Here is a 55577-nt window from a genome sequence, read left to right as displayed (position 1 = left end):
CGGCCGCATGGAGATGCTGGTGGCCCCGGCGGGGCAGTGGGTGACGCCGCTGTGCCAGTCGACGTGGAAGTCCTTGGGGGTGAACGTGCCGCCCCGGGCGCCCCGGCCGGTCTGGACCGTGACGGGGGCGACAAGGGAGATGCCGCGTTCCAGGGACGCGCCGATGCCGGGCCCGCTGGGGTAGCCGGAGTCGAGCAGGTGCTCGCCGGGTTTCAGGTCCCGGGCGATGAGTTTGTCCTGGACGGGGGTGGTGGCGCTGACGTCGGGTTCGGTGGCGGGGGTGGTGTGGACGTCGGTGACCACGTGCGGCAGGCCCTCGTCGCAGGACTCGGTCAGGTGGCCCTTGGAACCGGTCCATTCCATGCGTGCGGCGCCGGGCGCGCCTTTGGTGCTGTAGCGGGCGTCAGGGTCGTGGGGTGAGCGCACGCGCTGTGCGGAGGGCGGCAGTTCCTCGGTGCCCCGGTAGCGCAGTCGGCCGGTGGCGGTGGCCTCGAAGTGCTGGTCCCACAGCTCGCGCAGGATTCTGACCTGCGGGAGGCCGTTCATCCGCACGGCGTCGGGGTCCGTGTCGATGGCGGCGATCAGGCTCTGCCCGTCGGCGCCGATCTGCTCGGCGAGCTTGAGGGCGGAGGCGCCTCTGCGGCGCAGGAGCCTGCCGGTCTCGACCTTGCGGCCGTAGCGTTCGTCCCAGCCGGGCCCGAGCAGCGGCACGACCAGGCCCGGGTCGGTGCGGGCTATCTCCTCCAGGGCCGCGCGCAGGGCCTCGCCCAGGCACTCGACGCGGTTCAGTGCGCGCACGCAGGCCAGGACGTGGGTGGAGTCGGTGCGCTGACGGCCGCCGGCCCGCACCAGGCCGGCGGCCTTCAGACGTTCCAGCATCAGCGAGAGCAGGGCATCCGCCCGGTTCCCGGCCGCCAGGCGGGCCCGGAACTCGCACAGCACGCTGGCATCGAAACCGGTGTACTCCAGCTCCAGTCCCAGCGCGTACTTCCAGGAGATCCGGTCGGCCACCGCCACCGCGGCGTCCCGGTCGGAGAGGTTGTGCAGGAACTGCAGGACCGTGACCATCGCCAGCAGGGCCGGCGAGATCCCGGGCCGTCCCAGGTCCGCGTACATCTCCTCGAACTCACCCGTGGTGAAGTCCTCATCGCTGAACAACGGACCCAGCGCGTCCCGAACCCGCATCTCGTCCGTCCCCCGCGGATGGACCCGGCGAGCCAGCGCCACCGTCTCCGCCGGAATCCCCGACACACCACCAGGACGCAACACGACCCACCCCCACAGACAGCCAACCCACCCCGACCGGCACACACTTACCGTCCCACGCCCAACCCAACCGACTTCGCCAGCAGAGTCGCCCGCCCGACTTCCTGCGCAGCCGCACACGACACCCCTTCTGCGGAGAAATCTGTAGACCGGTCGCCATATTCGCCACACGGGAACCGGGGGTAGCCCGCGCGAGAAGTCGGCCCGGCCGACTTCCTGTGCGCTATCGAGCCGGCCAGGTCGAGGTCCACCAGGCGCGGCATAGGAAGTCGGCGGAGTCGACTTCTCGTGCGCAGAGGGGCGAGGCCGGCGGCGATCTATGTAGTCCGACCGTCATATCCCTCGCGCGTGCATTGGACGGGCTCGCATGAGAAGTCGGCTGGGCCGACTTCTTGCGCGCTTACGAGCCGGTTGGGCCTGGCTGTGCCCAGAACTATGTAGACCGGCCGTCATATTTTCCCAGATCCTGCACAGGAAGTCGGCGGGGCCGACTTTTCGTGCGCAGGGTGGGGTGCGGGTCGGCAGGATCTGTAGACCGGTCTGCATATTCCTCCCGGAGGGTGCATGGAAGGTCGGGCTGATCGACTTCTCGTGTGCGGAGGGGTGGGGGCGGCGGCAGGCTATGTGGCCTGGTCTTCACCCGCGTTGGAGGAACTCGCGCGAGAAGTCGGCTGGGCCGACTTCCTGTGCGCTTTCGGGCTGGCCGGGCCTGGGTGTGCCTGGGGCCAGGTAGGCCGGCCGTCGTATTTGTCCGGGTTCTGCATAGGAAGTCGGCGGGGTCGACTTTTCGTGCGCGGGGGAGGTGTGGGGCGTCCCCCAGGGGTGCATGGAAGGTCGGGCTGATCGACTTCTCGTGCGCAGAGGGGTGGGGTCGGCGGCAGAGGGAGCTACGCCAGAAGTCGGCGGGGTCGATTTCTCGTGCAGGGGGTGTGGGGCAGCAAGGGTGTGCAGGCCGGTCGTCGCATTCGTCGCAGGGGATGCGTGAGAAGTCGGCCGGGCCGACTTCCTGTGCGGGGCGGGGAGTCGGTGGGGCGTAGGGTCGCGGGTCGGGCAGGGTCGGGGTCGGGGAGGGCCGGATGATTTCGCGGGCGCAGGCGGTGGAGGCGGGGCAGCGGTGGATCAACGGGGATCTGCCGCAGGGGGCCGGGGTGGTGCGGCGGGTGTGCACCCATGAGTTCGAGCTCGGCTGGGTGGTGTGGGCGGAGCCCGCCCGGGTGGTGGTCGACCCGCGGACGGGGGAGCGGCGGGCGCCCGAGGAGGTGGGGGCGGCCTGCGCCGTGGTGGACCGGGAGAGCGGGCGGTTCACGGTGTGGCCCTCGGTGCCGGTGGACGAAGTGGTGGGGCTGTACCGGGACTTCGTCGGCGCGGGCGGCTACGACCCGACCCTCCAGCCGGCGACCGGCCGGGGTGCCCGGGCCGAGCTGACCTACCGGGACGGCACCGGCGAGGAGCGGTCGCTGGCCCTGCGGTCCGCGGCGGGCCTGCCGCACCCGGCGCTGCGCGGCTGGTGGTGGCTGCGCGAGCAGGGCGTCGCCGCCGAGGACGTGCTGGCCGTCCGGACCGACCTGCGGCCGAGCGCCCTGCCCGGCGGCTACTGGTCGTACGCGCTGGCCGCCGAACTGCCGGACGTCCGGCTCGACTTCGAGCTTCCGTACGGCCCGCGCTTCGACCACCGAGCGGCCGCCGTACGGGCGCTGCCCGCGCCGCCGGACGGTCCGGCCCGCAACCGGGTGCCCTTCCCCCGCGCGGTGCGCGACGCGTCCGGCGCTCCCGGTGCATCCGGTGAGCCCGACGCCGCGCTCGCCGCCCGGCTCGCGGAGCGGTTCGGCCCGGCGGGTGTCCAGCGCTTCGAGCCGGCCGACGTCGCCCGCGCCGAACTGCCCGGGGACGCGGCCGCGCTGCTGCTGGCGGTGGGCGTCCCGGTGGCCGTGCCGGGGTTCTTCGCGCTGCACCACCCGGGCGCGGAGGCGATCGCCGACGGCACCCGCCAGGGCACCGTCCTGCCCCCGCTCGCCGCGCACCTGGCCGGACTCGGCCGCGGCACCCGGGTGGCCGAGCGGGAGCGCCTGGCGCTCGCCGGGCAGCTGGTGCTGGGGACGGACGGCTGGGCGCTGCTGGCCCTCGACCCGGTGGACGGTGCCGTCCGGGCGGTGGACCCGGACTACGCGACCGCCCGCCACTGCAACGCGGACCTGCGCGCCTTCGTCCGCTGCCTGGAGGTGTTCGCCGGCTGGTGGCCGGCCCTGCGCGGGCTCGACCCGGTGGCCGCGGGCGGGGCGGTGGATGCCCTGCAGCGCGCGCTGGCGGCCGTGGACGGCACGGTCTTCGCCGACCCGGAGAACTGGTGGGCCGTCATCGTCGAGCAGCTGTGGGACGGCCTCCTCTGACGGACGGCGGGCCGCCGGAAGACCGGCCCGCCCACCGGCCCGCCCACCGGCCCGCGGACCGGCCCGCCCACCGGCCCGCGGACCGGCCCGCGGACCGGTTCCGGACCGGCGCGAATACCGTCGCACCCCCTCTCACCAGGGCCCGGATCGCGTAGCGTGGAGAGTTATGCGACTCGGTGTGCTCGACGTAGGTTCCAACACGGTCCACTTCCTCGTGGTGGACGCCCATCCGGGCGCTGCTCCGCTGCCCGCGTACTCGCACAAGGCCGAGCTGCGTCTGGCGGAGCTGCTGGACGAGGGCGGCGCGATAAGCGAGGCCGGGGTCGAGCGGCTGGTCGGCCACGTCGCGTCCTCGCTGCGGGTCGCCGAGGACAAGGGCGTCGTCGACATCCTCCCGTTCGCGACCTCCGCCGTGCGCGAGGCCGCCAACGGCGAGGAGGTGCTGCGCCGGGTGGCCGCCGAGACCGGCGTCGAGCTGCGCGTGCTCTCCGGGCAGGACGAGGCCCGGCTCACCTTCCTGGCCGTCCGCCGCTGGTTCGGCTGGTCCTCGGGCCGGCTGCTCAACCTGGACATCGGTGGCGGTTCGCTGGAGATCGCCTGCGGTCTGGACGAGCAGCCGGACGTCGCCTGCTCGCTGCCGCTGGGCGCCGGCCGGCTGACCGCCCGCTGGCTGCCGGGGGACGTCGCCGACCCGGAGGGGCTGCGCGAGCTGAGACGCCACATCCGGGCCGAGCTCGCCACCGTGGTCGGCGAGATCACCCGGCTCGGCCCGGCCCGGCACGCGGTCGCCACCTCCAAGACCTTCAAGCAGCTGGCCCGGATGACCGGCGCCGCCCCCGCCGACGCCGGTCCGTACACCGACCGCCGGCTCACCCGCAGCGGGCTGGCCGCCTGGCTGCCCCGGCTGTCGGCGATGACCGTCGCCGAGCGCGCCCGGATCCCCGGCGTCTCCGAGGGCCGGGCCAAGCAGCTGCTGGCCGGCGCGCTGGTCGCCGACGCCGCGATGGACCTGTTCGGGCTGGAGGAGCTGGACGTCTGCCCGTGGGCGCTGCGCGAGGGCATCATCCTGCGCCGCCTGGACACCATGGACAGCCCGGCCGACCGCCGCCGCCCGGCGCTCACCCCGTAAGCCGGGCGCGCACCCCGGGGCGCGCAACCGGGCGGTCGCCCGGACAGTCGTCCGGACCCGTCCCGACCGACCGCCGACCGACCGCCCCGGGGCAACGTGCCGATGGTCACTGCGCCGGTCGTCCCGCCCCGTTCGCCGCGTGCTCCGCTTACGCTGTCTCCCGTGGTGCAACCAGCGGGCGAGGACGGAACGCAGGAGGACCGCACTCCCGGGAGCGGGCAGTCGCGGCCGGACGGCCCGCGCCGCAGGCTCGGCAAGGCGGTCACGGGCGCCACCGCCGCCCAGGCCGCCAAACAGGCCTCGAAGGCGGTCAAGGCCGCCCAGCGCACCGCGAAGACCGCCGCGGCGAAGACCAGCGCGGCGAAGACGGCGCGAACGGCGAAGACGGCGAAGACGCCCACCGCGAAGCAGCCCGCCCCGAAGACGAAGCAGCCCGCCGCCAAGGCCGCCCCGAAGGAGACCCGCACCGCCCGGGCCGCCGGCGCCGCCAAGGCCGCTGTCCAGTCCGTCCGCTCGGTCAAGGCCGCCAAGCGGGACGCCGCCCGCCCGCCGCTGCTGCGCACCACCGACCGGCTGGTGCTGCCCCGGCACCCGGCCCTGCACATCCCGGACACCAAGGTGGCGCTGTCCACCGCCTCGGTGTACCCGGCGAGCACCGCCGTCGCCTTCGAGCTGGCCGCCAAGCTCGGCTACGACGGGGTCGAGGTGATGGTCTGGAACGACCCGGTCAGCCAGGACATCGACGCCCTGCGCCGGCTCTCCGACGCCCACCGGCTGCCCATCCTGGCCGTGCACGCGCCCTGCCTGCTGATCACCCAGCGGGTGTGGAGCACCGACCCGTGGACCAAGCTGGTCCGGGCCCGGGCGGCGGCCGAGAAGCTCGGCGCGAGCGCCGTGGTCGTCCACCCGCCGTTCCGCTGGCAGCGCCAGTACGCCCGGGAGTTCGTCGAGGGGATCCACCGGATGGCGGGCGAGACCGACGTCCGCTTCGCCGTCGAGAACATGTACCCGTGGCGCTACCGCGACCGCGAGATGCTCGCGTACGCCCCCGGCTGGGACGTCACCGACGAGGAGTACCGGCACTTCACCATCGACCTCTCGCACGCGGCCACCTCCCGGATCGACACCTTCGCCATGGTCGAGCGGATGGGCGACCGGCTCGCCCACGTCCACCTGGCCGACGGCAGCGGCTCCGGCAAGGACGAGCACCTGATCCCCGGCCGCGGCAAGCAGCCCTGCGCCGAGCTGCTGGAGCACCTCGCCCGGACCGGCTTCGACGGCCACGTGGTGCTGGAGGTCAACACCCGCCGCTCGGCCTCCCCCGCCGAACGCGAGGCCGACCTGGCCGAGGCCCTCGCTTTTACCCGCTTGCACCTGGCCACCCCCTCGCGCGTACGCTGAGCCGTCCGGTCCGTCCGGGCGTCAACTGCCGTACGAAGGGGGACGCATGACGGAGAGTCGGAACTACCGCGAGGCCGCCGCGAGCTTCGGCGGGGTCGCCGCCGAGTACGAGCAGGGCCGCCCCGGCTATCCCGACGAGCTGTTCGACGCGCTGGAGCGGCTCTGGGGCCGCGGCCTCGCCGGTGCCCGGGTCCTGGACGTCGGCGCCGGGACGGGCATCGCCACCCGGCTGCTGGCCGCGCGCGGTGCGGAGGTCGTCGCCGTCGAGCCCAGCCCCGGCATGGCCGCCCGGTTCCTGGCCTCCTCGCCGGGCCTGCCGCTGGTCCGGGGCACCGGCGACGACCTGCCCTTCCACGACGGGTCCGTCGACCTGGTCGCCTACGCCCAGGCCTTCCACTGGACGTACCCCGAGAAGTCCGTCCCCGAGGCGGTCCGGGTGCTGCGGCCCGGGGGCGCCGTCGCCGCCTGGTGGAACGTGTACGACGAGACCGTGCCGTGGATCCGGGCCAGGAGCGAGCGGATGGCCGCCGCCCTCCCCGGCCGCTTCCACGGCTACGGCGGGATCAGCGGCCACGTCGGGCACTTCGCCCCGGCCGGCCTCGCGGTCGAACGGACGGCACTGCGCTGGGAGCGGCGGGTCACCGTCGAGCACGTGCTCACCGACCTCACCTCCCGCTCCTACCTGGCCTCGCTCAGCCCCGAGGAGCGCGCGCCGGTGCTGGCCGCCGAACGGGAGGCCATGGTCGCCGCGTTCCCGGACGGCGTCGTGGTCGAGCCGTTCAGTCTGGACCTCACCGTGGCCGTCAAGCCCGGCTGACGCCCGGAGCCCGCCCGCACCGCCGCCTGCCCGCACCGCCGTCCGCCCGCATCGCTGCCTGCCCGCACCGCGTCCCCGCCTGCCCGCATCGCGGACGGACCGTCCGCCGGCCGGACGGCGGGCGTAGGCTCGGTACCCACAGCGGCCCCCGAACCCTCCCAGCAGCGGGGTGCCCGCGAGAGCCCCGAAGGAGTGGAGCACAGTGCCCGAGCTGAGGTCCCGTACGGTCACCCACGGTCGCAACATGGCAGGCGCCCGGGCGCTTCTCCGGGCGGCCGGCGTAGCCCGCGAGGACTTCGGCAAGCCGATCATCGCGGTGGCCAACTCCTTCACCGAGTTCGTCCCCGGGCACACCCACCTCCAGCCGGTCGGCCGGATCGTCTCCGAGGCGATCAAGCAGGCGGGCGGCATCCCGCGCGAGTTCAACACCATCGCCGTGGACGACGGCATCGCGATGGGCCACGGCGGCATGCTCTACTCGCTGCCCTCGCGCGACCTGATCGCCGACTCGGTCGAGTACATGGTCAACGCGCACTGCGCCGACGCCCTGATCTGCATCTCCAACTGCGACAAGATCACCCCGGGCATGCTGATGGCGGCGCTGCGCCTGAACATCCCGACCGTCTTCGTCTCCGGCGGCCCGATGGAGGCCGGCAAGGCCACCCTGGTCGACGGCACCGTGCGCAAGCTCGACCTGGTCGACGCGATCTCCCAGGCGGTCAACGAGAACGTCTCCGACGAGGACATCGCGATCATCGAGGAGAACGCCTGCCCCACCTGCGGCTCGTGCTCCGGCATGTTCACCGCCAACTCGATGAACTGCCTGACCGAGGCGATCGGCCTCTCGCTGCCGGGCAACGGCTCGGTGCTCGCCACCCACACCGCCCGCCGGGCCCTGTACGAGCGGGCCGGGCAGAACGTCGTCGAGATCGCGAACCGCTACTACGGCGGTGACGACGCCTCGGTGCTGCCCCGGGCGATCGCCACCCGCGCCGCCTTCGAGAACGCCATGGCCCTCGACATCGCCATGGGCGGCTCGACCAACACCATCCTGCACCTGCTCGCCGCCGCCCAGGAGGCCGAGCTGGACTTCGACATGCGGGCCATCGACGCGATCTCCCGCAAGGTGCCCTGCCTGTCCAAGGTCGCGCCGAACGGCTCGTACTACATGGAGGACGTGCACCGGGCCGGCGGCATCCCGGCCATCCTCGGCGAGCTGTACCGGGCCGGGCTGCTCAACGAGGACGTCCACACCGTGCACGCCGACTCGCTCGCCGAGTGGCTCAAGACCTGGGACGTGCGCGGCGGTTCGCCGTCCGCCGAGGCCGTCGAGCTGTGGCACGCCGCCCCCGGCTGCGTCCGCTCCGCCGAGGCCTTCTCGCAGTCCGAGCGCTGGGAGTCGCTGGACACCGACTCGGCCAAGGGCTGCATCCGCAGCGCCGAGCACGCCTACTCGGTCGAGGGCGGCCTGGCCGTGCTGTACGGCAACCTCGCCGAGGACGGCTGCATCGTGAAGACCGCCGGCGTGGACGAGTCGATCTGGACCTTCAGCGGCCCGGCCGTCGTGGTCGAGTCCCAGGAGGACGCGGTCGAGGCGATCCTCGCCAAGCGGGTCAAGGAGGGCGACGTCGTCGTCATCCGCTACGAGGGCCCCAGGGGCGGCCCGGGCATGCAGGAGATGCTCTACCCGACCTCCTTCCTGAAGGGCCGGGGCCTGGGCAAGGCCTGCGCGCTGGTCACCGACGGCCGCTTCTCCGGCGGCACCTCGGGCCTGTCCATCGGCCACGCCTCCCCGGAGGCGGCCTCCGGCGGCACCATCGCGCTGGTCGAGGACGGCGACACCATCGCCATCGACATCCCCGGCCGCCGGATCTCCCTGGAGGTCCCGGACGAGGTGCTGGCCGAGCGCCGCCGCGTCCTGGAGGCCACGGGCGGCTACCGGCCGAAGAACCGCGAGCGCCAGGTCAGCCAGGCCCTGCGGGCCTACGCCGCGATGGCCACCTCCGCCGACAAGGGCGCCGTCCGCGACGTGTCCAAGCTCGGCTGAGCCCGAGGCGAACACCGGGCCGCACGGAACCGGAACACCGGGCCCGCACGGAAGCGGAACACCGGGCCCGCAGGGAACCGGAACACCGGGCCCGCACCGAACGAGGAGGAGCCGTCCCACCGGCCGGGACGGCTCCTCCGCCGTGTGCGGCGGTCGGGTGATAATCGACGGCGTGAGCGAGCAGCCCCCCACCCCCGCCCCCACTCCCGCCGGCGCCCCCGAGCCGGAGCCGATCCGCTTCTTCGGCACGTCCTGGCTCAACCGGGACAACGGCTACTGGCCGCGCCGGGTCGGCGTCTCGGTCGGTGCCCTGGCCGCGACCGCCGCCGCCGTGCTGGTGCTGCGCTTCGGCATCGAGGGCATCGCGCTCTCCGAGGACGGCACCTTCCTCAACGGGCTGCTGACCGCCGCCATCGCGGTCTGCTCGATGATGGCCGTACGGCGCACCTGGAAGGTGCTCACCGAGGGCCGGGACCAGCTGACCGGCTGGATGGCCGAGGACAAGTCGCTCGGCGCGGTCTGGCTGATCGGCGGGGCCGGCAGCCTGGCCGCCTACTTCGTCCGCAGCCTGGTCGAGGCCCCCGGCGAGGCGGTCCGGCGGGCCGCCCACGAGCGGGCCGTCGCCCAGTACGAGAAGCGCCAGGCGGGCCGCGGCCGCCGGCCCGACACCAAGGCGCCGGGCCGGGCCAAGCGCAAGCGCTGACGTCGGTCAGGTCCGGCTGGCGGAGCCGCAGTTCCCGGTGCCCGGCGGCACCCGGTCCCGGTCGTACGGGTCCGCGGTCGGCCCGGTCGGTACCGGGCCGGGCCGGGTGGACCGGTCGAACTCCGGGTGCAGGAAGCCGTCGTAGCGGCCGCAGGTGCTGTTGCCGAAGCTCTCCACGGTCTCGTCGATCGCGAGCTTCCCCGGATCGACCTGGTACTTGGCCGGGTCGTAGAAGTGGAAGGTGTCCACCTGCCGGACGATGGTCCGGACCGTCTCCGCGAGGTCCGCGGAGCCGTTCGCCGAGGCCGCCTGGTCGGCCGTCTTCGGGCCGGGGCGCAGCGCGTACACGTAGCTGACGTCGGCCCGCATCAGGACGCCGTTCTCCCCGTCGGCCGTGACGTCGATCCGGCCCCGCACCTTGACCACGTCGGTGGCCGGGACGGCCTCCCGCGGGTCGAAGCGGGTGAACCAGGCGGTGGGGTCACTGGTCGCCGAGGGGTGGTCCAGCGACGCGGCCGCGGCCTCCCGGGTGCGGCCGTCGAGCATCGCCAGCGCGGCGTCCGGGCGGCCGCCGGACACCACCTTCGGGTCCAGGTGGGCCGCCGCCAGGTAGGCCCGCACCGACTGCAGCCGGGCGGCCACCTCGTCGGCACCGAACGCGCCGGTGGCCCGGGGGGTCTTCGGCAGTTCGATCCCGTCCGTGCCGGCGGCCCAGTCCTCGGCGGGGGAGCCGGCCCACGGGTGGTCGGGGGTCGGCTGCCGTCCGTCGCGCTCCGCCGCCGGGCTCGCGGAGACCGGGTGGTCGGAGGCGTAGCCGAAGTGGGTGGAGTACCAGAGCTTCAGCCCGTCGATGTTCAGTGCCACGAGCAGCACGGCGACGGTCAGCAGGACGTAGAGCGGCGTGCGCCACTCCAGGCGGCGGCGCGGACGCGGGTCGCCCCACGCGTCGACCGCCCGCGCCGGGCGAACGGGCTTGCGGACGGGCTTGCGGCGGAAGCGGCGCCCGCGCGCCGGGGGGCCGTCGTTGACCGAGCGGCGGCCGCCCGGATCGACCGGCGGGGTGTGCTTCCACCGGGCGGACAGCATGCGGGTGCGCCCGCTCTGCTCCTTGACGGTGGCGCTGCGGACGAACTCCTCGTCCAGGACGAGGTCGGCGAACGGGTCCTTCCGGCCCGCCCCGGACGGGTCGGACCCGTTCGGCTCGTCGCCCCCGGCGGGGCGCGGTTCCGGTTCTTCGGCGATCGGCATCGCGCCAGTATGCCGACGGGGTCTGACGATCCGTCGATCGGGGGCACACCGTGTGGTGAACACCTGTGCGTCGTCCGCGGGACGGGTGCCGTTCGTCCGGAAGCGCGCCGGTGCGGGCGCCCGCTCAGTCCTTGCCGCGGGCCTGCTTGACCGAGCCGACCACCCCGGCGATCGCCAGCAGCAGGCCGGCCGGCAGCAGCGAGATGAAGAAGGCGCCGAACAGGCCTTCGTCGCCGAGGAACAGCTGGGCCAGCGTGTTCAGGACCAGCAGCCCGCCGGCGGCCGGCAGCGCCGACTGCCACGGGTGGTCGTTCGCCCAGCGGCGCAGCCTCCGGTCGGTGGTGTCGCGCCGCAGCCGGCCGCCGACGGTGCCGACCAGGAAGAAGAAGAACAGGCCCCAGCCGGCCGGTGAGGCCAGCATGCTCAGCGACCAGTCCCCGGTGATCGCATCGATCCCCAGGGCCGTCGCCCCCACCACCGCACCGACCCCCGCGGCGGTCCGCCACGGGCCCACGGTCGCCGAGGCGACGGCGAGTTGCCGGTTCTCACGTCGGGACATTTCGTCGTGTGCCATGGCTCCACGGTGCGCCCGCGGGAGCCGGGAGGCCATAGGGGAAACCCCCGAGATTTCTCCCTAGGGGCCTGTCCTCCGCCAGGCGGCCGGGTGGGCGGCGACCACGGAGCGGACGGTCCCCGCGCGGGCGGCGACCACGGAGCCGATGGTCCCCGCGCGGGCCGCGACCACGGAGCGGACGGTCCCCGCGCGGGCCGCCGGGCGGTGCGAGGATGGCGGCAGTACCGAGGCAAGGAGCGGGAGCGGACCATGGGCAGCAGCGGAGCACACGGACAGAAGATCGCCTTCCTGGGCACCGGCAAGATCGGCGAGGCCCTGCTCTCCGGTCTGCTGCGGGCCGGCAAGGACCCGGCCGACGTCCTGGTGACCGCCCGCCGTCCCGAGCGGGCGGCCGAACTCGCCGACCGCTACGGCGTGGTGGCCGTCTCCAACGCCGAGGCCGCCAAGCTCGCCGACACCCTGATCCTCGCGGTCAAGCCGCAGGACATGGGCGCCCTGCTGGAGGAGCTGGCCCCGCACGTCGGCGCGGACCGGCTGGTGATCTCGGCCGCGGCCGGCGTTCCCACCGCCTGGTTCGAGGAGCGGCTCGCGGCGGGCACCCCGGTGGTCCGGGTGATGCCCAACACCCCGGTCCTGGTGGACGAGGGGATGAGCGTCATCTCGGCGGGCTCGCACGCGGGCGAGGAGCACCTGGCGCGGGCCGAGGAGATCTTCAGCTCGGTCGGCAAGGCGCTGCGGCTGCCCGAGTCGCAGCAGGACGCGGCCACCGCGCTGTCCGGCTCCGGGCCGGCCTACTTCTACTTCCTGGTGGAGGCGATGACCGACGCCGGCATCCTGCTCGGGCTGCCCCGGCAGGTGGCGCACGACCTGATCGTGCAGTCCGCGATCGGCGCCTCGGTGATGCTGCGGGACTCCGGCGAGCACCCGGTGAAGCTGCGCGAGGCGGTCACCTCCCCGGCCGGCACGACCATCGCGGCGATCCGCGAGCTGGAGAACCACGGGGTGCGGGCCGCCCTGCTCGGCGCCCTGGAGGCGGCCCGGGACCGCTCCCGGGAACTGGCCTCGGGCGGGAAATGACCGCTGCGCGACCCCTCCCGTAATCGCGGCGCACCCCCTACGCTCTCGCCAACATCGTCCTACCGGCCGGTAGCGCGGTTCGTGTGGAGTCCGCCTGGAGGTCCGCTTGAGTGCCGCCCCGCCCGTGGTCCCGCCCGTTCCGCCCGCCGCGTCGCCGCCCCCGGTGGCGCCCGGTCTGCGCACCGGGCGGGCCGCGCTCGCCGCCGCCTTCCTGCTCCAGGGCGTCACCTTCGCCCTGCTGGTCACCTGCATCCCGGAGATCCAGCACCGGTACGGGCTGAGCGACGGGCTGCTGCCGGTCTTCCTGGCCGCGGTGCCGGTGCTGGCCGGGGTCGGGTCGATCGCCTCCGAGCGGCTGGTGAAGCGCACCGGCGCGCGGGCCGTGCTGCGGGTGGTCCAGCCCGCCGTCTGCCTGAGCCTGGCGGCCGCCGGACTGGGCGGGGCACTGTGGCAACTCGCCCTGGCGCTGGGCGCGTTCGGGCTGCTGGTGGGTGCGCTGGACGCCAGTATGAACATGCTCGGGGTGGGGCTCCAGCACCGCTACGGCCGCTCGATCATGATCGGCTTCCACGCCGCGTTCAGCCTCGGCGGCATCCTCGGCGCGGCCCTCGCGGGCCTCGGCTCGCACTACGACCTCGGGCTGCCGCTGCTGTTCGGCACGGCCGCGGCGGTGATCGCCCCGCTCGCCCTGCTGGCCGGCGCCTTCTTCGCCGGTCCGGCCGAACTCGGCGACGCCGTCCGGGAGGCCGCCGAGGCCGCCGCCCGGTCCGTCCCCTGGCGTCCGCTGCTGCCGCTCTGCCTGGCGATGGCCTTCGCGTACATCGCGGACTCCTCGGTCTCCAACTACAGCGTCAAGTACCTCACCGACGGGCTGGGCAGCCGGGAGGACCTCGCCAAGCTCTCCTACCTGGGCTACATGGTCGCGATGCTGCTCGGCCGGGCCATGGGCGACCGCGCGGTGCAGCGCTTCGGCGCCGTCCCGGTGGTCCGCGTCGGTGCCGCGCTGGCCGCGCTCGGCTTCGGCCTCGCCGCGGTCGCGCCCGCCGCCTGGGCGGGCATCGCCGGCTTCACCGTGCTGGGCTTCGGCATCTGCGCGATCATCCCGCAGGTGTTCGCGGCCGGCGGCCGGCTCTTCCCGGCCGACTCGGACGCCGCGGTGGCCCGGCTCAACCTCTTCAACTACGTGGGCTTCCTGGTCGGTTCGCCGCTGGTCGGGGCGATCGCGGACGCGAGCTCGTACCGCTGGGCGCTGCTCGCCCCGATGCTGCTGGTGCTCGCCGTCCTGCCGCTGGCCGACCGCTTCGCCCCGGCGCCGGCGCAGGCGCAGGCGGTGGCCCCCGCCGCCGGGTGACGGCGGGGGCGGTCGGCGGGGCGGGGGTCAGCTGATCACGGTCTGCAGGCCGGGCATGCCGTCGAGGAAGGGGCCGCTCCTGGTCTTGACGACCGGGTAGCCGTACTCGGCGTAGACGTACGGGGCCCAGTTCAGTGTGTACGACCCGGTCCAGGGCGGTGTGGAGGTGATCTTGACGGTGGCCGTGACGGTGCGGGTGGCGCCCGGCGCGATCGGCACCGTGGGATGGAAGTTGACGGAGTTGCCGCCGAACACGCAGTCCACCTGGTCCCCGCCGCAGCCGGTGAAGGTGAACGCGCCGGTCAGCTGGTTGGAGGGGAAGCTCGGCCCGATCCACTCGTACGCGAAGGTGATGGGGGCGGATTCGGTGTTGGTGAGGGAGAGGGTCAGGGTCAGTTCATCGCCCGGTGCCGCCGTCTTCTTGTCGACGGAGGCCGAGACGCCGGTGATCACGCCGTCGTCGCGGGTGGTGGCGGAGGCCGGCTGGGCGGCGAAGATCAGGCCAAGTCCCAGTACCGTGGCGAGAATTACCCCGACGCGTTGCACGCTGAATGGCTTCATGGCGGATGAGAATAGGGAGTTGTGAAGGCCGCGTCTGCGGCTCCTTCACGCCATCTTCAACCGTTGCCGGAAAGCCCTTGCCCCCGCCGTCGGGTGACGGCGGGGGCGTTCGACGGGACGGGGGTCAGCTGATCACGGTCTGGAGCGAGGGCACCCCGAAGGTCCAGGTCTGGTCCTTGGCGGTACCGGTGGTGCCCACCTGGCCGAACTCGTAGTAGACGTACGGCGCCCAGTTCAGCGTGTACGGGGCGGTGCCCCACGCCGGGGTGTCGGTGATCTTGACGGTGAGCGTGACGCTCTTCGTCGCGCCGGGTGCGATCGGCGCGTTGAAGTGGAAGTTGGCGCTGTTCCCGGTGAACGCGCAGTCGGAGGTGTCACCGGTGCAGCCGGTGATGGTGAACGCTCCGGCCTGCGTGTTGGCCGGCCAGGTCGGCTGGACGGCCTCGTAGGCGAAGTAGATGGGACTGTTCTCACTGTTGGTGAGCGACAGCGTCAGGGTCAGCTGGTCTCCCGCCTTCGCCGTCGACTTGTCGACCGCGAAGGTGGCGCCGCTGACCGCGGCGGAGGCCGGCTGGGCGGCAAAGAACACGCCAAAACCCAGTATTGCAGCGAGAATTACCCCAAGGCGTTGCACGCTGAATGGCTTCATGGCGGAGAGGATATGGAGTCGCAAAGCTTTTGTCTGCACCGCCTCAACACCCGCCTCCACAGTCGCCCCACAACTTCCGTAGTTTCATCGCGCACCTGCCGCCCGGCCGTCCCCACGAGCGCCGCCCCGGCGCGCCCTGACGGCGGCCCGGCCACCGCCACCCGCTACGGTGGAGGCCATGCCCGAAGCCGAGCGTGACACCCCCTGCGGCCTGCACCTCTTCTGGGACGAGGCCGTCACCGCCTACGACTTCGGCCCCGGCCACCCGATGGACCCGACCCGGCTGGCCCTCACCATGCGCCTGGTCGAGGCCCTCGGACTGGACACCGGCCCCGGGGTGACCGTCCGCTCCGCGCCGCCCGCCGGAGACTCCACCCTCCGGCTGGTGCACACCCGGGAGTACGTCGAGGCGGTCCGGAACGCCGCCGCCCACCCCGACCGCTCCGACCCGCTGCACGGACTCGGCACCGACGACAACTGGTCCTTCCCGGCGATCCACTCGGCCTCCGCGCTGATCGCCGGCCAGTCGGTGGCCGCCGCCGAGGCGGTCTGGCGCGGCGAGACCCCGCACGCCGTCAACTTCGCCGGCGGACTGCACCACGCGATGCCCGGCAAGGCCTCCGGCTTCTGCGTCTACAACGACCCGGCGCTGGCCATCGCCCGGCTGCTCGAACTCGGCGCCGAGCGGGTCGCCTACGTCGACGTGGACGTCCACCACGGCGACGGCGTCCAGGCGGCCTTCTGGAACGACCCCCGGGTGCTCACCGTCTCGCTGCACGAGCACCCCGCCACGCTCTTCCCGCAGAGCGGCTGGTCGATCGAGACCGGCGGCGAGGACGCCCCCGGCTCCGCCGCCAACCTGCCGCTGCCCGCGGGCACCGGCGACGCGGGCTGGCTGCGCGCCTTCCACGCCCTGGTGCCCGAACTGCTCGACGCCTTCCGGCCGCAGGTCCTGGTCACCCAGCACGGCGCCGACACCCACCTGGAGGACCCGCTCGCCCACCTCGCCGTCACCGTGGACGCCCAGCGGCTGATCGCCGAGGCGCTGCACGACCTCGCCCACCAGCACGCCGGCGGCCGCTGGGTGGCCACCGGCGGGGGCGGCTACGCGGTGGTGGACGTCGTCCCGCGCACCTGGACCCACCTGGTCGCCACCGCCGCCGCCCGGCCCGTCGACCCGGCCACCGAGACCCCCGAGTCCTGGCGCGCCGAGGTCTACCGCCGCACCCGCCGCCCGGCCCCGCTGCGGATGACCGACGGCGCCCGCCCGGCCTGGCGCGACTTCGACTCGGGTTACGATCCGGCCGACCGACTCGATCAGGCCATCCTCGCCACCCGCCGCGCGGTGTTCCCCCACCACGGACTGCTGGCCTGAACCCGCCGTCCCGGAAGTGCCCAGCCCGGGAGGTGCGTACGCCGGGCGGTGCCATCCGCAGAGCGGCGACGTACTGCAACCGTCCTATCTCCCACCGTACGAGGACTGCACTTCCCCTCTTCCCACTGGTACCACCCATAACTACTCTGGGGATACACGTGTGCCGGTGGAGTCACCGGAGGGGAAGCCGGTGCCTTGCACACGGGTAAGGGTCGGGTGATGGTCATGAGTTCCGTCGAGCGCCCCCTTCAGGAAGTCGTCTTCCTGACCGTGGCGGAGGTCGCCGCGGTCATGCGGGTGTCCAAGATGACGGTGTACCGGCTGGTGCACAGCGGAGAGCTGCCGGCCATCCGGGTCGGACGGTCCTTCCGGGTGCCCCAGCAGGCGGTGCACGAGTACCTCAAGGAGTCCTACGTGCGGCTCGAGAGCGCGTAGCGGCGGCGCGCGGGTGCGGGTCCACGACCGTTGGACCCGCCCCCGTTCGCCGTGGATTTCCCGCGAGTTTCCCGGTCCCGGGGAACACGATTACGGCCTTCGCACCATCGACGGTAGGCTAGGCCCTCACGTCAGTCGTATGGACTCCGTCTCTCACGGGCGAGAGTCTCAGTGAGCGAGGGTTGTTCCGTGGGCTCTGTCATCAAGAAGCGTCGCAAGCGTATGGCCAAGAAGAAGCACCGCAAGCTTCTGAAGCGGACTCGCGTTCAGCGTCGTAACAAGAAGTAAGCGGCCCCGGCCGCGCCTAGCGCGCCCAGCGCTTCCACCGCCCGTCCAGGCCCGTCGTGGCCTGGGCGGGCGGTGTCGTTTCACGGCCCCGCGGGGCGGCGCGGTACGGTGCACGCAGGCCGCTCGGGCCGAGGGAACGGGGGTGCAGCACCGTGGGCGTGGTCGTGCTCGTCACCGGCGTGGCGCGCCGGCTCGGTGCCCGCTTCGCCGCCGAGGTCCGCCGCCGGCCGGGCGTCGACCTGGTGGTCGGCGTGGATGTGCAGCCGCCCCGGCTGCCGCCCGAGGAGCCGTCCGGCCCGGCCGCCCCGTACCGCTTCCACCAGCTCGACCTGCGCCGTCCGGCGCTCTCCCGGGTGCTCGCCGAGCACCGGGTGGACACCGTGGTGCACCTCAGTGTCAGCGCCACCGGCCTGGGCTCCACCAACCGCTCCGCGGTGAAGGAGTCCAACGTGATCGGCACCATGCAGCTGCTCGGCGCCTGCCAGAAGGCCCCCGGGGTGCGCCGGCTGGTGGTGAAGTCCACCACCGGCGTCTACGGCTCCGCGCCCCGCGACCCGGCGGTGTTCAGCGAGCGGATGCAGCCCAAGGACCCGCCCGGCGGCGGCTTCGCCAAGGACGCGGCGGAGGTCGAGGGCTACGTCCGCGGCTTCGCCCGGCGCCGCCCGGACGTCGCGGTGACGGTGCTGCGCTTCGCCAACATCGTCGGCCCGAACGCGGACACGCCGCTCAGCGAGTACTTCGCGCTGCCCGTGCTGCCGACCGTGCTCGGCTACGACCCGCGGCTGCAGTTCGTGCACGAGGACGACGCCGTCGCGGTGCTCTGCCGGGCCGCCGACGAGCCCGTGCCGGGCACCGTCAACACCGGGACCTTCAACGTGGCGGGGGAGGGCGTCCTGCTGCTCTCCCAGTGCGCCCGCCGGCTCGGCCGGCCCACCCTGCCGCTGCTGCTGCCCGCGGTCAGCTGGATGGCGGTGCTGGCCCGGCAGACCCGGCTGGTGGACGTCTCGCCCGAGCAGCTGCGGCTGCTCACCCACGGCCGGGTGGTGGACACCGCGCGGCTGCGCGACACCTTTGGCTACCGTCCGGCGTTCAGTACTCCGGAGGCCTTCGCCGACTTCGCCGCCGCCGGAGGGCCGGGCCTGCTGCCGCCCGAGCGGCTGGCCGCCGTCACCGACCGGCTGACCGCCCTGCTCGGCCCGGAAGCGGCCGGGCCCGCCGGGCCGGGCGCCGGTCCGGACGCCGTACCGAACCGCCCCCGCCGACCGAGGAGCTGAACCCGCGATGAGTGCCGCAGCCGAGAACGCGCCGGGCGAGGCCAAGGTCATCCCGATCGAGACGGCCCCCAGCTGGACGTCGCCCGAGGGGCCGAATCCGGCCGACCGGCTCGCCGAGGCCGTCGGCGGGGCGCTGGCCGGCCCGCTCGGCCCGGTCGCCACCCGGCTGTTCGGCAAGGGCTGGGAGGGCCGCGCCGCCGAGCGGCTGGCCTTCCTGCGCCGCCGGGTGACCGGCGACTACGAGGTGGACGAGTTCGGCTTCGACCGGGAGCTCACCGAGGAGGTGCTGCTCTCGCTGCTGCGCCCGCTGGCCGAGAAGTACTTCCGGATCGACGTCCAGGGCGCGGAGCACATCCCGGCCGAGGGCGGCGCGCTGATCGTCGCCAACCACTCCGGGACGATCCCGCTCGACGCCCTGATGACCCAGGTGGCCGTCCACGACCACCACCCCGCCCGGCGGCACCTGCGGATGCTCGCCGCGGACCTGGTCTTCGTGCTGCCCGGCGTCAACGAGCTGGCCCGCAAGGCCGGCCACACCCTGGCCTGCAACGAGGACGCCCAGGCCCTGCTGGAGCGCGGCGAACTGGTCGGGGTCTGGCCGGAGGGCTTCAAGGGCATCGGCAAGCCGTTCTCCGAGCGCTACAAGCTCCAGCGGTTCGGCCGCGGCGGCTTCGTCTCCTCGGCGCTGCGGGCGCGGGTGCCGATCGTGCCCTGCTCGATCGTCGGGGCGGAGGAGACCTACCCGATGATCGGCAACGTGAAGACGCTGGCCCGGCTGCTGGGCCTGCCGTACGTGCCGATCACCCCGACCTTCCCGTGGCTGGGCCCGCTCGGGGCGCTGCCGCTGCCGACCAAGTGGACGATCCGCTTCGGCGAGCCGATCGCCACCGACACCTACCCGGTGGAGGCGGCGGACGACCCGATGCTGGTCTTCGACCTGGCCGACGAGGTGCGCGAGACCATCCAGCACACCCTCTACGAGCTGTTGGTGCAGCGGCGTTCGGTGTTCTTCTAGGAGAACCCGAGGGATCCCGGGGGTTCCCGGGGTTCCCTGGGGACGGCGAGGGCCCGGCGGATATCGCACTCCGCCGGGCCCCCACCGCCCTGCTGTCAGCCGCCCAGGATGCGCAGCCCGGGCAGCAGGTCCGGAAGCAGCGGGGGAACCTCGACGCCCTGCGGCTGGGCCGCGTTCGGGGCGCTGGGCGAGGCCTGCTGCGGTCCCTGCGCCGGGGCCGCGTCGGCGCTCGGCGAGGGCTTGGTGCCGGTGAGCCCGCTGGTGAGACCGCCGACCAGGCCGTTGACGGCGTCCGGGGCGCTGCTGGGCAGGGTGTCCGGCAGGACGCCGCCCTTGCCGCCGTTGCCGGAGGCACCGGCGCCGGGGTAGGCCGGGGCGTGCTCGGTGGCGCCGGGGCGGTTGCCGGCGGCGCCGGAGCCCGGGGCCTGGTCGGTGCCGGCCGAGGTGCCGGAGCCGGCCGCCGGGGAACCGGCCGGGGAACCACCGGTCGAATGGGACGAACCGTCGCCCGCTCCGTCGCCGGCCGCGCCACCGCTCTGAGCGGGGGGCAGGACCAGGCGCAGGGGCGCGACGTCCTCGCTTATGTCGTCGAAGAGCCGGTTCACCAGGTCGGCCTGCTGGGTGAGCTGGACGGGCAGCCGGCCCTGCAGCTCGCTCCACCGGCCGTCCTCGTCGTGGGCGAAGCCGGCCAGGGCCCGCATCGGGTCGAGCGAGCCGTTGCTGCGGTAGACCGAGCGCAGCAGCTCGCGGCCCTTGAGGGCGTCGGTGTGCATGTCGTCCAGGGCGCGGCGGACCTGTTCGACGGTGGCCGGGCTGAGCGCGCCGGCCTGGTCGGTGCGGCCGACCAGGGTCTTGGCCTCGCCGAGCCGGGTGGCCGCGTTGTCGAGCAGCATCTCGCCGCGTTCGGAGTCGGAGCCCGCGAAGTCGAGCCGGAGCCCTTCCAAGCCGCGTTTGAGGCCGTACAGGCTGTCCCCGGGGAGGGCGTTGGAGCTGGCCGCGGCGACGCCGGCCAGGCTGCCGACGGCGAGCCCGGCGACCAGCCCGCCGATCGCGAACCGGCGGCTCCAGCGGCCGCGCGGCGCCGTCCGGATCGCCCGGTGGCGGCGCTGGCGGGGCACCGGGGTGCCCGTCCCGCCGGCGAAGGCCTGCTCGAACGCGGCCATCAGCTGGGCGCGTTGGACCGTATGGACCTCCCGGTCCAGCACCGGCCCGGGCAGTGCCCCCAGTGCGTCGGCCAGTCCGACCAGCCCGGCCATCGCGGCCGAACCCGCGCCGGTGGCAGCGGTGTTGTCCGATTCGGCGTTGGCCGCAGCGCGTTGCTCCGCCTGGTGGGCCTCCAGCGCCTCGGCGAAGGCCTTCGCCCGCCGGTGCTCAAGCACGTTTGCCGTCACGGGCCACACCTCCCTTCGTCGTTGTCGACAGCCCGGCCCGCCGGACGGTTGCCCCGGCTGGCCAAAGCCACTCCATCGGGTGATAGGCCGCAATTCGACTTGACCGTACGCCTGGTGGGGGCTTGCACGTTGGCCAACGAGCGGTGCGGGCGGTCGGTTACGCACGGCAGATCATCGGACCTACCGTTCACCCTGACGTGTCGGCCGGGCGCGAACGATGACGGCCGGCCGGACCGTACGGTGCCGGACCGCACGGAGCCGGTGCCGTCCTCGGCGCTGTTCATCGCGCGTCGGGCGGGAGCAGCCGGGCCAGGGTGCGGACGGCGCGGTACTGGAGGGTCTTGATGGCGCCCTCGTTCTTGCCCATGATCCGGGCCGTCTCGGCCACCGACAGCCCCTGCAGGAAGCGCAGGGTGACGCACTCCTGCTGCTGCGGGTTGAGCCGGCGCACCGCGTCCAGCAGGGCGGCGTTGGAGAGCGACTCCAGCACCGACTCCTCGGGGCTGCGCTCGCACTCGTTGGAGTCGAGCATCTCGCCGGTGGTGACCTCCAGCCGGAAGCGGCTGGACTTGAAGTGGTCGGCGACCAGGTTGCGGGCGATGGTGACCAGCCAGGCGCCGAAGTCCCGGCCCTGCCAGGTGAAGGTGCCGATCCGGCGCAGGGCGCGCAGGAAGGTCTCGCTGGTGAGGTCCTCGGCGGTGGCCCGGCTGCCGACCCGGTAGTAGATGTAGCGGTAGACGGTGTCCGCGTAGTGGTCGTAGAGCCGGCCGAAGGCCTCGCTCTCGCCGGCCTGGGCCCGTTCGACCAGCTCCATGACCGGGTTGTGCTCGGTCTCGTAGCCGGGGCTGGGCGCGGTCCGGGCGCGGCCCCGGCCGGCGCTGCCGGTGCGGCCGCGCGAGCCGGTGCCGGTCGAGCCGGCGGCGGTGGTGCGCAGTGCCAGGCCGGGCGGCTGCGGCTGGGCGAACGGTCCTCCGGCGAGCGCGAGTTGGGGCGTGGCGGCGAACTGGCTGCGGAGCAGGGTGCGCAACAGGGTCAGGCCCGTGGAGATCTGCCGCTCGGCGGTCGGCCGGTCGCGGAGGCCGGTGCGGGGACGCAGGGGCGCGGACGACGGGCGGGAGGGTGCAGGCGCGTCGTTCCGGACGGGTGGGTACACGGGACTCCCAGAGGCAGAACTGTGGACGGATCACCTCCGCCTGCGCGGAGAGCACTCCCCGAAGCGTCCGTTCGAGCGGGACGCGTGGTGACGTGCATCCAGGAGAGAATAACGCTTTGTGCAATGACAGCTACACCGTGTGGTCGAAGTGGTCGTTTGGGATCCATTTGTTGCGCATGTTCGGCTGACATTGACCGGAGCTGTCATCGTTCATCCGGCTTAACGTGATCGAACGGGCGCTCAGGGTGACCAATTTGGCGGCCTGGGGGGCGGTTTCCCAGCCTTGGGGCTCGGCAACCCCTGACTTTCCCGGCCTGGCGAACGATCAGAACCGGTCACCGGGCGACAGGTTCGAGCAGGTGACGCGGACTGCCCTGTGGCGGCGGGGAGTTCGCCCGTAAGAGGGGCCAGGTCAGAGGCCTTGTTGACGACCGCTCACCCGCCGGGGCGAGCCCGACCGGGCGGCCTCCGAACGGCCCCGGAGAGCCCCGGAGCGCCTCGGAGAGTCTCCGGAAAGCTTCCGGAAAGCCTCCGGCGGCCCGGACGGCCGTCCGGCGCGAGGCTCGGGGCCGGGGTTCCGGGCCGGGGTTCCGGGCCGGGGTTCGGGCGGGTGGTTCAGGCCCGGTGGCGGCGCCGGTTCAGCGCCACCCCGGCCGCCGCCGCGCCGGCCAGCACCCCGAGCGCGGCCGCCGCCGGCAGCCCCACCCGGGCCGCCTTGCGCCCGGTCCGGAAGTCCCGCACCCGCCAGCCCTGGGCCCGGGCGTGGCGCCGCAGCGCGCCGTCCGGGTTCACCACGTACGGGTGGCCGACCAGCGAGAGCATCGGGATGTCGTTGGCCGAGTCGCTGTAGGCGGCGCAGCGGTCGAGGTCGAGGCGCTCGCGCCGGGCCAGGGCCCGGACGGCGGCGGCCTTGGCCGGGCCGTGCAGCAGGTCGCCGACCAGTCGGCCGGTGTAGCGGCCGTCCCTGGCCTCGGCGACGGTGCCCAGCGCGCCGGTCATGCCGAGCCGCCGGGCGATGATCCGGGCCACCTCCAGCGGGGCGGCGGTGACCAGCCAGACCCGCTGGCCGGCGTCCAGGTGCATCTGGACCAGGGCGCGGGTGCCCGGCCAGATCTTGTCCGCCACGACCTCTTCGAAGATCTCCTCGCAGATCGCCTCCAGGTCGGCGGTGGGCTTGCCGGCCACGATGCCGAGGGCGGACTGCTTGGCGTCCGAGATGTGGTCCGGGTCCTCGGTGCCGTGCAGCCGGAACCAGGCCTGCTGCCAGGCGAAGCGGGCGATGTCGCGGCGGGTGAGGAAGCCGCGGCGGTAGAGGCCGACGCCGAGGTAGAAGATCGCGGCGCCGCGCAGGATGGTGTTGTCGCAGTCGAAGAAGGCGGCGGCGCGGGGGTCGTCCGGGTCCGGGGTGTGGTTCTCGGCGGGGGCCTTGGGGGTCCGTCCGGGCTTGGCCGCGGCCGGCGCGTCCGGCCCGGCGGCGTCCCCGGGGCCGGTGCTGCCCCCTGGTCCGGCGGTGTCCCGGGGCCCGGCGTCGGGTGCCGGCTCGGCCCGCAGCGCGGCCTCGGCCGCCTCGGCCGCGGCTTCGCCGGCCAGGGCGCTCCGCTCGCTGCTGGAACGCCTTGCCTGGGTGAGCCTTCTGAGCACGGCCATGTCATCGAGGATAGCCAGCCGGGCGCCCGGCGGCCGTGACGCAGCCGTGCCCGCGGGGTGAACAGCTCCACCGGGCGCAGGCCCCGGGGGCGGGTGGGCGCCATGGCGGAGAATGGGGTGGTGAGCCCACTGCTGCGACGTAAGAGCCCCGAGCCCGCGGGCCGGACCGTGACCCTGGTCGGCAAGCCCGGCTGCCACCTGTGCGACGAGGCCCGCGAGGTGATCCTCCGGGTGACGGGGGAGTTGGGCGCGTCCTTCGAGGAGCGGGACATCACCCGGGACGAGGAGCTGTACCGCCGTTACTGGGAGCAGATTCCGGTCACCCTGATCGACGGTCGCCAGCACGACTTCTGGCGGGTCGACGAGCGCCGGCTGCGCACCGCCCTCGGGGGCTGAGTGCGCGGCCGGGCGCGGCCGGGCGGCGGCTGAGCGGGGTCTGACCGCGCGTTCGTCCGCGCACCGGCCCCCCGCCGATCGGCGGGGGCGGTTCGCCGAATCGTTGCCAAAGACACTCCGTTCCGGCTTGGGGCGGGGCGGGTTGGTCGGCTTACGATCGAACGCGTTTGCGCCCGTGGGGGGCTGAGCACACGAGGAGTGCGCCATGCTTCCCGGTCCTGTCCCTGGGGCCCCCGGAGCCCCGGAGTTCCGGACGGCCCCCCGGGGCTTCGCCGTGGTGGACGTGGAGGCGACCGGCCGCAGCCCGTGGCGGCACCGGGTGGTCGAGGTCGCGGTGGTGCTGCTCGACGAGCGGCTCCGCGCCGAGGGGGAGTTCGCCACCCTGCTGGACCCGCTGGGCCCGGTCGGCCCGACCCATGTGCACCGGATACGCCAGTGCGACGTCGAGGGCGCCCCGCGCTTCCGCGAGATCGCCCCGTGGCTGCTGGAGCTGCTGGCCGGCCGGGTGCTGGTCGGTCACCACGTCAGCTGTGACCACGCGTTCCTGGATCGCGAGTTCGCCCGGATCGGGGTGCCGCTGCCGCCCGTCCCGCTGCTGTGCACGATGCGGTTGGCCCGCGCCCACCTGCCGGAGGCCCGGAGCCACGGCCTGGCGGCCTGCGTGGAGGCGGCGGACCTCGGCTGGTACCCGGCGCACACCGCGCTGGGCGACGCCCGGGTGACCGCCGAGCTGCTGCGGTACTGCCTGGACGCCCCGTCCTGTCCGTCGGACGACTGGACCGGCCCGCTGCGGGAGGCCGCCCGGCTGCCCTGGCCCCGGCTCGGCCGGGCCCGTTCCCGCCCGTCCGGTGCCGCCGTCCCGCTGCTGCGCCGGGAGGCGTCGTACGGCCCGTGGCTGCCCGATTCCCAGGCCCCGGAGGTCGTGCTGACCCAGGCCGGTGCTATGCGTTCGATGGCGTGATGCGCATCACTGTGCGGGGACAAAACGGACACCATCTTTGTGCACACGTTCACAAACACATAGCCTGGCTGCCTAAGCCCAGCTTCACCCACAGGAGCACCGTGGCAATCGGCCGATCACCACAGAGCAGTTCGCAGACGCCCGACCAGGGCGCCGCGCGCCGACCCTCGCGTGCCCGGGGCATCCCGGAGGCGACGGTCGCCCGCCTGCCCCTCTATCTGCGGGCCCTCACCGCGCTCTCCGAGCGCTCGGTGCCGACCGTCTCCTCCGAGGAGCTGGCCGCCGCCGCCGGCGTGAACTCGGCCAAGCTGCGCAAGGACTTCTCCTACCTCGGCTCCTACGGCACCCGCGGCGTCGGCTACGACGTCGAGTACCTCGTCTACCAGATCTCCCGCGAGCTCGGTCTGACCCAGGACTGGCCGGTCGTCATCGTCGGCATCGGGAACCTCGGCCACGCGCTCGCCAACTACGGCGGGTTCGCCTCCCGCGGCTTCCGGGTGGCCGCCCTGTTGGACGCCGATCCCCACGTGGTCGGTTCCACCGCGGCCGGACTGCCGGTGCGGCACATGGACGAGCTGGAGTCGATCGTCGAGAGCCAGCACGTCTCCATCGGCGTGATCACCACCCCGCCCGGCGCCGCCCAGCAGGTGTGCGACCGGCTGGTGGAGGCCGGCGTCACCAGCATCCTGAACTTCGCCCCGACCGTGCTGTCCGTCCCGGACGGCGTGGACGTGCGCAAGGTGGACCTCTCCATCGAGCTCCAGATCCTGGCCTTCCACGAGCAGCGCAAGGCCGGCGAGGAGCCGGACGACCGCGCCGAGTCGGTGCTGGACCGCGCCCCCGGTCCGGTCCGGGCGGCCGCCGCCAAGCTGCGCCGCGCGGCCGGCGGCAGCGGCAAGGGCCGGGGCGCCGCCGAGCCGGCGGCCAAGGACCAGGCCGAGCAGGCCAAGGGAAAGTCCGCCAAGGGCGGCGACGGGGATCTCTCCGCGGTGATGCCCGCATGAACACCGAGAGCTGTGGGGGGCGGGCATGAGCCTTCTCGTCGTAGGGCTGAGCCATCGCACGGCCCCGGTCGGGGTACTGGAGCGCGCCGCGCTGACCGGTGAGGTGCCGACCCGGCTGCTGCACGACGCGGCCGCCACCGCGACGGTCGGCGAGGCCGCGCTGCTGAACACCTGCAACCGGATCGAGCTGTACGCGGACGTGGACAAGTTCCACGCCGGCGTCGCCGAGCTGTCGCTGCTGCTGGCCCACCACAGCGGGGTGGACCTGGAGGAGCTGACCTCCCACCTGTACGTCCACTACGAGGACCGCGCCGTCCACCACCTCTTCTCGGTGGCCTGCGGCCTGGACTCGATGGTCGTCGGCGAGGGCCAGATCCTCGGCCAGCTGCGCGACGCGCTGGCCAAGGCCCAGGAGGAGCACACCGCCGGGCGCGGCCTGAACGAGCTGTTCCAGCAGGCGCTGCGGGTCGGCAAGCGGGCGCACAGCGAGACCGGCATCGACAAGGCCGGCCAGTCGCTGGTCACCTTCGGCCTGGAGCAGGTCGCGGCGGGCGCGGGCGAGATCGCCGGCAAGCGCGCGCTGGTGGTCGGGGCCGGCTCGATGAGCTCGCTGGCCGCCGCCACCCTGGTCCGCTCCGGCGTGACCGACCTGCTGATCGCCAACCGGACCCCGGCCCGGGCCGAGCGGCTGGTCGAGATCCTCGGCCCGGACGTGGCCCGGGTGCTGGACCTCGCCAAGGTGCCGGAGGCGCTCGCCGACGTGGACCTGGTGATCTCCTGCACCGGCGCGGCCGGTGTGGTGGTCCGGGCCGAGGACGTGGCCGCCGCCGTCGCCTCCCGCAGGTCCCCCGAGCCGCTCGCCCTGCTGGACCTGGCCATGCCGCGCGACGTCGACCACGCCGTGCACGAGCTGCCCGGCGCCCTGCTGGTCGACCTGGAGAGCCTCTCCCACGCGCACGCCGCCAGCCCCGGCGCCGGCGACGTCGACCAGGTGACCCGGATCGTCTCCGACGAGGTGACGGCCTTCGGCGCCGCCCAGCGGGCCGCCCGGATCGCGCCGACCGTGGTCGCGCTGCGCTCGATGGCCTCCGACGTGGTCGCCGCCGAGCTCGGCCGGCTGGACTCCCGGCTGCCCGACCTGGACGAGCGCTCGCGCGCCGAGATCACCCAGACCGTCCGCCGCGTCGTCGACAAGCTGCTGCACGCCCCGACCGTCCGGGTGAAGCAGCTGGCCGCCGAGCCCGGCGGCGCCTCCTACGCGGAGGCGCTGCGGGAACTGTTCGACCTCGACCCGGCGGCCGTGCACGCCGTGTCGGGCACGCCCGTCGGCGGCGCGCCCCAGCCCTCGGCCGGGGGCACCAGATGAACCGTCAGCCATCCCACGAGTACCACCGGGACGATCACCTCATGAATGGTCAACCGATCACGGAGCAGCCCTCGGCCACCGCGGCCCTGCGGCTCGGCACCCGGCGCAGCGCCCTCGCCATGGCGCAGTCGGGCATGGTGGCCCGCGAGGTGACCAGGGTCACCGGGCGCCCCGTCGAGCTGGTCGAGATCACCACGTACGGCGACACCTCCCGGGAGTCGCTGGCCCAGATCGGCGGCACCGGCGTGTTCGTCTCCGCGCTGCGCGACGCGCTGCTGGAGGGCCGGATCGACTTCGCCGTGCACTCGCTCAAGGACCTGCCCACCGCCGCCCCCGAGGGCCTGGCGCTGGCCGCCGTCCCCGAGCGCGAGGACGTCCGGGACGCCTTGGTCGCCGCCGAGGGCCTGGCCCTGGAGGAGCTGGTCGAGAAGCTCGCCGGCGCCGGCCGCCCGGCCCGGATCGGCACCGGTTCGCCGCGCCGGATGGCGCAGCTGAACGCCTGGGCCAGGGCCCGCGGCGCCCAGCTGGAGACCGTCGCGATCCGCGGCAACGTGGACACCCGGATCGGCTTCGTGACCAGCGGCGAGCTGGACGCGGTGGTGCTGGCCACGGCCGGCCTGAACCGGCTCGGCCGCAGCGCCGAGATATCCCAGCACCTCGACACCGAGGTGATGATCCCGGCCCCCGGCCAGGGTGCGCTCGCGATCGAGTGCACCACCGCCGACGAGGAGCTGACCGCCGCGCTCGCCGCGCTGGACCACGCCCCCACCCGGGTCGCCGTGGCCGCCGAGCGCGCCCTGCTGGCCACCCTGGAGGCCGGCTGCTCGGCACCGGTGGCCGCGCTGGCCACCTGGGGCCGGGAGAACGAGCTGCGGCTGGACGGCGTGGTCGGCGACCCCGACGGAACCGCCCTGCTGAAGATGTCCGCCAACGGTCCGATCGTCCTCGACGAGACCGCCGAGCAGCGGGCGGCGGCCCTCGGCCGCACGCTGGCTGACCGGCTGCTCGCCGCGGGCGCGGCCGCCCTGATGGGGGAGCGAGCCCGATGAGCCCCACCACCGCCGCCACCGACGCCCTGTTCCCGGCGGGACAGCCCGCCACCGGACGGTGCACCTTCCTGGGCGCGGGCCCCGGGGACCCGGGGCTGCTGACCCTGCGCGCGGTCGAGGTGCTGTCCACCGCCGACGTGCTGGTCGCCGACCCGCTGACCGCCGCCGCCGTGCGCAGCCACTGCCCGGCCGGCGTGCAGGTGCACGCCCCCGCCGCCGAGGGCGCCGACTTCGACCTGGCCAAGGTGGTCGCCGAGGCCGTCCGCTCCGGCAAGCACGTGGTGCGCACCGTCGACGGCGACCCCGGCCTGGACGGCTGCGCCGCCGAGGAGATGCTCAGCTGCGCGGGCGACGGGATCCCGTTCGAGGTGATCCCGGGCGTCGCCCAGTCGGTCGGCGTCCCGGCGTACGCGGGTGTCCCGCTGCGCGCCGGTTCCGGCACCGACGTGCGCTTCGTGGACGGCGCCGCGCTGCTGGCCGGCAGCCCGGTCGACCTGGGCGCGCCGGAGACCACCCTGGTGGTCCGCACCACCCTGGGCCAGCTGCCGGCCACCGCCGCCGCGCTGGTCGCGGGTGGCCGCAAGCCGGAGTCGGCGCTGAGCGCCACGCTCTCCGGCACCACCACCCGCCAGCGGACCTTCACCTCCTCGCTGTCCGGGATCGCGGCGGACCTGAAGGCCGCCCGGGTGCTGCCCTCGCCGGTCTCCGCCCCGGTCGACCCGGCCACCTCGGTGATAGCCGTGGTGGGCGAGCAGGTCGCCCACCGGGCCTCGCACTCGTGGTTCGAGACCAAGCCGCTGTTCGGCTGGAACGTCCTCGTGCCGCGCACCAAGGAGCAGGCCACCGGCCTGTCCGAGCAGCTGCGCTCGTACGGCGCGGTGCCGCAGGAGGTGCCGACCATCGCGGTCGAGCCGCCGCGCACCCCGCAGCAGATGGAGCGGGCCATCAAGGGCCTGGTCACCGGCCGCTACGAGTGGATCGCCTTCACCTCGGTGAACGCGGTGCGCGCCGTCCGGGAGAAGTTCGAGGAGTACGGCCTGGACGCCCGCGCGTTCGCCGGGATCAAGGTCGCGGCGGTCGGCGAGACCACCGCGCAGGCCCTGGTGGACTTCGGCGTGAAGCCGGACCTGGTGCCCTCCGGCGAGCAGTCCGCGGCCGGGCTGCTGGAGGACTGGCCGCCGTACGACCCGGTCTTCGACCCGATCGACCGGGTGCTGCTGCCGCGCGCCGACATCGCCACCGAGACCCTGGTGGCCGGCCTGGTCGAGCTGGGCTGGGAGGTCGACGACGTGACGGCGTACCGGACGGTGCGCGCCTCGCCGCCGCCGGCCGAGACCCGCGAGGCGATCAAGGGCGGCGGCTTCGACGCGGTGCTGTTCACCTCGTCCTCGACCGTCCGGAACCTGGTCGGCATCGCGGGCAAGCCGCACAACGTCACGGTCATCGCCTGCATCGGCCCGGCGACCGCCAAGACCGCCGAGGAGCACGGCCTGCGGGTCGACGTGATGGCCCCGGCGCCGTCGGCGGCCGCGCTGGCCCAGGCGCTGGCGGACTTCGGTGCCAAGCGCCGGGACACCGCGACGGCCGCCGGTGAGCCGGTCTACCGGCCCAGCGAGCGCCGCCCCGGCTCGCGTCGCAAGGCCCGCTGAGAATTCTTAACTATGCTGCCGGGGGCGGCCGTTCGTCGCCCCCGGCACTGCACAACCGTTCGGAGAGAGAAGCCGTGTCCGCTGAATTCCCGTACGTTCGCCCCCGCCGGCTGCGCCAGAGCCCGGCGATGCGCCGGCTGGTGGCCGAGACCCGGCTGCACCCGGCGGAGCTGATCCTGCCGCTGTTCGTCCGCGAGGGCGTCAGCGAGCCCGTCCCGGTGACGTCGATGCCGGGCGTGGTCCAGCACACCCGGGACACCCTGCGCAAGGCCGCGGTGGAGGCGGCCGAGGCGGGCCTGGGCGGCCTCATGCTGTTCGGCGTCCCGGAGGTGCAGGACGCCGTCGGCAGCGAGGGCACCAACCCGGACGGCATCCTCCAGCAGGCGATCCGGGACGTGGTCTCCGAGGTCGGCGACTCCCTGGTGGTCATGTCGGACCTCTGCCTGGACGAGTACACCGACCACGGCCACTGCGGCGTGCTGGCCGCCGACGGCAGCGTCGACAACGACGCCACCCTGGAGCGCTACGCCGAGATGGCCCGGGTGCAGGCCGACGCCGGCGTCCACCTGGTCGGCCCGTCCGGCATGATGGACGGCCAGATCGCCGTGGTCCGGCGGGCGCTGGACGAGGCCGGGCACCAGGACGTGGGCATCCTCGCCTACACCGCCAAGTACGCCTCGGCCTTCTACGGCCCGTTCCGCGAGGCCGTCGGCTCCTCGCTCAAGGGCGACCGCAAGTCGTACCAGCAGGACCCGGCCAACGCCCGCGAGGCGCTGCGCGAGCTGGAGCAGGACCTCGCCGAGGGCGCCGACATGGTGATGGTCAAGCCGGCCATGGCCTACCTGGACATCCTGCGCCAGGTCGCCGACGCCTCCCCGGTGCCGGTCTCCGCCTACCAGGTGTCCGGCGAGTACGCGATGGTCGAGGCGGCCGCCGCGAACGGCTGGATCGACCGGGAGCGGATGATCATGGAGACGCTCACCTCGATCCGCCGCGCGGGCGCCGAGCAGATCCTCACCTACTGGGCCCTCGAAGCCGCCGCGATGCTCAAGTAGCGGACCCTGTACGGCGGAAGGCCGGGCCGCTCCCGTGGGGGAGCGGCCCGGCCTTCCCGGTTCCCGCTAGGCCGTGTCCGGCAGGCCTCAGAAGCCCACGTCGCCGGCGTGCCCGAAGCCCGCGCCGCCGCCGACCAGGTCGGTCGAGGTGGCGGCGCCGCCGCCGAAGCCGCCGGCGGCGGTGTCCCCGGCGTGGGCGAGGCCGAAGCCCCCGCCGGCCAGGAACGGCTGGTCGGCGGAGGCGACGAGCTCGCCGCCGCCGACGACGCCCACGTGGGCGAAGGCCGGGGTGGCGGCACCGGCGAGCGCCAGTGCGGCGGCGGCGGTCAGGGCGGCCTTGGCCAGCTTGCTCTTCATGGAACTGCCCTCTCTCTGGGAGCGCCCCCGCGGGCGCTCTGACACGTGTTCACATCCGGCGGTCCGGACCGGCCCGCCGCTCACCCGGCCGGACCGCGCTGCGGCGGTCGGCCGGACACTTCGTCCGCACAGCCCGGAGGGCCCGGGGAGGTGTTCCTCCCCGGGCCCTCCGACCGTGCCGTGCCCCGTGATCAGCCGATCAGGTGCGAGACACCCGCGTCGCCCGTGGACTGGGTGTTCTGGCCGACGTTGCAGATCTGCTTCGGCTGGTTGTTCAGGACCGGGACCTCGACCGGAACCGCGATGCCGATGACGGCGACCGCGATGTTGTGGACCTCCGGCAGGCAGATGTTCGGGTTGTCCAGAACGTGGCTGTTCGGGCTGCCGTTGCCGGCGGTGCCGGTGTGGTTGGTGCCGCCGTTGCCCTGGACGGAGGTGGCGGCGCCGTCCGAGTCGACGATGGCGGAGGCCGAGCCGGCGGACATCGCGAGGGCGGCGGCGGCCAGGCCGGCGGCGGCGAGGGACTTCTTGATCATTTCTGGTTTTCCTCTCGGGGTGAATCGGGGGGCGATTCGAAGGTGGAACAGCGGGTGGTGCAGGGAGATCAGGGCGGCGACCGATCAGCCGATCAGGTGGGACACGCCGCCGTCGCCCTGGCTCTGGGTGCCCTGGCCGACGGTGCAGTACTGCCGACCGCCGTTGTTGGCGATCGGGACCTCGACCGGGACTGCCACACCGAGCACGCCGACGGCGATGTTGTGGATCTCCGGCAGGCAGATGTTCGGGTTGTCCAGGAAGTGGAAGTTCGGGCTGTTGTTCCCGACCGTGCCCGTGAAGTTGGTGCCGCCGTTGCCCTCGATCGAGGCGGCGGCGCCGTCCGCGTCACCGATGGCCGAGGCCGGGCCGGCGGCACCGGCCAGCGCGGCGACGGCCAGGCCGGCGGCGGCGAAGGACTTCTGGATCATGGGAGATCCCTCTCTGAAATGCTCTTTGGATTCCTTGCGTACGGCGCTGAGAACGCTCAGACCCGGTCGGCAGTCACTGACGTTCAGATCAAAGAATGACGGCACGGAAGGTTACGGGGATTCTGGAAAAGAGTCCCGGAGGCGCGACGGTCAACGGAATCCGGTCGGATTATTAAGCCGAACCGGTTAACGGCCGCAATCCGAGCTCCCGGTCACTCGTTGAGCAGAACGCTTTCCGGCTGCGCCCCCGCAGCCGCTCCCAGTGATCCCCAGTACGGACAGCAGAACGGTGAAAAGCATGAAGTTCTCCAAGCGGGCCGGCGTGATGCTGCTGGCGGTCGGTGCCGGTGTGCTCGCCTCCCAGGGGGCGGCCTCTGCCGCCGCCCCGATCGGCCCCGACCAGGTGGGCGCCCTGGAGGACTCGCTGGCCACCCAGCAGGTCCCCGCGGACATCCCGCTCGCCCCACTGGGCAGCCGCCTCACGGCCGGCATCCCGACCTCGCTGCTCATGCCGCCGGCGCCCGGCCGGACCACCAGCTCCGACGGGGCGCTGCTCCCGGAGCAGATCGTCCCCCAGCTGACCACCGGCAAGGTGGGCCCGAGCGCCAAGGCCGAGCTGCCGCTCCCGCTGGTCGACCAGGGCGCCGACCTCGGCAAGGTGCTGCTGGACGCCCCGGCCGCCCCGCTGCACGCCAAGACCCCCGGGCTCACCCTCGGGCAGCCGCTCTCGCTCGCCCGGGACGGCGCCGGCCAGCTCGCCGACGGCCGGCTGAAGGTGGACGAGATCGACCCGCGGCTGGTCTCCGGCGCGGTGCAGGTGATCCCCGGGGCCAAGGCCAGCCTCGGCGGCGACGACAGCCGGCTCTCCCTCACCGACACGGCGGGCGCCCTGGCCGGCACCACCACCACGACCGCCACCACCGTGGTGGGGCAGACCGGCCTGACCGACCTGACCCGGCTCTGACCCCGGGATCCCATCCGGTACGAGAGCCCGGCACCCCGGCCGCGCGGCGGGATGCCGGGCTCTCGCGCGCCCGGTGGGGCGCTCAGCCCGGCAGGACGCCGGTCAGCCCGCCGACCAGCGGGAGGTCCTTGACGCCGCCGCCGGCGCTCAGCGGGCCGGTGAGCGTCCCGGTGCCGATCGCGGGCAGGCCCTGGTCCGGCTGGAGGGCCGCGCCGTTGTTGAGGAAGTCGGCCGAGGAGTTCGCCCACGGGTCCAGCCGCAGGCTCTTGATCGGCGCGACGCCGTAGCCGAGGCCGGTGGTCGTCCCGCCCAGCGCCTGGCCCAGGTCGGTCTTGGTCAGCTTGGCCGGGCCGGCCGGGGCCTCGCCCGGGGCGGTGGCGGCCTGCGCCGAACCGGCGCCGAGCAGCACCGCGGCACCCACGGCGGCGGCCAGGCCGGCCGCGCTCTTCTTCGAAACCATCGTGATCACCCTTCGGTGGATCGGAGGTACCGGACGGTTGTCCGGAGACGCCGAACTGCCCCCCGGCCGACTGGTCGGGGGGCAGGACGGCCGGTACGCGTGCCGATCGGGATCAGCAGTCGTCCGCGGGCTGCGGGACGGCCTCGACGTTGGCGCAGGCGTTGCCGAAGGCCGGGTTCAGCAGGCCGACGACGTTGATGCTGTTGCCGCACAGGTTGATCGGCACGTGCACCGGGACCTGGATCTGGTTGCCGGAGACGACACCGGGGGAGTTGGCGGCCACGCCCTCGGCGCCGGCGCTGGCGGCGGCGGAGCCCGCCGCGCCCAGCACCAGGCCGGCTGCGGCGGCGGAGAGGACGGCGGCCTTCTTCATGTTCTGCATGGGGGGTTGATCTCCTCGATCACACACGGGTGGAGCGTGCCGCGCCCCGGCGCTGCGGGGCGCGGCACGGGCTCGGGTGAATCAGCTGTCGCCGACGTGGCGACCGCGGGTTCAGCCGACGTTGGCGCACTGGTTGCCGAAGGCCGGGTTCAGCAGGCCGATGATGTCGATGCTGTTGCCGCACAGGTTGATCGGGATGTGGATCGGGATCTGGATCTGGTTGCCGGAGAGCACACCGGGGGAACCGGCGGCGACGCCCTCGGCACCGGAGCTGGCGACCGCACCGCCGGCGGCGCCGAGCACCAGGCCGCTGGCGGCCAGCGACAGGACGGCGGCCTTCTTGAAGTTGCGCATGTCATTCCTCCGATTTCTGCCCGACGGAAGGGAAATGTCGGGATTCGGGCGAGCACGAATACTCACCCGAAGGCTGTAGGGATTTCCGTGATTGTCACTCGGGCGGCGCACACCGGCGTGTTCCGCCCATGGCTCGGGCGTGGCCGCGGCGGCCGTGTCGCGATGCCCCGCGAAGCGATTCCCGCACGGCCGGGAAAGGCTTCGGACAAAGGCGCGACGGTTGGAATTCCGGTCAGGCGTTCCGGCACGGATTGCCGGACGCCGGGTAGGGGAGGCCCGCCGCGCCGACCGAGCCGCCGGTGGCCGCGATGCCGACGACGGCGTGGGCGTGCTTGCGCATGGGCGGTACTCGATTCGTGCGTAGGGGCCGGTGGAGACCGGGTTCCATCAGGGAGAACGAGGCACCGCGGGCGGGGAAACGGTCGGACCCTCCGATCACCCGAATGCCCGGTCCGCGGCGCCGTTGGGCCGGATGGGTGACAGTGCGGGGAGCGTCGCAACCGGTCCGGTGGGGTCTCGTTCTAGATGTCGCACTCCCCGTGCATATCTGTCGAACAGTCAGGAGGCTCGTATGAGCATCAAGAAGACCGCCGCTGTCGGCGCGGCCGTGGTGGGCATCGTTGCCACCGGCGCCGGTACCGCGATGGCCAGCTCCGGCGCCCAGGGCGTTGCCGCCGGTTCCCCCGGTGTCATCTCGGGCAACCAGATCCAGGTCCCGGTGCACGTTCCGGTCAACGTCTGCGGCAACACCATCGACATCATCGGCCTGCTGAACCCGGCCTTCGGCAACAAGTGCGCCAACGTGGGCTGAGCCCGCACCCGGTTCGGCCGGTGCGAGCCGCCGTTCCGCGCTTCCCTCCTGGGGCGTGGGGCGGCGGCTCTTCGTCGTGCCGGGGCGGCGACGCACCGTCAGTTACCGGTGGTGTCACAAGCCTTGTTGCGTTACTTGTCAGTACCTAGAATGCGAGACCTGCTCACCTTTCCTGCTCCTCTCTTGCTCCGCGCCGCTCGGCGCCCCGCCCGGGCGGCCCCCCACCCCCGCAAGGAGACGCGTGTGACCAGGTCCCCACGGTCGGCGGCGCGGCGGACGCGCACCGGGTCCTCCCGGTGCGCCGCACTGCTCGCCACCGGAACCCTCCTCGCCACCCTCGGCCTGGCCGGCGCCCCCGCCGCCCTGGCCGACCCCGCCCCGGCCGCGCCCGCGGCCACCCGACCGGCCGCGGTCGTCGCCCTCGGCGACAGCGCCATCTCCGGGGAGGGCGCCGGCACCGACACCAACGACGGCTACTTCCCGGAGACGGACAGCCCCACCAACTACTGCCACCGCCACCCCAAGTCGGAGATCTTCGTCACCGACATCCCCGGGGTCACCCCGATCGACCTCGCCTGTTCCGGAGCCCAGACCGGCGACCTGGTCAGCGACCCGGAGCTGGCGAAGGTCACCGGCCCCGGCAGCGGCGACTTCGGCGAGCCCAAGCAGGACGTCAAACTGGCCGACACGGCGGCGAAGTACGACGTCAAGATGGTCGTCGTCACGATCGGCGCCAACGACGACTTCGACTTCAGCGGCATCATGATGCACTGCCTCGCGCAGTACTTCCCGATCCCCAAGGACCAGGGCTGCCGGGACACCATCGGCAGCGACGAGATCCGCCGGCGCGCCAAGGGCGTCCAGCCCAAGGTGGTCGCGGCGCTCCAGAACATCCGTCAGACCATGCGCCGGGCCGGCTACGCCGACTCCTCGTACCAGCTGGTCTACCAGTCGTACTTCAACCCGATCACCCCGGACATCCGGCGCAACGACTACCTCGGCAAGGTCGCCGACGGCTGCCCGGCCTTCCCCGAGGACCTCGCCTGGGGCCACAACTGGGTGGTGCCGACGCTCAGCGACGCGCTGCGCGGCGCGGCCGAGCAGGTGCCCGGCGTCCGGTACCTCGACCAGCGGCGGGTCGCCTTCGGCCACGAGGTCTGCGCGGAGTGGACGAGCTCCCCGTACGAGTACACCAACGGGGACGTCATCAACCTCTCCGAGTGGGTGCGCAACGGCTGCGACTCGCAGATCGGCATCCCCGGGCTGTGCATGAACATGGTCCGCCAGTCGTACCACCTGCGGGTGGCCGGCTACCGCGGCGAGGGCGTCTGCCTCGGCCAGTTCTACGCCCGGCCGGAGCTGGCGCAGGCGTACTGCACCCTCAACCAGCAGAACACCACCTCGATCCAGCCGCTCACGCCCGGACAGCCGTTCGGCGACGTCCCCGAGGACGGCGCCTGGTACCAGCTGACCAACGCGGCCAGCGGCAACGCGCTCGACCTCACCGGCGGCGGCAGCTACGGCGACTCGACCAACGGCCGGGCCGCGATCACCTATCCGGCCACCGGCGGGCTCAACCAGTCCTTCGTCCTGGAGGCGAAGGCCGGCGGCAGCTACGAGCTCGACTTCAGCGGCAACCGGAACATGTGCCTGGACGCCAACGCCGCCTCCACCGCCCCCGGCACCCGGATCCAGCAGTGGGGCTGCACCGGCGGCGGCAACCAGCACTGGGTGTTCAAGCCGGCCGGCAACGGCCGCTACAAGATCGCCGACTCCCAGGACCAGGGCAAGGTCCTGGCCGCCGGCGCCACCCTCGACGCCAAGGGCAACCCGTACGTCGAACTCGCCGCCGACACCGGCGCCGCCGACCAGCTCTGGCAGCTCACCAAGCTCGGCATCGTCTACGTCCACGGCTGATCCGCCCCGCACGTCCTGAGGCCCCGGCCGCCGCCGCCCCCACCCGGGCGGCGGCGCCCGCGTGCACGACCGGGCCGGTGTGGTGCTCGGCACGGGTGGCGTGGTGCTGCGCGCCGGTCCGGAGGGCGCCAGGGGCCGTCGGTTCGGGGTCGTGCCGTAGGCTCACGGGAAAATCGTTGCGCCGGAGCCGCGCGGACCACGAGCGGGGCGGGGAGTACCCAGACCAGATGAGCACGGCATCGAGCACCGAGTCGTCCAGCACCCAGCCCGGAGCGCCCGGGGCGGCGCCCGCGGAGGCCCCCGAGGAACGGACGGGCCCGGCGTCCGGACGGTTCGGGGCACTGGTGGACCGCTTCGCGCCCGCGCTGGGCGCGTACGCGGTGGTCAAGGCCATCGGCCTGACCGTCTTCCTGCTGCTGCTCTCGCACACCGGCGACTACCTGAAGAAGCAGCCGGGCCGCGGCGGCGGCGCCCACGCCTGGGACGTGCTGGGCACCTGGGACGGCATCTGGTACCAGCGGATCGCCGAGAACGGGTACGACCCGCAGCTGATCCCGCTGCACGGCTTCCCGCTGGCCACCTACTACGAGAACTCGGCCGCCTTCTTCCCGCTCTACCCCTGGCTGATGCGGCTGGTCGGCGCCGTCACCGGGCTCGGCCCGTACGGCTCCGGGATCGTCGTCTCGGTGATCGCCTCGCTGGTCGCCGCGGCCGGGATCTTCGCCGTCGCCGAGCGGCTGGGCGGCTTCCGGGCGGGCGTGATCGCCGCGGTGCTCTGGGGCCTGTTCCCGGGCTCCGGCGTGGAGTGGGCGGTCTACTCGGACTCGCTGTTCGTCGCGCTGTCCGCCTGGGCCTGCTACTGCGTGATGACCCGCCGCTGGGTGGCGGCCGGCCTGCTGGCGCTGGTGGCGGGCCTCAACCGGCCGACCGCCGCCGCGCTGATCGCCGCCGTCTCGATCGCCGCGCTGGTCGCGCTGGTCCGCCGCACCGACGGGGTGGCCCGCCCGCTGACCGCGATGCTGATCACCCCGTGGGGCCTGATCGGCTACGTCGCCTGGGTCGGCTGGAAGATGGGCGACTGGGGCGGCTACTTCAAGCTCCAGCAGGGCGCCTGGAACCGCTACTTCGACGGCGGCGCCTCCACCCTGCGCACGATCATGGACGTGATCACCGGCCACTGGGACTTCTGGCAGTCCAACCCCGTCCCGGACCTGATCGCGATCGCCCTGCTGATCGCCCTGCCCGGCTTGCTGGTGCTGCTCTGGCGCACCCGGCCGCCGCTGGTGCTGTGGGTCTACACCGCGCTCACCATCATCACCGCGCTGAGCAGCAACCAGATCTTCGGCAACATCTCGCGCTACCTGCTGCCCGCCTTCCCGCTCTGCATCGGCCTGGCGGTGGCGCTGCGCAAGCTGCGGACCTCCTCGCTGGCCGGGCTGCTGGCCATGCCGGTCCTCGCGGCGGGCTGGTACGCGGGCTATGCGCTGTTCGAGTTGGGCATCCCGTAGACCCGGCGTTGGTTGGCAACGGGATCATCCGGCAGCAGACGGGCCGTTGCTAACCTCGGACGTATGACGACGACCCCGCCGCCCGTGCGCCAGATCCGCGACATCTCCGGGCTGATGGACCACGCGAGCCACGTGCTGGCCACCCGGATGGCGGCCGCCTTCACCGAGCTCGGGATCACCCCGCGCGCCTACTGCGTGCTGTTCCACGCGCGGGCGGGCGAGCGCACCCAGATCCAGCTGGCCGAGCTGGCGGACCTGGACAAGACGACCATGGTGGTCACCGTCGACGAGCTGGAGAAGGCGGGCCTGGCCGAGCGCCGCCCGTCCGCGACCGACCGGCGGGCCCGGATCGTCTCGGTCACCGAGGCGGGCGAGCGGGCCGTGGTGCGGGGCAGCGCGATCGCCGACCGGGTGCACCGCGAGCTGCTGGAGTCGCTGCCGCAGCCCGAGCGCGAGGTGTTCCTCTCGGCCCTGACGCACCTGGTGGACGGCCACCTCGCGGAGCCCGTCGAGGTCGAACGCACCGTCCGCCGCGCCCGCCGTTCCCGGGGATAGTCGCCGGAACCGACCGTCCGTCAACTCGCTTGAATGCGACCGGTGTTCGAAGGGTCAGTCTGGATCCGGCCCGCGTTCGAACGGCGGACCGGACCCCGGGGTGCTACGGCCAGACCAGGCAGTACAGCTGGTGCCCGGCCTCGTGCAGCCGGTTGGCGAAGTCCTGCCACTCGTGCAGCATGCTGTAGATCACGAACGCGTCCCGCGGCCCGCGCCGGTCCGGCACGGTGGACCAGATGAAGGCGGCGGCGCCGAGCTCGGTCTCGTCGGCCTTGCGCAGCGGCTCGACGACGTTGTGGGGGAGCTGGACGACGGCGTAGTCGGGGTGCAGCACCACCAGTTCCAGCGGTGGCACCTGGTGCAGCGGGACGCCCTGGATGCCGGTGAGCACCATGGCGCTCATCGTCTCCGGTTTGATCTTGGTGGAGAGATGGCCGGTGGGGGAGCCGCTGGTCTCCATCAGGTCGCCGAGGCGGCCCAGTGCGCCGAGCTCGCCGGCCTCCAGGCCGAGTCCGCCCGGCCCGAGGGCGGTGGGCACTCTGGCGGCCGTCGCGCGGTCCGGGGCTCCGAAGTACTTGTAGGTCACCCCCACGCGTCCCTCACCCCGCCTCTCACCGCCGCGACGACCACGACCCGTACCCGCTCCCGTACCCCCGCGTGCGGTCTCGGCGGGCCTGCGGGAGCCCCCCGCGGCCTCGTCGTAACCGTCCTGCGCCTCGGACACTCGGACCATCCTCACCGGAATTCGCCGGAATCGACAGACCCCCGCACGTCCGGCGCCCACCGGACGTGCTCCTTACCCGTCATGCGCCGCCGTACCCATTCGCGGTACGCGGCAGTCCTCTCCACACCCCTGCACACAGACCGGAGGTCCTGTGCACTCTGTGTACACAGTCTGACTGGTCCCCGGTCCGGTGAAGTCAGCGGCCCCTGCTGTACGGACAACCGTACAGACAACGGTGCCCGGATCATCGTTCCAGATGATCGGGTCGGACATGCAGAGCGTGAGGACACGATTTGAGACCATGTCTTTTGTGAGCTACCCCTACGAAGCCCCCCAGTCCCAGTCGCTGTTCGACCGCGCCTCCGTGGTGACGCCCGGCGGCGTCAACTCCCCGGTGCGCGCCTTCCGCGCGGTCGGCGGCACGCCGCGCTTCATGGTGTCCGGCACCGGTCCCTACCTCACCGACGCCGACGGCCGCGAGTACGTCGACCTGGTGTGCTCGTGGGGTCCGATGATCCTCGGCCACGCGCACCCCGCGGTGATCGACGCCGTCCAGCGGGCCGTCTCCCGCGGCACCTCCTTCGGCACCCCCGGCGAGGGCGAGGTCGAGCTGGCCGAGGAGATCGTCGCCCGGGTCGCCCCGGTCGAGCAGGTCCGCCTGGTCTCCTCCGGCACCGAGGCCACCATGTCCGCGATCCGGCTGGCCCGCGGCTTCACCGGCCGCGCGAAGGTGGTGAAGTTCGCCGGCTGCTACCACGGTCACGTGGACGCGCTGCTGGCCGCCGCCGGTTCCGGCGTCGCCACCTTCGGCCTGCCGGACACCCCGGGCGTCACCGGCGCCCAGGCCGGCGACACCATCGTGCTGCCGTACAACGACCTGGCCGCCGTCGAGCAGGCGTTCGCCGCCCACCCGGGCGAGATCGCCTGCGTGATCACCGAGGCCTCGCCCGGCAACATGGGCGTCGTCCCGCCGCTGCCCGGCTTCAACGGCGGCCTGGCCCGGCTCTGCCGGGAGAACGGCGCGCTGTTCATCTCCGACGAGGTGATGACCGGCTTCCGCGTCTCCAAGGCCGGCTGGTACGGCCTGGAGGCGGCGCACGAGGGCTGGGCGCCGGACCTGCTGACCTTCGGCAAGGTCATGGGCGGCGGCTTCCCGGCCGCGGCCTTCGGCGGCCGCGCCGACGTGATGGCGCACCTGGCCCCGGCCGGCCCGGTCTACCAGGCGGGCACCCTGTCCGGGAACCCGGTCGCCACCGCGGCGGGCCTGGCCCAGCTGCGCGGCTGCACCGACGAGGCGTACGCGACGGTGGACAAGGTCGCCGCCGAGGTCTCCGGCCTGGTCGCCGACGCGCTCGCCAAGGAGGGCGTCGCACACCGGCTGCAGACCGCCGGGAACATGTTCTCGGTGTTCTTCACCGAGGCCCCGGTCACCGACTACGACGAGGCCAGGACCCAGGAGGCGTACCGTTTCACCGCCTTCTTCCACGCGATGCTGGCCGAGGGCGTCTACCTGCCGCCGTCCGCCTTCGAGTCCTGGTTCGTCTCGGCGGCCCACGACGAGCGGGCGATCGAGCGGATCGCCGCCGCCCTGCCGGCCGCCGCGCGCGCCGCTGCCGCCGCCACGGCCTGACCGCCGCGGCCCGTACCCCGATTCCCAGGAGTAGTCGAGAAGTGAGCGCGAAAGAGATCACCGTCGTCCACGTGATGCGGCACGGCGAGGTGCACAACCCGGAGGGCGTCCTGTACGGGCGCCTGCCGGACTACCACCTGTCCGAGCTGGGCCGGAAGATGGCCGAGCGGGTCGCCGAGGACCTGGCCGACCGGGACGTCACCCACGTGGTGGCCTCCCCGCTGGAGCGGGCCCAGGAGACCGCCGCGCCGATCGCCGAGGCGCACGGCCTGGACATCGCGGTGGACGCGCGGCTGATCGAGGCGGAGAACGTCTTCGAGGGCAAGACCTTCGGGGTCGGCGACGGTTCGCTGCGGAACCCGGGCTACTGGAAGTACCTCACCAACCCGTTCAAGCCGTCCTGGGGCGAGCCCTACCTCGACCAGGCGGTGCGGATGATGGGCGCGATCGGCGCGGCCCGGGACGCCGCGCGCGGGCACGAGGCGGTCTGCGTCAGCCACCAGCTGCCGATCTGGATCCTCCGCTCCTTCGCCGAGCGCCGCCGGCTCTGGCACGACCCGCGCAACCGGCAGTGCTCGCTGGCCTCGCTGACCAGCTTCACCTTCGAGGGCGACCGGATCGTCTCGGTCGGCTACCGCGAGCCGGCCCGCGACCTGCTGCCCGCGCACCTGGTGGGCAAGGGCCGCAAGGGCGACAAGCCGGTGGGCAAGAGCTTCGGCGCCTAGCCTCCCGTAAGCGGCGTGTAAGTATGACTTCGGGTCACCCGGCGACTGCCGGGTGACCCGATTTCGTCGCAGGTCAGAAGGGGTGCGACGCGCAAGGGAGGACCCCGGCGAACCGGCCCGGAACTCCATGCGAAACTTTTCACATGTCTGCCATGACGCGCCCCCGTCCCCGTGTCGCCGCAGCAGCCGCCGCCACCGTCGCCGCCGCTGCGCTCGCCCTCACCGGCTGTTCCTCCTCGGGCTCGTCGGGCGGCGCCGAGGGCCAGGTCGGCTTCGTCACGGTCAAGGGCACCAACCTGTCGAAGGCGGACGCCGGGAAGCGCGGGGACGCGCCGGACATCTCCGGGGACACCCTGGAGGGCACCCCGGCCAAGCTCTCCGACTACCGGGGCAAGGTCGTCGTGCTGAACGTCTGGGGCTCCTGGTGCGGCCCGTGCCGGGCCGAGGCCAAGAGCCTCCAGAACGTCTCCGAGAAGTACAAGGACCAGGGCGTCCAGTTCCTCGGCATCAACACCCGGGACACCGAGAAGCAGAACGCCGTCCGCTTCGAGCAGGAGCAGGGCGTCACCTACCCGAGCCTCTTCGACCCGGCCGGCACCCAGCTGCTCAAGTTCCCCAAGGGCAGCCTCAACCCGCAGTCCATCCCGACCACCCTGATCGTCGACCGGGACGGCAAGCTGGCCGCCCGCGCCGTCGGCGGCACCACCGAGGACGCGCTGGAGTCGATCCTCCAGCCGGTGGTCGCGGAGCAGAAGCAGTGAGCCTGCCGCAACAACTCGCCGACAACACCGGGACCCTCCAGAGCGGAGCGCTGCTGGTCGCCGCGCCGATCGCGCTGGCGGCCGGACTGGTGTCGTTCTTCTCGCCCTGCGTGCTGCCGCTCGTCCCCGGCTACCTGTCGTACGTGACCGGCTTCTCCGCCGCCGACCTCGCGGACGCGCGCGGCGCGCGGCGCGGCCGGATGCTGCTCGGGGCGACGCTGTTCATCCTCGGCTTCACCGCCGTGTTCGTCTCGGGCGGGGCGCTGTTCGGGCAGTTCGGCGACACCCTCCAGGAGCACAAGCGGGTCATCTCGATCGTGCTCGGGGCGGTGACGATCGTGATGGGCCTCGCCTTCATGGGCCTCGTCCCCGGTCTGAGCATGCGCGAGGTGCGCTCCCACCGCCGTCCGTCGGTCGGCCTGCTCGGCGCGCCGCTGCTGGGCGTGGTCTTCGGCGTCGGCTGGACCCCCTGCATCGGCCCGACCCTGGCGACCGTCCAGAACCTGGCCCTGAACCAGGCCGACGCCGCGCGCGGCGCCCTGCTGATGACCTTCTACTGCCTGGGCCTCGGCGTACCGTTCATCGTGGCCGCGCTGGCCTTCCGCCGGGCGCTGGGCGCCTTCGGCTGGGTCAAGCGGCACTACCCGCTCGTCATGAGGATCGGCGGCGGCATGCTCGTCGCGGTCGGTCTGCTGCTCGTCACCGGGATCTGGGACTCGATGCTGAGCCAGCTGCAGTCCTGGACCGCCGACTTCCAGATCGGAATCTGACCGTGAGCAACACCACGACCGAGACCGAGCAGCCCCCGGCGCCGGACGACGTCGCCGCCGAGCGGCTCAGCACCGCGCCGGTCGAGTCCGACGGACCGACCGGCATAGGGGCGTTCGGCTGGGCGCGCTGGATGTGGCGCCAGCTGACCTCGATGCGGGTCGCCCTGATCCTGCTCTTCCTGCTGTCGCTGGCCGCCATCCCCGGCTCGCTGATCCCGCAGTACCAGAACGGCCAGGGCCAGCTGAAGGTCGAGGCCTGGAAGGCGCAGCACGCCACGGTCGCGCCGATCTACGAGAAGCTCCAGCTGTTCGACGTCTACAGCTCGGTCTGGTTCTCCGCGATCTACATCCTGCTGTTCGTGTCGCTGGCCGGCTGCATCGTCCCGCGCACCTGGCAGTTCGTCGGCGTGCTGCGCTCCCAGCCGCCGGCCGCGCCGCGCAACCTGACCCGGATGCCGGTCCACGCGGCCTGGCGCACCGAGGCGGACGCCGACGCGGTGAACGCCGCCGCGCACCGGCTGCTGCGCAAGCGCGGCTTCCGCGCCCACCTGTCCGGCGGCGCGGTGGCGGCCGAGAAGGGCTACCTGCGCGAGGTCGGCAACCTGCTGTTCCACCTGTCGCTGTTCGCGCTGCTCGGCGGCTTCGCCTGGGCCAGCCTGGCCTCGGGCACCGGCGGCAAGCTGATGGTCCAGGGCGAGGGCTACTCCAACACCATCACCCAGCTCGACGACTTCAACGGCACCCGGTTCTACGGCAACCAGGACCTCGACCCCTTCTACCTGAAGCTGGACAGCTTCACCTCGAAGTTCCAGACCAAGGGCGACCAGATCGGCGCCGCCCGGCAGTTCACCGCGAACGTCGAGTACTACGAGGGCAGCGACCAGTCGAAGCTGAAGAAGTCGACGATCGAGGTCAACCACCCGCTGGAGATCGGCGGCAGCAAGGTCTACCTGATCGGCCACGGCTACGCCCCGTTCGTCAGCGTCAAGAACGGCAAGGGCGAGGTCGTCTACCGCGGCGCCGTCCCGTTCCTGCCGCAGGACGGCAACCTGACCTCCACCGGTGTCGTGAAGGTCTCCGACTACGGCGTGGGCCCCGACGGCAACAAGACCCAGATGGGCTTCTCCGGCTTCTTCCTGCCGACCGCCCCGCTGAGCTTCGAGGGCACCGGCCCGGTCTCGCTGTTCCCCGGTGACGCCGAGCCCGAACTCGTGCTGAACGCCTTCGCCGGCGACCTCGGCACCGACTCCGGCCTGCCGCAGAACGTCTACCAGCTCAACACCCGCAAGCTCACCCAGCTCACCCAGGACGGCCAGCCGGCCAAGGCCCGGCTCAAGCCCGGCCAGGCCTGGGACCTGCCCGACGGCTACGGCTCGGTGACCTTCGAGGGCTACAAGCAGTGGGCCAGCTTCAACATCTCGCACCGTCCGGGCAACGCGATCGCCCTGAGCGGCGGCGTGCTCGCGATCCTCGGCCTGATCGGCTCGCTGTTCATCCAGCGCCGCCGGATCTGGGTGCGGGCGGTCGCCCTGCCGGGCGGCGGCACCCAGGTGGAGCTGGCCGGCCTGGCCCGCAGCGAGTCGGCGAAGATCGCCGAGGAGCTGGCGGAGCTCGCGGTCGACCTCCAGGACGACGCTCCCGCCTCCGAGGACGAGGAGGACGACGCCCCGGCCCCCGAAGGTGAGGACGGCACCCCGGCCTCCGCGGACGAGGACGGCGCTCCGGCCTCCGCGGGCGAGGACGCCGACACCGAAACGGACGTACCCGAGGAGACCGGGACCCCCACAGTCCCGGCGGCCTCCCCGGAACCCGCAGTCCCTGCCGACCAGAACTCCAAGGAGTAGACGGTGCATCTCGCCTCGGCGGTCGACCCACAGCTGGCCGACCTCTCCAACAAGCTGATCTATTCGGCGATGGTGGTCTACACCCTCGCCATGTTCGCCCACATGATCGAGTGGACCTTCGGCAGCAAGGGCGCCGTCGCCGTCCGCTCGACCGAACAGGCGGGCAGCCTGGGCGAGACCGTCGCCGCGGCGGACAGGAAGGCCGCGAAGAAGGTCACCGTCACGGTGGCCGGGGCCGGCGGCGGCACCACGACGCTCACCCGCACCGCGATCGCGGGCGAGGGCGCGACGGTGGTCACCACCGGGCGCGGCGCCGAGGAGGAGGACGGCCCGGGCGCGGCCGGCACCAGCGTGCGGGCCGACCTGGCCGGCCGGATCGCCGTCTCGCTCACCGTGCTGGCGCTGGCGCTGCACGGCGGCGGCATCATCACCCGCGGCCTGTCGGTCTCCCGCTGGCCGTGGGGCAACATGTACGAGTTCTCCTGCGCCTTCGCCTTCGCGATGACGGCCGCGTACCTGGTGCTGCTGGCCGCGAAGAAGAAGGTCCGCTGGCTCGGCCTGCCGGTCGTGCTCGCGGTGCTGCTGACCCTGGGCATCGCCACCACGGTGCTGTACACCGACTCCGAGCAGCTCGTCCCGGCGCTGCACTCGCCGTGGCTGGCGATCCACGTCTCCACCGCGATCTTCTGCGGCGGCGCCTTCTACGCGGCGTTCATCGCCACGCTGCTGTACCTCGGCAAGGAGTCCTTCGAGAAGCGGACGGCGGCCGGCCTCACCACCGGCCCGCTGGGCACCTCGGCCTCGATCTGGCGCCGGCTGCCCGCCGCGTCCACCTTCGACAAGCTGTCCTACCGGATCAACGCCCTGGTCTTCCCGCTGTGGACGTTCACCATCATCGCGGGCGCGATCTGGGCCGAGGCGGCCTGGGGCAAGTACTGGGAGTGGGACCCGAAGGAGACCTGGTCGTTCATCACCTGGGTCGCCTACGCCTGCTACCTGCACGCCCGTGCGACGGCCGGCTGGAAGGGCCGCAAGGCCGCCTACCTGGCGCTGGCGGCGTTCGCCTGCTGGCTCTTCAACTACTACGGGGTGAACATCTTCGTCACCGGAAAGCACTCCTACGCGGGGATCTGACCGGGGCACACGATCACCCACCGGCCCGGCTCTCTCCCACAGGTAGCCGGGCCGATGTGTGAAACGGGGTAGTGCGCGCCGGCCGCCGGCCGGTGCGAGAGGGAACTGAGGAGGAAATCGCGCAATGGAGTGCGACGAGGTCATGCTGACCGTCCGAATCACCGCCGCCGAGCGCACGCTGCTCCGCAGGCTCGCCCAGGGACACCGGAGCGACGTGTCGGAGGTGGTGTCCGACGCGCTGCTGGACATCATCCCGACGCTCAGCGCGCCGGGGGACGCCTACCGGTTGCTGGGGGCGCTGGCCGTGCCCGCGCCGTGCGCCCTGACGGTGTGGCTGCCGACCCCGCTGGCCGATCTGCTGGTGCCGGGCGCGGCACGGATCGCGCAGATCACCGACGTCCGGGTCGAGTCGGCCAGCGCGGCCCTGGGTGCCGCGCTGCGGCTCTGGCTGTCCCAGGACCCGGTCCGGCTGGCGACCAACCTCAGCGTGATGCACGCGGGCCGGCCGGCCGCCCTGGTGGCCGCCTGACGGGCCCGGGGCGTCCCTAACTCGCCAGCGGCAGCCGGGCGCCCCCGAGGCCCGGCAGGGGAGGGCCGGGTACGGCGGGGCCCGGGGCGGCGGGGCGGCCGTCGTAGGCGTCCCGCCGGACCGGCACCCTCGGGCCCTCGGCCGGTCCGTCCACCGGCACGGTGAGCAGCAGGCACTCGGCCGCCGTCCGGCCGTCCTGGAGCAGCTCGACCCGTACCGCGAGCCGCCCGTCCGCCGCGGCCGGCCCCTCGGCCGGCCCGGGGGCCGGTTCGGGGGCGGCCCGGACGAAGCAGGGCCGGTCCAGCTCGATGTAGTGGTCGAAGGAGGTCACCAGCTCGACCGGGACCACCGGCTCGGGGTGGCGCAGCCGCTGGGCGGCCTGCCGGGCGGCCTCCAGCACCAGCATCCCGGGCACGTGGTCCAGCTCGTGGTCGAACAGCACCGGGTGGGTGGCGTCGGCGCGCAGCAGCCAGGTGTCCGGCGCCAGGGTCGGGCTGAGCACCACATCCGCGGGCTGTGCGCGGCCGACCAGCTCGGGCGCGGCGGGTGCCGGCGGGCGCGGCGGGAGGGTGCGCCGCGCGGGGCCGCGCAGCCGGGCGTACGAGGCGGGGGAGACCACCCGCAGCCGTCCGCTGCCGCGGCCGATCGGCCGGCCGTCCCGGGTGACGTCGACGCAGACCCGGAGCGAGGCGAGCTCGCCGTGCCGCATCCGGACGTCCTCGCAGCCGACGGCCAGCATCAGTGAGGCGGGGCCGGCGGTGACGGTGAGGCCCGCCAGGCCGGTCCCGTCGAGCGCGTAGGAGAGGTCCTCCATCATGAAGTGGTGGCCGCGCGGCACCCCGAACCCGGCGTGGCCGATCAGCAGCCCGGCCTGCCGGATCGTTTCGGCCAGCAGCACCGGGTCGTGGTAGCGGTCCCCGGGCAGCCGGTAGAAGCCGTGCAGCCGGGGCCACTGGGCGCCGAGCAGGAAGTCGTACGGGCCGGTGGCCTGCCAGCCGGTGAGGAACACCTCGGACACCGAGGCGCGGTGCACCAGGTGCCGGGAGACGGTCCGGTCGTGGAAGTCGTAGCCGGTGGCGGGGCCGTGGTGGAAGTCGTAGCCGGTCGCGGGGCTGTCGTCGAACCCGAAGCCGCCGGCGCTGCCCGGGCCGGGGTGGGCGTACGGATCGTGCGGGTCCGGCTCTACGATCGATGGCATGACGGGCCCCCGCTTCAGGGTGTCGGTCGGAGCGGCCGCCACGGCCGTCCGAGCAAAACATACATACCACCCGGTTTGTGTTCGGCGGCTGGGGTGCCCAGGCCGAACGCTCCGGCCCGGCCACGCTACCTGCCCCCTGGGCTGCGGGAATGCCCGTTCGGGAGGCCTCGGACCATCGGTGGGGGGCCGTCCCCGCTGGACGGCGGGGGCGAAGCAAGCGCTAGATTAGATACCAACCATGCGGTTTCGGAGGGTGCCGTCCGCATGCGAGCGCCGCCCCCGCAGGGGCCGCGCCGACAGCAGCCGGGTGGGGCGGGGATCGCGCCCGGTCGAGTCCGGAGGGGGCCAGTGGTCAAGCAGGAGCGGGCTGGGCGGACCCGGCGGGCCGTACTGCTCGCCGCCGCGGAGACCTTCGCGCGGGTGGGCTTCGAGGCCGCCAGCCTGGTCGACATCAGCCGCCGGGCCGGGGTGAGCAAGGGGGCCCTCTACTTCCACTTCGTGTCCAAGCAGGCCCTCGCCGACGGGGTGCGCCGCGCCTCCGGGCGGGAGGTCGGCTCGGCCGCGCTGCGCGCGCTGCGGGCCGACGGCCCGGCCCTCCAGGGGCTGATCGACTTCTCGCACGAGCTGGCCCGGATGCTGCGCGAGGACGTGGTGGTGCGGGCCGGCGTCCGGCTCGGCCGCCAGGGCCCGCGCCGGGACGGCGCCCAGGAGGGGCCGGACGGCCCGCCCGTGGCCTCCGACGTCGCCTGGCGCAGCCTCACCGCCGTCGTCCACCGACTGCTGGACCGCGCCGCCGAGGCCGGCGAGCTGCGCCCCGGGGTGGACCGGCGGGCCGCCGCCGAACTGCTCACCGCGGTGGCGGCCGGCCAGGTGCTGCTCGCGGGCGAGGAGACCGGCCGGCCCGGTCCTGAGGCGGTGAGCCGGCTCTGGACGGCCGCGCTGCCGGCCCTGGTGACGGCGGAGCACCGGGCGGGCTACCGGGTCTGACCGGCCCCGGCCCCGGGGCTCCCGGAGTCGGGGCTCAGGCGCGCTCGGCGACGCTCAGCCGGGCGAGCGCGTGCGGCTGGACCAGGCCGGGCAGCAGCAGCGTCCAGAGGTCGGACAGCCGCTGGATCAGGTCCTGCCGGTCGGCCAGCACCTGGGAGCTCAGCTGGATGCCGGTGACGGCCCCGGTGATCACCCCGGCGGCCGCGGTCAGGTCGACCCCCGGGTGGAGGTCGCCGGCCTCCCGGGCGTGCTCCAGCAGGACGCGGACGGTGTCCATCCAGCCCTGGTAGGCCGCGAGCTGCGGCTGGGTGAAGCTGCCGTGCTCGATCGTCAGCCGGATGCTGCCGCGCACCAGCGGGTCGGTCTGGAGCGCGCGGGCGAAGGCGTACCCGAGGTCGATCAGGTTCTGCACCGGGCTGTCCGAGGCCGGTGTCCAGCCGGAGATGAAGACGCCCTGTCCCTCGATGACGGCGAGCGCCAGCTCCTCCTTGGAGCGGAAGTGGAAGTACAGCGCGCCCTTGGTGACGCCGGCGCGGTCCAGGATCTCGGACATCGTGGCGGCGGCGTAGCCCCGCTCGTCGAACACCTCGGCCGCCGCGACGAGTACCGTCTGGCGGGTCGCCAGCGCGCGGGCCTGCCTGGCCATCGCAGCCTCCCTGGAAAGTTCTGGTCTCGGCAGCGGCCGATCCTATGGGGGCGGACGGGGCGGCGGACGCATACCGTCCAGTAGGCATCCTACCGAGCCCGCCGCGGGCCCCTCCGGCCCCGGCCGACCGGGCGGGAGCACCGCCGGAGCGGCCCCGGGCCGGCGCCGACGCGGCCCCGGACGAAGCCCGCCGCGGCCCCGGACGAAGCCCGAGGCGGCCCGGGCAACGCCGGACGGCCGGTCACCCGAGCGGGGTGACCGGCCGTCCGGCACGGGCCGTGGGCCGTCAGGCCGCCTGCTGCCAGCTGAACGGCGAGTAGTACGCCGGACGGCGCTCCAGGCGCTGCCAGTTGGCGATCGGCTCGATCGGCGCGGCGGCGGCGGCCTGCTGCGCGACGGCGGCGCGCGCGGCGAGGACGGCGGTCAGGGCGGCGAGTTCCTCGTCGGTGAGGCTGCCGCGGACGATGCGGACGAGGGGTTCGGCGGAAGCGGTCATGTCCTGGTTTCTCCCCCGGGTGGCTGCGGTCTGAGGTGGTGGCGCGTCGGTGCGGGCTGCTGCTGAGGTGCGGGCTGTCGCGGCGGTGCGCGCCACTACATCGGCGGGTTGCCGTGCTTGCGGCTGGGCAGGTCGGCGTGCTTGGTGCGGAGCATGGCCAGGGCGGAAGCGATCACCTGGCGGGTCTCGGCCGGGTCGATGACGTCGTCCACGAGGCCGCGCTCGGCCGCGTAGTACGGGTGCATCAGCTCGTTCTTGTATTCCTTGATCTTCTGGGCGCGCATGGCGTCCGGGTCCTCGGCGGCGTTGATCTCGCGCCGGAAGATGACGTTGGCCGCGCCCTCGGCGCCCATCACGGCGATCTCGTTGGTCGGCCAGGCGTACGACAGGTCGGCGCCGATCGAGCGGGAGTCCATCACGATGTACGCGCCGCCGTAGGCCTTGCGCAGGATCAGCGAGATGCGCGGCACGGTGGCGTTGCAGTACGCGTACAGCAGCTTGGCGCCGTGGCGGATGATGCCGCCGTGCTCCTGGTCGACGCCGGGCAGGAAGCCGGGGACGTCGAGCAGGGTGACCAGCGGGATGTTGAAGGCGTCGCACATCTGGACGAAGCGGGCGGCCTTCTCGCTCGCGTTGATGTCCAGCACGCCGGCCAGCGACTGCGGCTGGTTGGCGATGATGCCGACGACGTGGCCGTCGATCCGGGCGAGCACGCAGAGCACGTTGGTGGCCCAGCGCTCGTGGACCTCCAGGTACTCGCCGTGGTCGACGATCTCCTCGATCACCTTGCGCATGTCGTACGGGCGGTTGCCGTCGGCGGGCACCAGGTCCAGCAGGCTGTCGTTGCGGCGCTGGACCGGGTCCTCGGTCACCACGGACGGCGGCATCTCGCGGTTGTTCTGCGGCAGCAGCGACAGGAGGTAGCGGACCTCCTCGATGCAGGACTGCTCGTCGTCGTAGACGAAGTGCGAGACGCCGGAGACGCCGGCGTGCACGTCGGCGCCGCCGAGGCCGTTCTGGCTGATCTTCTCGCCGGTGACCGCCTGGACCACGTCCGGGCCGGTGATGAACATCTGCGAGGTCTCGCGGACCATGAAGACGAAGTCGGTCAGCGCGGGGGAGTACGCGGCGCCGCCGGCGCACGGGCCGAGCATCACCGAGATCTGCGGGATGACGCCGGACGCCTTGGTGTTGCGCTGGAAGATGCCGCCGTAGCCGGCCAGGGCGGTGACGCCCTCCTGGATGCGGGCGCCGGCGCCGTCGTTCAGCGAGACCAGCGGGGCACCGGCCGCGATGGCCATGTCCATGATCTTGTGGATCTTCTGGGCGTGGGCCTCGCCCAGCGCGCCGCCGAAGATCCGGAAGTCGTGCGCGTACGTGAAGACGGTGCGCCCGTGGACGGTGCCCCAGCCGACGATCACGCCGTCGGTGTGCGGCTTCTTGGCCTCCAGGCCGAAGCCCTGGGCGCGGTGCCGGCGAAACGGCTCGACCTCCTGGAAGGAGCCCTCGTCCAGCAGCAGCTCGATGCGCTCGCGCGCGGTCAGCTTGCCCTTGGCGTGCTGGGCCTCGGTGGCCTTGTCGCTGGGGCCGCGGCGGACCTTCTCGCGCAGCTCGTGCAGCTCGGCGACCCGCCCGCGGGCGTCGGCCGGGACCTCGGGGACCTCGCCGTCGACCGGCGCCTCATGCACAACCGTCATCTCGAACCACTCCAAGGGTGAGGGAACTGTCCGACAGCCAACGTCTGCTGTGCCCCCGGCTGCGAATCACTTTCTTCACTTATGACTGTACGAGGGGCCGTGCGCTGGTTTCGGCGTCGATTCCGTACAAGGTCGAGTTCGTTTAGCTGTCAGGCCTGGACAGAAGCGGTCGGATCGTTGACTGAGCGCTCGGTGTTCATTCGGATACCGGGGGTTGTCGGACAGATGATGGTCCGATGATCTGAGCATGAAGGAAAGCGCAGGTCAGGGCCGTCTCCCAGTACTGTAGGCCGGTCCTCTTGGGCTCCGCTCAAGGTCCGCTCAAGCCCGGCGGGCAGGGGGTCGCCGTCCGGGTTAGGGGTTGCGCAGTCGTAGGGAAGCACCAAAAATGCCGCAGCCCACCCCGCACGGTGGGGGTGGGCTGTCCGGGCGAGCGGGCGGACCCGCTCCGATCAGCTCTTCCTGCCGTCCTCGGGCTCGTCGCGGTCGCGCAGCTCCCGCTCGCGACGGCGCAGATCGGCCTCCCACTGCTTGAGCATGGACTCGTGGTCTTTGTCGTCCTTCTTCAACGAGGCGAGGAACTCGGGGTCGTCGTCCGGCGCCAGCGGGCGCCCGCCGCGCGCGGCGGGACGGCCCGCCCGGTCGTCGGCCGGGTACCCCGGGTGGGCCCCGGCGGGCGCGGCCCGCAGGAAGCCGCGCTGCTTGCCGGCGATCAGCCAGGCGATCGGGCCCAGCGGCGGGAAGAGCAGCACGATCAGCACCCAGACCACCTTGGGCAGGTGCTTCACCTCGTCCTCGGGCGTGGTCAGGCAGTCCACGAACGCCCAGACCCAGAGCGCGAGCGGAAGGATGATGGTCAGAAGAATCCTCGGCACGGCTGGGATCTCCCCCCGGGCGGCGATGGTGGCGGGCGCCTTCCAGGGGCCCTTGACCCGGCCAGGCTATCGGGTGGCGGATACTGACAGGCATGGCATACGACGATCTCCGCTCGTTTCTCCGGGCCCTCGACCGTGAGGGCGACCTCAAGCGCATCAAGGCGGAGGTGGACCCGCACCTGGAGATCGGCGAGATCGTCGACCGGGTGCAGAAGGCCAAGGGCCCGGCGTTGCTCTTCGAGAACGTCAAGGGCTCGTCGATGCCCCTGGCGATGAACGTCTTCGGCACCGAGCGGCGGCTGGCCAAGGCGCTCGGCCTCAAGGGCCCGGACGACATCTCCGAGAAGATCGCCGGCCTGCTCAAGCCCGAGCTGCCGCAGGGCTTCACCGGCTTCCGGGACGCCTTCGGCAAGCTCGCCTCGATGGCGCACGTCCCGCCCCGGCACGTGAAGCCGGGTGACGCCCCGGTGCAGGAGGTCGTGCTCACCGGCGACGACGTCGACCTGGACGACCTGCCCGCGCTCTTCACCTGGCCGCAGGACGGCGGCTCCTTCTTCAACCTGGGTCTGACCCACACCAAGGACCCGGACAGCGGCATCCGCAACCTGGGCCTCTACCGGCTCCAGCGGCACGACCGCCGCACCATCGGCATGCACTGGCAGATCCACAAGGACAGCCGCAACCACGCCGCGGTGGCGGCCAAGCGCGGTGAGCGCCTCCCGGTCGCGATCGCCTTCGGCTGCCCCCCGGCCGTCACCTACGCGGCCACCGCGCCGCTGCCCGGGGACATCGACGAGTACCTCTTCGCCGGCTTCGTCGCCGGGGAGCGGGTCCGGATGGTCGACTGCAAGACGGTGCCGCTCCAGGTCCCGGCCGACGCCGAGGTGGTCCTGGAGGGCTGGCTGGAGCCCGGCGAGATGCTGCCCGAGGGCCCGTTCGGCGACCACACCGGCTTCTACACCCCGCAGGAGCCGTTCCCGGCGCTGAAGATCGACTGCGTGACGATGCGCCGCCGCCCGATCCTCCAGTCCATCGTGGTCGGCCGCCCGCCGACGGAGGACGGCCCGCTGGGCAAGTTCACCGAGCGGTTCTTCCTGCCGCTGCTGAAGATCATCATCCCGGACATCGTCGACTACGACCTGCCCGAGGCCGGCGGCTTCCATAACTGCGTGATCGTCTCGATCGACAAGAAGTACCCCAAGCACGCCCAGAAGACGATGCACGCGATCTGGGGCGCGCACATGATGTCGCTGACCAAGCTGATCATCGTGGTGGACGCCGACTGCGACGTGCACGACTACCAGGAGGTCGCCTGGCGGGCCTTCGGCAACGTCGACTACAGCCGGGACCTGACCGTGGTCGAAGGCCCGGTGGACCACCTGGACCACGCCTCGTACCAGCAGTTCTGGGGCGGCAAGGCGGGCATCGACGCGACCCGCAAGCTGCCGGAGGAGGGGTACACCCGGGACGGCGGCTGGCCGGAGATGGTGTCCTCCGACCCGGCCACCGCCGAACTGGTGTCGCGTCGCTGGAAGGAATACGGACTGTGAGCACGGCCGCTGTCGAGACGCCGGGGCGCACCAGGGCGTTCCTCCGCCTGGTGATGATCGAGCACTCGGTCTTCGCGCTCCCGTTCGCGTACATCGCCGCGCTGACGGCCATGTTCCTCGCGGACAAGCGGGTGCACTGGGGCGAGCTGTTCGTCGTCACCGTGTGCATGGTGGGGCTGCGCACCTTCGCCATGGCGGCGAACCGGATCATCGACCGGGAGATCGACGCCCGCAACCCGCGCACGGCCACGCGTGAACTGGTCACCGGAGCGGTGTCGTTGAAGACCGCGTACGTCGGCTCGGCCGTCGCGCTGGTGGTCTTCCTCGGCGCGGCCGCGATGCTCAACCCGCTCTGCCTGGCGCTCGCGCCGGTCGCCGTGGTGCCGATGGTGGTCTACCCGTACGGCAAGCGGTTCACGAACTTCCCGCAGGCGATCCTGGGCATCGCCCAGGCGATGGGGCCGGTCGGC

The 55577-nt window shown here is 73.2% G+C and carries 54 protein-coding genes and 1 pseudogene (2 of these 55 cut by a window edge); 35 read left to right on the top strand and 20 right to left on the bottom strand.

The features are described from left to right. A pseudogene (locus ACFVU7_RS11100) lies at positions 1 to 1185 on the bottom strand (IS1182 family transposase) (its annotated part extends 312 nt beyond the left edge of the window); the annotation flags it as partial. Between the two features lie 1157 nt (positions 1186 to 2342). Here ACFVU7_RS11100 and ACFVU7_RS11095 point away from each other — a divergent pair. The 6 genes from ACFVU7_RS11095 to ACFVU7_RS11070 all read left to right on the top strand — a co-directional run bounded on the left by ACFVU7_RS11095 (position 2343) and on the right by ACFVU7_RS11070 (position 9750). After that, on the top strand, positions 2343 to 3653 hold the full coding sequence (locus tag ACFVU7_RS11095; protein WP_380782982.1) for an SUKH-4 family immunity protein: 1311 nt from the start codon (positions 2343 to 2345) through the stop codon (positions 3651 to 3653). Between the two features lie 166 nt (positions 3654 to 3819). Beyond that, a complete protein-coding gene (locus ACFVU7_RS11090) occupies positions 3820 to 4782 on the top strand; it encodes a Ppx/GppA phosphatase family protein (protein ID WP_117488326.1) in 963 nt (320 codons plus the stop codon). A gap of 573 nt (positions 4783 to 5355) precedes the next feature. Further along, positions 5356 to 6183, top strand: a complete 828-nt coding sequence (locus ACFVU7_RS11085; protein WP_079272395.1) for a sugar phosphate isomerase/epimerase — start codon at positions 5356 to 5358, stop codon at positions 6181 to 6183. Between the two features lie 46 nt (positions 6184 to 6229). Next, on the top strand, positions 6230 to 7000 hold the full coding sequence (locus tag ACFVU7_RS11080; protein WP_375877599.1) for a class I SAM-dependent methyltransferase: 771 nt from the start codon (positions 6230 to 6232) through the stop codon (positions 6998 to 7000). A gap of 202 nt (positions 7001 to 7202) precedes the next feature. Further along, the gene (ilvD, locus tag ACFVU7_RS11075) at positions 7203 to 9047 is read left to right on the top strand and encodes a dihydroxy-acid dehydratase (RefSeq protein WP_049652202.1); all 1845 of its coding nucleotides are present in this window, start codon (positions 7203 to 7205) and stop codon (positions 9045 to 9047) included. A 172-nt stretch (positions 9048 to 9219) separates the two neighbouring features. Further along, positions 9220 to 9750: a hypothetical protein gene (locus tag ACFVU7_RS11070; RefSeq protein WP_107418827.1), complete on the top strand. Its 531-nt coding sequence runs from the start codon at positions 9220 to 9222 to the stop codon at positions 9748 to 9750. A 6-nt stretch (positions 9751 to 9756) separates the two neighbouring features. Here the strand turns inward: ACFVU7_RS11070 and ACFVU7_RS11065 are convergent, their stop codons facing one another. After that, positions 9757 to 10998 (bottom strand): hypothetical protein, encoded by a 1242-nt coding sequence (locus tag ACFVU7_RS11065; protein ID WP_388044912.1) that lies wholly within the window; start codon positions 10996 to 10998, stop codon positions 9757 to 9759. Between the two features lie 124 nt (positions 10999 to 11122). Next, a complete protein-coding gene (locus ACFVU7_RS11060; RefSeq protein ID WP_143204615.1) occupies positions 11123 to 11572 on the bottom strand; it encodes a hypothetical protein in 450 nt (149 codons plus the stop codon). A gap of 249 nt (positions 11573 to 11821) precedes the next feature. On the opposite strand from ACFVU7_RS11060, the gene proC reads away from it, so the two are divergent. Together proC and ACFVU7_RS11050 are read left to right on the top strand one after the other, a co-directional pair. After that, positions 11822 to 12649, top strand: coding sequence for a pyrroline-5-carboxylate reductase (gene proC, locus ACFVU7_RS11055; RefSeq protein WP_049652199.1), 828 nt, complete (start codon positions 11822 to 11824; stop codon positions 12647 to 12649). Positions 12650 to 12824: 175 nt separating this feature from the next. Further along, positions 12825 to 14000: an MFS transporter gene (locus tag ACFVU7_RS11050; RefSeq protein ID WP_388044999.1), complete on the top strand. Its 1176-nt coding sequence runs from the start codon at positions 12825 to 12827 to the stop codon at positions 13998 to 14000. Positions 14001 to 14027: 27 nt separating this feature from the next. On the opposite strand, the gene ACFVU7_RS11045 is transcribed toward ACFVU7_RS11050, so the two are convergent. Together ACFVU7_RS11045 and ACFVU7_RS11040 are read right to left on the bottom strand one after the other, a co-directional pair. Continuing rightward, positions 14028 to 14561: a hypothetical protein gene (locus ACFVU7_RS11045; protein WP_380739280.1), complete on the bottom strand. Its 534-nt coding sequence runs from the start codon at positions 14559 to 14561 to the stop codon at positions 14028 to 14030. Between the two features lie 124 nt (positions 14562 to 14685). Then, complete coding sequence (locus ACFVU7_RS11040) at positions 14686 to 15150, bottom strand: hypothetical protein (protein WP_388044911.1); 465 nt, start codon at positions 15148 to 15150, stop codon at positions 14686 to 14688. 238 nt (positions 15151 to 15388) lie between these two features. Between ACFVU7_RS11040 and ACFVU7_RS11035 the strand changes: the two genes are divergently transcribed. From ACFVU7_RS11035 to ACFVU7_RS11015, 5 genes are all read left to right on the top strand, one after another. Then, positions 15389 to 16585 carry an acetoin utilization protein AcuC gene (locus ACFVU7_RS11035; protein WP_049652196.1) on the top strand — a complete coding sequence of 399 codons (1197 nt, stop codon included), beginning with the start codon at positions 15389 to 15391 and terminating at the stop codon, positions 16583 to 16585. A 225-nt stretch (positions 16586 to 16810) separates the two neighbouring features. Next, entirely contained in the window at positions 16811 to 17020 is a 210-nt protein-coding gene (locus tag ACFVU7_RS11030) for a helix-turn-helix domain-containing protein (RefSeq protein WP_045699258.1), read from the top strand. A 189-nt stretch (positions 17021 to 17209) separates the two neighbouring features. Continuing rightward, positions 17210 to 17308, top strand: a complete 99-nt coding sequence (locus ACFVU7_RS11025; protein ID WP_003948845.1) for a 30S ribosomal protein bS22 — start codon at positions 17210 to 17212, stop codon at positions 17306 to 17308. Positions 17309 to 17460: 152 nt separating this feature from the next. Further along, the gene (locus tag ACFVU7_RS11020) at positions 17461 to 18582 is read left to right on the top strand and encodes an NAD-dependent epimerase/dehydratase family protein (protein ID WP_388044910.1); all 1122 of its coding nucleotides are present in this window, start codon (positions 17461 to 17463) and stop codon (positions 18580 to 18582) included. A 7-nt stretch (positions 18583 to 18589) separates the two neighbouring features. Next, the gene (locus ACFVU7_RS11015; RefSeq protein ID WP_380739282.1) at positions 18590 to 19597 is read left to right on the top strand and encodes a lysophospholipid acyltransferase family protein; all 1008 of its coding nucleotides are present in this window, start codon (positions 18590 to 18592) and stop codon (positions 19595 to 19597) included. 95 nt (positions 19598 to 19692) lie between these two features. On the opposite strand, the gene ACFVU7_RS11010 is transcribed toward ACFVU7_RS11015, so the two are convergent. The 3 genes from ACFVU7_RS11010 to ACFVU7_RS11000 form a co-directional block, all read right to left on the bottom strand. Beyond that, positions 19693 to 20988 carry a DUF5667 domain-containing protein gene (locus tag ACFVU7_RS11010; RefSeq protein WP_388044909.1) on the bottom strand — a complete coding sequence of 432 codons (1296 nt, stop codon included), beginning with the start codon at positions 20986 to 20988 and terminating at the stop codon, positions 19693 to 19695. Positions 20989 to 21268: 280 nt separating this feature from the next. Then, on the bottom strand, positions 21269 to 22084 hold the full coding sequence (locus ACFVU7_RS11005) for an ECF subfamily RNA polymerase sigma factor, BldN family (RefSeq protein ID WP_380777110.1): 816 nt from the start codon (positions 22082 to 22084) through the stop codon (positions 21269 to 21271). A 672-nt stretch (positions 22085 to 22756) separates the two neighbouring features. Further along, the gene (locus ACFVU7_RS11000) at positions 22757 to 23788 is read right to left on the bottom strand and encodes an HAD family phosphatase (protein ID WP_074004021.1); all 1032 of its coding nucleotides are present in this window, start codon (positions 23786 to 23788) and stop codon (positions 22757 to 22759) included. 102 nt (positions 23789 to 23890) lie between these two features. Here ACFVU7_RS11000 and ACFVU7_RS10995 point away from each other — a divergent pair, with 102 nt between their 5' ends. The 7 genes from ACFVU7_RS10995 to hemB all read left to right on the top strand — a co-directional run bounded on the left by ACFVU7_RS10995 (position 23891) and on the right by hemB (position 31268). Further along, a complete protein-coding gene (locus ACFVU7_RS10995; RefSeq protein WP_049650473.1) occupies positions 23891 to 24184 on the top strand; it encodes a glutaredoxin family protein in 294 nt (97 codons plus the stop codon). Between the two features lie 205 nt (positions 24185 to 24389). Beyond that, complete coding sequence (locus tag ACFVU7_RS10990; RefSeq protein ID WP_380739288.1) at positions 24390 to 25145, top strand: exonuclease domain-containing protein; 756 nt, start codon at positions 24390 to 24392, stop codon at positions 25143 to 25145. Positions 25146 to 25252: 107 nt separating this feature from the next. Further along, positions 25253 to 26149: a redox-sensing transcriptional repressor Rex gene (locus ACFVU7_RS10985; protein ID WP_049650497.1), complete on the top strand. Its 897-nt coding sequence runs from the start codon at positions 25253 to 25255 to the stop codon at positions 26147 to 26149. Positions 26150 to 26174: 25 nt separating this feature from the next. After that, the gene (locus ACFVU7_RS10980; RefSeq protein ID WP_388044908.1) at positions 26175 to 27515 is read left to right on the top strand and encodes a glutamyl-tRNA reductase; all 1341 of its coding nucleotides are present in this window, start codon (positions 26175 to 26177) and stop codon (positions 27513 to 27515) included. Positions 27516 to 27556: 41 nt separating this feature from the next. Then, a complete protein-coding gene (gene hemC / locus ACFVU7_RS10975; protein WP_049650476.1) occupies positions 27557 to 28564 on the top strand; it encodes a hydroxymethylbilane synthase in 1008 nt (335 codons plus the stop codon). Next, positions 28561 to 30213, top strand: a complete 1653-nt coding sequence (locus ACFVU7_RS10970; RefSeq protein WP_049650477.1) for a bifunctional uroporphyrinogen-III C-methyltransferase/uroporphyrinogen-III synthase — start codon at positions 28561 to 28563, stop codon at positions 30211 to 30213. The genes hemC and ACFVU7_RS10970 overlap by 4 nt, the downstream gene beginning before the upstream one ends. Before the next feature lie 74 nt (positions 30214 to 30287). Continuing rightward, positions 30288 to 31268, top strand: coding sequence for a porphobilinogen synthase (gene hemB / locus ACFVU7_RS10965; protein WP_074004018.1), 981 nt, complete (start codon positions 30288 to 30290; stop codon positions 31266 to 31268). Between the two features lie 87 nt (positions 31269 to 31355). Here the strand turns inward: hemB and ACFVU7_RS10960 are convergent, their stop codons facing one another. The 3 genes from ACFVU7_RS10960 to ACFVU7_RS10950 all read right to left on the bottom strand — a co-directional run bounded on the left by ACFVU7_RS10960 (position 31356) and on the right by ACFVU7_RS10950 (position 32590). After that, positions 31356 to 31625 (bottom strand): hypothetical protein, encoded by a 270-nt coding sequence (locus tag ACFVU7_RS10960; RefSeq protein WP_380744907.1) that lies wholly within the window; start codon positions 31623 to 31625, stop codon positions 31356 to 31358. Between the two features lie 191 nt (positions 31626 to 31816). Next, complete coding sequence (locus ACFVU7_RS10955) at positions 31817 to 32161, bottom strand: rodlet layer protein (RefSeq protein WP_074004017.1); 345 nt, start codon at positions 32159 to 32161, stop codon at positions 31817 to 31819. Between the two features lie 84 nt (positions 32162 to 32245). After that, positions 32246 to 32590, bottom strand: coding sequence for a hypothetical protein (locus ACFVU7_RS10950; protein ID WP_049650481.1), 345 nt, complete (start codon positions 32588 to 32590; stop codon positions 32246 to 32248). A 298-nt stretch (positions 32591 to 32888) separates the two neighbouring features. Here ACFVU7_RS10950 and ACFVU7_RS10945 point away from each other — a divergent pair, with 298 nt between their 5' ends. Then, entirely contained in the window at positions 32889 to 33554 is a 666-nt protein-coding gene (locus ACFVU7_RS10945) for a hypothetical protein (protein WP_375877802.1), read from the top strand. Between the two features lie 82 nt (positions 33555 to 33636). On the opposite strand, the gene ACFVU7_RS10940 is transcribed toward ACFVU7_RS10945, so the two are convergent. The 3 genes from ACFVU7_RS10940 to ACFVU7_RS10930 all read right to left on the bottom strand — a co-directional run bounded on the left by ACFVU7_RS10940 (position 33637) and on the right by ACFVU7_RS10930 (position 34750). Further along, entirely contained in the window at positions 33637 to 34014 is a 378-nt protein-coding gene (locus ACFVU7_RS10940; protein ID WP_147409124.1) for a hypothetical protein, read from the bottom strand. A gap of 112 nt (positions 34015 to 34126) precedes the next feature. Then, positions 34127 to 34396: a chaplin gene (locus tag ACFVU7_RS10935; RefSeq protein ID WP_380744910.1), complete on the bottom strand. Its 270-nt coding sequence runs from the start codon at positions 34394 to 34396 to the stop codon at positions 34127 to 34129. A 111-nt stretch (positions 34397 to 34507) separates the two neighbouring features. Further along, positions 34508 to 34750, bottom strand: a complete 243-nt coding sequence (locus ACFVU7_RS10930; RefSeq protein WP_049650485.1) for a chaplin — start codon at positions 34748 to 34750, stop codon at positions 34508 to 34510. Between the two features lie 571 nt (positions 34751 to 35321). On the opposite strand from ACFVU7_RS10930, the gene ACFVU7_RS10925 reads away from it, so the two are divergent. From ACFVU7_RS10925 to ACFVU7_RS10910, 4 genes are all read left to right on the top strand, one after another. Continuing rightward, on the top strand, positions 35322 to 35561 hold the full coding sequence (locus tag ACFVU7_RS10925) for a chaplin (RefSeq protein ID WP_049650486.1): 240 nt from the start codon (positions 35322 to 35324) through the stop codon (positions 35559 to 35561). Positions 35562 to 35804: 243 nt separating this feature from the next. After that, complete coding sequence (locus tag ACFVU7_RS10920) at positions 35805 to 37478, top strand: RICIN domain-containing protein (RefSeq protein ID WP_234348284.1); 1674 nt, start codon at positions 35805 to 35807, stop codon at positions 37476 to 37478. 227 nt (positions 37479 to 37705) lie between these two features. After that, complete coding sequence (locus ACFVU7_RS10915) at positions 37706 to 38986, top strand: glycosyltransferase family 39 protein (protein WP_117488307.1); 1281 nt, start codon at positions 37706 to 37708, stop codon at positions 38984 to 38986. 63 nt (positions 38987 to 39049) lie between these two features. Next, positions 39050 to 39541 carry a MarR family winged helix-turn-helix transcriptional regulator gene (locus tag ACFVU7_RS10910; protein WP_049650488.1) on the top strand — a complete coding sequence of 164 codons (492 nt, stop codon included), beginning with the start codon at positions 39050 to 39052 and terminating at the stop codon, positions 39539 to 39541. 103 nt (positions 39542 to 39644) lie between these two features. On the opposite strand, the gene ACFVU7_RS10905 is transcribed toward ACFVU7_RS10910, so the two are convergent. Then, positions 39645 to 40127, bottom strand: coding sequence for a hypothetical protein (locus ACFVU7_RS10905; RefSeq protein WP_074004012.1), 483 nt, complete (start codon positions 40125 to 40127; stop codon positions 39645 to 39647). Between the two features lie 439 nt (positions 40128 to 40566). Between ACFVU7_RS10905 and hemL the strand changes: the two genes are divergently transcribed. The 7 genes from hemL to ACFVU7_RS10870 all read left to right on the top strand — a co-directional run bounded on the left by hemL (position 40567) and on the right by ACFVU7_RS10870 (position 47658). After that, positions 40567 to 41895, top strand: a complete 1329-nt coding sequence (gene hemL / locus ACFVU7_RS10900) for a glutamate-1-semialdehyde 2,1-aminomutase (protein ID WP_375876951.1) — start codon at positions 40567 to 40569, stop codon at positions 41893 to 41895. Between the two features lie 74 nt (positions 41896 to 41969). Continuing rightward, positions 41970 to 42620 carry a histidine phosphatase family protein gene (locus tag ACFVU7_RS10895; protein WP_049650499.1) on the top strand — a complete coding sequence of 217 codons (651 nt, stop codon included), beginning with the start codon at positions 41970 to 41972 and terminating at the stop codon, positions 42618 to 42620. A gap of 143 nt (positions 42621 to 42763) precedes the next feature. Then, the gene (locus ACFVU7_RS10890; RefSeq protein ID WP_388044907.1) at positions 42764 to 43381 is read left to right on the top strand and encodes a TlpA family protein disulfide reductase; all 618 of its coding nucleotides are present in this window, start codon (positions 42764 to 42766) and stop codon (positions 43379 to 43381) included. Then, on the top strand, positions 43378 to 44151 hold the full coding sequence (locus ACFVU7_RS10885; protein ID WP_234348286.1) for a cytochrome c biogenesis CcdA family protein: 774 nt from the start codon (positions 43378 to 43380) through the stop codon (positions 44149 to 44151). Before ACFVU7_RS10890 ends, ACFVU7_RS10885 begins: the two co-directional genes overlap by 4 nt. 2 nt (positions 44152 to 44153) lie before the next feature. After that, positions 44154 to 45995, top strand: a complete 1842-nt coding sequence (locus ACFVU7_RS10880) for a cytochrome c biogenesis protein ResB (RefSeq protein WP_388044906.1) — start codon at positions 44154 to 44156, stop codon at positions 45993 to 45995. Between the two features lie 3 nt (positions 45996 to 45998). After that, complete coding sequence (gene ccsB, locus ACFVU7_RS10875; RefSeq protein WP_074004010.1) at positions 45999 to 47129, top strand: c-type cytochrome biogenesis protein CcsB; 1131 nt, start codon at positions 45999 to 46001, stop codon at positions 47127 to 47129. Between the two features lie 142 nt (positions 47130 to 47271). Next, complete coding sequence (locus tag ACFVU7_RS10870; RefSeq protein ID WP_143204614.1) at positions 47272 to 47658, top strand: hypothetical protein; 387 nt, start codon at positions 47272 to 47274, stop codon at positions 47656 to 47658. Between the two features lie 16 nt (positions 47659 to 47674). Here the strand turns inward: ACFVU7_RS10870 and ACFVU7_RS10865 are convergent, their stop codons facing one another. Beyond that, on the bottom strand, positions 47675 to 48856 hold the full coding sequence (locus ACFVU7_RS10865; protein ID WP_388044905.1) for a ScbA/BarX family gamma-butyrolactone biosynthesis protein: 1182 nt from the start codon (positions 48854 to 48856) through the stop codon (positions 47675 to 47677). Between the two features lie 348 nt (positions 48857 to 49204). Between ACFVU7_RS10865 and ACFVU7_RS10860 the strand changes: the two genes are divergently transcribed. Next, on the top strand, positions 49205 to 49843 hold the full coding sequence (locus ACFVU7_RS10860; protein WP_181970610.1) for a ScbR family autoregulator-binding transcription factor: 639 nt from the start codon (positions 49205 to 49207) through the stop codon (positions 49841 to 49843). A gap of 34 nt (positions 49844 to 49877) precedes the next feature. On the opposite strand, the gene ACFVU7_RS10855 is transcribed toward ACFVU7_RS10860, so the two are convergent. The 4 genes from ACFVU7_RS10855 to ACFVU7_RS10840 form a co-directional block, all read right to left on the bottom strand. Then, on the bottom strand, positions 49878 to 50489 hold the full coding sequence (locus ACFVU7_RS10855; RefSeq protein WP_049661418.1) for a ScbR family autoregulator-binding transcription factor: 612 nt from the start codon (positions 50487 to 50489) through the stop codon (positions 49878 to 49880). Between the two features lie 286 nt (positions 50490 to 50775). Further along, complete coding sequence (locus ACFVU7_RS10850; protein ID WP_049651530.1) at positions 50776 to 50985, bottom strand: acyl-CoA carboxylase epsilon subunit; 210 nt, start codon at positions 50983 to 50985, stop codon at positions 50776 to 50778. Positions 50986 to 51080: 95 nt separating this feature from the next. Continuing rightward, on the bottom strand, positions 51081 to 52682 hold the full coding sequence (locus ACFVU7_RS10845; protein WP_049651531.1) for an acyl-CoA carboxylase subunit beta: 1602 nt from the start codon (positions 52680 to 52682) through the stop codon (positions 51081 to 51083). Between the two features lie 452 nt (positions 52683 to 53134). After that, complete coding sequence (locus ACFVU7_RS10840) at positions 53135 to 53557, bottom strand: PLD nuclease N-terminal domain-containing protein (RefSeq protein WP_049651532.1); 423 nt, start codon at positions 53555 to 53557, stop codon at positions 53135 to 53137. 92 nt (positions 53558 to 53649) lie between these two features. Here ACFVU7_RS10840 and ACFVU7_RS10835 point away from each other — a divergent pair, with 92 nt between their 5' ends. Together ACFVU7_RS10835 and mqnP are read left to right on the top strand one after the other, a co-directional pair. Further along, positions 53650 to 55107 carry a menaquinone biosynthesis decarboxylase gene (locus ACFVU7_RS10835; protein WP_049651533.1) on the top strand — a complete coding sequence of 486 codons (1458 nt, stop codon included), beginning with the start codon at positions 53650 to 53652 and terminating at the stop codon, positions 55105 to 55107. Continuing rightward, positions 55104 to 55577, top strand: the 5' portion of a protein-coding gene (gene mqnP / locus ACFVU7_RS10830) for a menaquinone biosynthesis prenyltransferase MqnP (protein ID WP_369808292.1). 423 nt of this gene lie beyond the right edge of the window; the window shows 474 of its 897 coding nt (coding positions 1-474); its start codon is at positions 55104 to 55106; the stop codon falls past the right edge of the window. The genes ACFVU7_RS10835 and mqnP overlap by 4 nt, the downstream gene beginning before the upstream one ends.

Origin of the sequence: Kitasatospora sp. NPDC058046, assembly GCF_042885595.1 — a bacterium.
Classification (GTDB): Bacteria; Actinomycetota; Actinomycetes; order Streptomycetales; family Streptomycetaceae; genus Kitasatospora.
The sequence above is the reverse complement of the archived record's forward strand: the minus strand, read 5'-3'. Positions and strand labels throughout refer to the sequence as shown.

Excerpts from the sequence above, each read along its gene's own strand:
- ACFVU7_RS11095 (WP_380782982.1), top strand. The coding sequence starts at position 2,343 with ATGATTTCGCGGGCGCAGGCGGTGGAGGCGGGGCAGCGGTGGATCAAC.
- ACFVU7_RS11090 (WP_117488326.1), top strand. The coding sequence starts at position 3,820 with ATGCGACTCGGTGTGCTCGACGTAGGTTCCAACACGGTCCACTTCCTC.
- ACFVU7_RS11080 (WP_375877599.1), top strand. The coding sequence starts at position 6,230 with ATGACGGAGAGTCGGAACTACCGCGAGGCCGCCGCGAGCTTCGGCGGG.
- ACFVU7_RS11065 (WP_388044912.1), bottom strand. The coding sequence starts at position 10,998 with ATGCCGATCGCCGAAGAACCGGAACCGCGCCCCGCCGGGGGCGACGAG.
- ACFVU7_RS11060 (WP_143204615.1), bottom strand. The coding sequence starts at position 11,572 with ATGGCACACGACGAAATGTCCCGACGTGAGAACCGGCAACTCGCCGTC.
- proC (WP_049652199.1), top strand. The coding sequence starts at position 11,822 with ATGGGCAGCAGCGGAGCACACGGACAGAAGATCGCCTTCCTGGGCACC.
- ACFVU7_RS11045 (WP_380739280.1), bottom strand. The coding sequence starts at position 14,561 with ATGAAGCCATTCAGCGTGCAACGCGTCGGGGTAATTCTCGCCACGGTA.
- ACFVU7_RS11035 (WP_049652196.1), top strand. The coding sequence starts at position 15,389 with ATGCCCGAAGCCGAGCGTGACACCCCCTGCGGCCTGCACCTCTTCTGG.
- ACFVU7_RS11030 (WP_045699258.1), top strand. The coding sequence starts at position 16,811 with ATGAGTTCCGTCGAGCGCCCCCTTCAGGAAGTCGTCTTCCTGACCGTG.
- ACFVU7_RS11015 (WP_380739282.1), top strand. The coding sequence starts at position 18,590 with ATGAGTGCCGCAGCCGAGAACGCGCCGGGCGAGGCCAAGGTCATCCCG.
- ACFVU7_RS11000 (WP_074004021.1), bottom strand. The coding sequence starts at position 23,788 with ATGGCCGTGCTCAGAAGGCTCACCCAGGCAAGGCGTTCCAGCAGCGAG.
- ACFVU7_RS10995 (WP_049650473.1), top strand. The coding sequence starts at position 23,891 with ATGGCGGAGAATGGGGTGGTGAGCCCACTGCTGCGACGTAAGAGCCCC.
- ACFVU7_RS10990 (WP_380739288.1), top strand. The coding sequence starts at position 24,390 with ATGCTTCCCGGTCCTGTCCCTGGGGCCCCCGGAGCCCCGGAGTTCCGG.
- ACFVU7_RS10980 (WP_388044908.1), top strand. The coding sequence starts at position 26,175 with ATGAGCCTTCTCGTCGTAGGGCTGAGCCATCGCACGGCCCCGGTCGGG.
- hemC (WP_049650476.1), top strand. The coding sequence starts at position 27,557 with ATGAATGGTCAACCGATCACGGAGCAGCCCTCGGCCACCGCGGCCCTG.
- ACFVU7_RS10970 (WP_049650477.1), top strand. The coding sequence starts at position 28,561 with ATGAGCCCCACCACCGCCGCCACCGACGCCCTGTTCCCGGCGGGACAG.
- ACFVU7_RS10960 (WP_380744907.1), bottom strand. The coding sequence starts at position 31,625 with ATGAAGAGCAAGCTGGCCAAGGCCGCCCTGACCGCCGCCGCCGCACTG.
- ACFVU7_RS10955 (WP_074004017.1), bottom strand. The coding sequence starts at position 32,161 with ATGATCAAGAAGTCCCTCGCCGCCGCCGGCCTGGCCGCCGCCGCCCTC.
- ACFVU7_RS10950 (WP_049650481.1), bottom strand. The coding sequence starts at position 32,590 with ATGATCCAGAAGTCCTTCGCCGCCGCCGGCCTGGCCGTCGCCGCGCTG.
- ACFVU7_RS10945 (WP_375877802.1), top strand. The coding sequence starts at position 32,889 with ATGAAGTTCTCCAAGCGGGCCGGCGTGATGCTGCTGGCGGTCGGTGCC.
- ACFVU7_RS10940 (WP_147409124.1), bottom strand. The coding sequence starts at position 34,014 with ATGGTTTCGAAGAAGAGCGCGGCCGGCCTGGCCGCCGCCGTGGGTGCC.
- ACFVU7_RS10935 (WP_380744910.1), bottom strand. The coding sequence starts at position 34,396 with ATGCAGAACATGAAGAAGGCCGCCGTCCTCTCCGCCGCCGCAGCCGGC.
- ACFVU7_RS10930 (WP_049650485.1), bottom strand. The coding sequence starts at position 34,750 with ATGCGCAACTTCAAGAAGGCCGCCGTCCTGTCGCTGGCCGCCAGCGGC.
- ACFVU7_RS10925 (WP_049650486.1), top strand. The coding sequence starts at position 35,322 with ATGAGCATCAAGAAGACCGCCGCTGTCGGCGCGGCCGTGGTGGGCATC.
- ACFVU7_RS10915 (WP_117488307.1), top strand. The coding sequence starts at position 37,706 with ATGAGCACGGCATCGAGCACCGAGTCGTCCAGCACCCAGCCCGGAGCG.
- ACFVU7_RS10910 (WP_049650488.1), top strand. The coding sequence starts at position 39,050 with ATGACGACGACCCCGCCGCCCGTGCGCCAGATCCGCGACATCTCCGGG.
- hemL (WP_375876951.1), top strand. The coding sequence starts at position 40,567 with ATGTCTTTTGTGAGCTACCCCTACGAAGCCCCCCAGTCCCAGTCGCTG.
- ACFVU7_RS10895 (WP_049650499.1), top strand. The coding sequence starts at position 41,970 with ATGCGGCACGGCGAGGTGCACAACCCGGAGGGCGTCCTGTACGGGCGC.
- ACFVU7_RS10890 (WP_388044907.1), top strand. The coding sequence starts at position 42,764 with ATGTCTGCCATGACGCGCCCCCGTCCCCGTGTCGCCGCAGCAGCCGCC.
- ACFVU7_RS10870 (WP_143204614.1), top strand. The coding sequence starts at position 47,272 with ATGCTGACCGTCCGAATCACCGCCGCCGAGCGCACGCTGCTCCGCAGG.
- ACFVU7_RS10865 (WP_388044905.1), bottom strand. The coding sequence starts at position 48,856 with ATGCCATCGATCGTAGAGCCGGACCCGCACGATCCGTACGCCCACCCC.
- ACFVU7_RS10855 (WP_049661418.1), bottom strand. The coding sequence starts at position 50,489 with ATGGCCAGGCAGGCCCGCGCGCTGGCGACCCGCCAGACGGTACTCGTC.
- ACFVU7_RS10850 (WP_049651530.1), bottom strand. The coding sequence starts at position 50,985 with ATGACCGCTTCCGCCGAACCCCTCGTCCGCATCGTCCGCGGCAGCCTC.
- ACFVU7_RS10845 (WP_049651531.1), bottom strand. The coding sequence starts at position 52,682 with ATGACGGTTGTGCATGAGGCGCCGGTCGACGGCGAGGTCCCCGAGGTC.
- ACFVU7_RS10835 (WP_049651533.1), top strand. The coding sequence starts at position 53,650 with ATGGCATACGACGATCTCCGCTCGTTTCTCCGGGCCCTCGACCGTGAG.